Origin of the sequence: Nocardioides sp., assembly GCF_035503875.1 — a bacterium.
In the GTDB taxonomy this organism is placed as follows: domain Bacteria; phylum Actinomycetota; class Actinomycetes; order Propionibacteriales; family Nocardioidaceae; genus Nocardioides.
The window spans coordinates 57,672-105,674 of the sequence record NZ_DATJTA010000026.1 but is presented as its reverse complement, the minus strand read 5'-3'; the positions used below and the strand labels follow the sequence as shown (position 1 = coordinate 105,674).

General features: G+C 71.3%; 45 protein-coding genes and 1 pseudogene (1 of these 46 cut by a window edge). 33 read left to right on the top strand and 13 right to left on the bottom strand.

The window, feature by feature from the left end:
* A pseudogene (locus VMF51_RS06705) lies at positions 1-994 on the top strand (hypothetical protein); the annotation flags it as partial.
* Between the two features lie 188 nt (positions 995-1,182).
* Here the strand turns inward: VMF51_RS06705 and VMF51_RS06700 are convergent.
* The 4 genes from VMF51_RS06700 to VMF51_RS06685 all read right to left on the bottom strand — a co-directional run bounded on the left by VMF51_RS06700 (position 1,183) and on the right by VMF51_RS06685 (position 3,513).
* Complete coding sequence (locus VMF51_RS06700) at positions 1,183-2,016, bottom strand: hypothetical protein (protein WP_325473634.1); 834 nt, start codon at positions 2,014-2,016, stop codon at positions 1,183-1,185.
* 185 nt (positions 2,017-2,201) lie between these two features.
* Positions 2,202-2,588: a hypothetical protein gene (locus VMF51_RS06695; protein ID WP_325473633.1), complete on the bottom strand. Its 387-nt coding sequence runs from the start codon at positions 2,586-2,588 to the stop codon at positions 2,202-2,204.
* Positions 2,585-2,995, bottom strand: a complete 411-nt coding sequence (locus VMF51_RS06690) for a hypothetical protein (RefSeq protein WP_325473632.1) — start codon at positions 2,993-2,995, stop codon at positions 2,585-2,587. Before VMF51_RS06690 ends, VMF51_RS06695 begins: the two co-directional genes overlap by 4 nt.
* A 167-nt stretch (positions 2,996-3,162) precedes the next feature.
* Positions 3,163-3,513: a hypothetical protein gene (locus VMF51_RS06685; protein ID WP_325473631.1), complete on the bottom strand. Its 351-nt coding sequence runs from the start codon at positions 3,511-3,513 to the stop codon at positions 3,163-3,165.
* Positions 3,514-3,699: 186 nt separating this feature from the next.
* Here VMF51_RS06685 and VMF51_RS06680 point away from each other — a divergent pair, with 186 nt between their 5' ends.
* The 4 genes from VMF51_RS06680 to VMF51_RS06665 all read left to right on the top strand — a co-directional run bounded on the left by VMF51_RS06680 (position 3,700) and on the right by VMF51_RS06665 (position 7,673).
* Entirely contained in the window at positions 3,700-4,164 is a 465-nt protein-coding gene (locus VMF51_RS06680) for a DUF4240 domain-containing protein (protein ID WP_325473637.1), read from the top strand.
* 260 nt (positions 4,165-4,424) lie between these two features.
* Entirely contained in the window at positions 4,425-5,711 is a 1,287-nt protein-coding gene (locus VMF51_RS06675; RefSeq protein WP_325473630.1) for a hypothetical protein, read from the top strand.
* A 257-nt stretch (positions 5,712-5,968) separates the two neighbouring features.
* Entirely contained in the window at positions 5,969-6,625 is a 657-nt protein-coding gene (locus VMF51_RS06670) for an HD domain-containing protein (RefSeq protein ID WP_325473629.1), read from the top strand.
* Positions 6,626-6,692: 67 nt separating this feature from the next.
* Positions 6,693-7,673, top strand: a complete 981-nt coding sequence (locus VMF51_RS06665; protein ID WP_325473628.1) for an SGNH/GDSL hydrolase family protein — start codon at positions 6,693-6,695, stop codon at positions 7,671-7,673.
* Positions 7,674-7,676: 3 nt separating this feature from the next.
* On the opposite strand, the gene VMF51_RS06660 is transcribed toward VMF51_RS06665, so the two are convergent.
* Together VMF51_RS06660 and VMF51_RS06655 are read right to left on the bottom strand one after the other, a co-directional pair.
* The gene (locus tag VMF51_RS06660; RefSeq protein WP_325473627.1) at positions 7,677-8,705 is read right to left on the bottom strand and encodes a LacI family DNA-binding transcriptional regulator; all 1,029 of its coding nucleotides are present in this window, start codon (positions 8,703-8,705) and stop codon (positions 7,677-7,679) included.
* A 4-nt stretch (positions 8,706-8,709) separates the two neighbouring features.
* Positions 8,710-8,919, bottom strand: a complete 210-nt coding sequence (locus tag VMF51_RS06655; RefSeq protein WP_325473626.1) for a hypothetical protein — start codon at positions 8,917-8,919, stop codon at positions 8,710-8,712.
* Between the two features lie 261 nt (positions 8,920-9,180).
* Here VMF51_RS06655 and VMF51_RS06650 point away from each other — a divergent pair, with 261 nt between their 5' ends.
* Both VMF51_RS06650 and VMF51_RS06645 read left to right on the top strand, forming a co-directional pair.
* Positions 9,181-13,782: a family 78 glycoside hydrolase catalytic domain gene (locus VMF51_RS06650; RefSeq protein ID WP_325473625.1), complete on the top strand. Its 4,602-nt coding sequence runs from the start codon at positions 9,181-9,183 to the stop codon at positions 13,780-13,782.
* 92 nt (positions 13,783-13,874) lie between these two features.
* Complete coding sequence (locus VMF51_RS06645) at positions 13,875-14,909, top strand: LacI family DNA-binding transcriptional regulator (protein ID WP_325473624.1); 1,035 nt, start codon at positions 13,875-13,877, stop codon at positions 14,907-14,909.
* Between the two features lie 6 nt (positions 14,910-14,915).
* Here the strand turns inward: VMF51_RS06645 and VMF51_RS06640 are convergent, their stop codons facing one another.
* Complete coding sequence (locus tag VMF51_RS06640) at positions 14,916-15,584, bottom strand: helix-turn-helix domain-containing protein (RefSeq protein ID WP_325473623.1); 669 nt, start codon at positions 15,582-15,584, stop codon at positions 14,916-14,918.
* A 73-nt stretch (positions 15,585-15,657) separates the two neighbouring features.
* On the opposite strand from VMF51_RS06640, the gene VMF51_RS06635 reads away from it, so the two are divergent.
* Positions 15,658-15,960: a hypothetical protein gene (locus VMF51_RS06635; protein WP_325473622.1), complete on the top strand. Its 303-nt coding sequence runs from the start codon at positions 15,658-15,660 to the stop codon at positions 15,958-15,960.
* 12 nt (positions 15,961-15,972) lie between these two features.
* On the opposite strand, the gene VMF51_RS06630 is transcribed toward VMF51_RS06635, so the two are convergent.
* A complete protein-coding gene (locus tag VMF51_RS06630) occupies positions 15,973-16,860 on the bottom strand; it encodes a LysR family transcriptional regulator (RefSeq protein ID WP_325473621.1) in 888 nt (295 codons plus the stop codon).
* 83 nt (positions 16,861-16,943) lie between these two features.
* On the opposite strand from VMF51_RS06630, the gene VMF51_RS06625 reads away from it, so the two are divergent.
* The 4 genes from VMF51_RS06625 to VMF51_RS06610 all read left to right on the top strand — a co-directional run bounded on the left by VMF51_RS06625 (position 16,944) and on the right by VMF51_RS06610 (position 20,926).
* The gene (locus VMF51_RS06625) at positions 16,944-18,131 is read left to right on the top strand and encodes a thiolase family protein (RefSeq protein WP_325473620.1); all 1,188 of its coding nucleotides are present in this window, start codon (positions 16,944-16,946) and stop codon (positions 18,129-18,131) included.
* A complete protein-coding gene (locus VMF51_RS06620; protein WP_325473619.1) occupies positions 18,128-18,787 on the top strand; it encodes a 3-oxoacid CoA-transferase subunit A in 660 nt (219 codons plus the stop codon). Before VMF51_RS06625 ends, VMF51_RS06620 begins: the two co-directional genes overlap by 4 nt.
* Complete coding sequence (locus tag VMF51_RS06615) at positions 18,784-19,416, top strand: 3-oxoacid CoA-transferase subunit B (protein ID WP_325473618.1); 633 nt, start codon at positions 18,784-18,786, stop codon at positions 19,414-19,416. The genes VMF51_RS06620 and VMF51_RS06615 overlap by 4 nt, the downstream gene beginning before the upstream one ends.
* Before the next feature lie 76 nt (positions 19,417-19,492).
* Complete coding sequence (locus VMF51_RS06610; protein WP_325473617.1) at positions 19,493-20,926, top strand: MFS transporter; 1,434 nt, start codon at positions 19,493-19,495, stop codon at positions 20,924-20,926.
* A 2-nt stretch (positions 20,927-20,928) separates the two neighbouring features.
* Here the strand turns inward: VMF51_RS06610 and VMF51_RS06605 are convergent, their stop codons facing one another.
* Positions 20,929-21,348 (bottom strand): MarR family winged helix-turn-helix transcriptional regulator, encoded by a 420-nt coding sequence (locus tag VMF51_RS06605; protein ID WP_325473616.1) that lies wholly within the window; start codon positions 21,346-21,348, stop codon positions 20,929-20,931.
* 175 nt (positions 21,349-21,523) lie between these two features.
* A complete protein-coding gene (locus VMF51_RS06600) occupies positions 21,524-22,174 on the bottom strand; it encodes a TetR/AcrR family transcriptional regulator (RefSeq protein WP_325473615.1) in 651 nt (216 codons plus the stop codon).
* Positions 22,175-22,384: 210 nt separating this feature from the next.
* Between VMF51_RS06600 and VMF51_RS06595 the strand changes: the two genes are divergently transcribed.
* The 8 genes from VMF51_RS06595 (at position 22,385) to VMF51_RS06560 (ending at position 29,659) form a co-directional block, all read left to right on the top strand.
* Entirely contained in the window at positions 22,385-23,791 is a 1,407-nt protein-coding gene (locus VMF51_RS06595) for an ABC transporter substrate-binding protein (RefSeq protein ID WP_325473614.1), read from the top strand.
* Between the two features lie 92 nt (positions 23,792-23,883).
* Complete coding sequence (locus VMF51_RS06590) at positions 23,884-26,175, top strand: ABC transporter permease (RefSeq protein ID WP_325473613.1); 2,292 nt, start codon at positions 23,884-23,886, stop codon at positions 26,173-26,175.
* On the top strand, positions 26,168-26,947 hold the full coding sequence (locus tag VMF51_RS06585) for an ABC transporter ATP-binding protein (protein WP_325473612.1): 780 nt from the start codon (positions 26,168-26,170) through the stop codon (positions 26,945-26,947). Before VMF51_RS06590 ends, VMF51_RS06585 begins: the two co-directional genes overlap by 8 nt.
* Positions 26,944-27,699 carry an ABC transporter ATP-binding protein gene (locus tag VMF51_RS06580; RefSeq protein ID WP_325473611.1) on the top strand — a complete coding sequence of 252 codons (756 nt, stop codon included), beginning with the start codon at positions 26,944-26,946 and terminating at the stop codon, positions 27,697-27,699. The genes VMF51_RS06585 and VMF51_RS06580 overlap by 4 nt, the downstream gene beginning before the upstream one ends.
* Before the next feature lie 65 nt (positions 27,700-27,764).
* Positions 27,765-28,127, top strand: a complete 363-nt coding sequence (locus VMF51_RS06575; RefSeq protein WP_325473610.1) for a hypothetical protein — start codon at positions 27,765-27,767, stop codon at positions 28,125-28,127.
* Positions 28,127-28,642 (top strand): nuclear transport factor 2 family protein, encoded by a 516-nt coding sequence (locus VMF51_RS06570; RefSeq protein WP_325473609.1) that lies wholly within the window; start codon positions 28,127-28,129, stop codon positions 28,640-28,642. Before VMF51_RS06575 ends, VMF51_RS06570 begins: the two co-directional genes overlap by 1 nt.
* Before the next feature lie 20 nt (positions 28,643-28,662).
* Positions 28,663-29,130, top strand: a complete 468-nt coding sequence (locus VMF51_RS06565) for a PGPGW domain-containing protein (protein WP_325473608.1) — start codon at positions 28,663-28,665, stop codon at positions 29,128-29,130.
* Between the two features lie 37 nt (positions 29,131-29,167).
* Complete coding sequence (locus VMF51_RS06560) at positions 29,168-29,659, top strand: PGPGW domain-containing protein (protein WP_325473607.1); 492 nt, start codon at positions 29,168-29,170, stop codon at positions 29,657-29,659.
* Between the two features lie 26 nt (positions 29,660-29,685).
* Here VMF51_RS06560 and VMF51_RS06555 read toward each other — a convergent pair whose 3' ends face one another.
* Positions 29,686-30,249 carry a TetR/AcrR family transcriptional regulator gene (locus VMF51_RS06555; RefSeq protein WP_325473606.1) on the bottom strand — a complete coding sequence of 188 codons (564 nt, stop codon included), beginning with the start codon at positions 30,247-30,249 and terminating at the stop codon, positions 29,686-29,688.
* 50 nt (positions 30,250-30,299) lie between these two features.
* Between VMF51_RS06555 and VMF51_RS06550 the strand changes: the two genes are divergently transcribed.
* The 5 genes from VMF51_RS06550 (at position 30,300) to VMF51_RS06530 (ending at position 40,369) form a co-directional block, all read left to right on the top strand.
* Complete coding sequence (locus VMF51_RS06550) at positions 30,300-31,169, top strand: serine aminopeptidase domain-containing protein (RefSeq protein WP_325473605.1); 870 nt, start codon at positions 30,300-30,302, stop codon at positions 31,167-31,169.
* 68 nt (positions 31,170-31,237) lie between these two features.
* The gene (gene recC / locus VMF51_RS06545; RefSeq protein ID WP_325473604.1) at positions 31,238-34,606 is read left to right on the top strand and encodes an exodeoxyribonuclease V subunit gamma; all 3,369 of its coding nucleotides are present in this window, start codon (positions 31,238-31,240) and stop codon (positions 34,604-34,606) included.
* Positions 34,603-37,923 (top strand): UvrD-helicase domain-containing protein, encoded by a 3,321-nt coding sequence (locus VMF51_RS06540; protein ID WP_325473603.1) that lies wholly within the window; start codon positions 34,603-34,605, stop codon positions 37,921-37,923. The genes recC and VMF51_RS06540 overlap by 4 nt, the downstream gene beginning before the upstream one ends.
* Positions 37,920-39,719 (top strand): exodeoxyribonuclease V subunit alpha, encoded by a 1,800-nt coding sequence (gene recD, locus VMF51_RS06535; RefSeq protein ID WP_325473602.1) that lies wholly within the window; start codon positions 37,920-37,922, stop codon positions 39,717-39,719. The genes VMF51_RS06540 and recD overlap by 4 nt, the downstream gene beginning before the upstream one ends.
* A 44-nt stretch (positions 39,720-39,763) precedes the next feature.
* Positions 39,764-40,369: an amino acid-binding protein gene (locus tag VMF51_RS06530; RefSeq protein WP_325473601.1), complete on the top strand. Its 606-nt coding sequence runs from the start codon at positions 39,764-39,766 to the stop codon at positions 40,367-40,369.
* Positions 40,370-40,376: 7 nt separating this feature from the next.
* Here the strand turns inward: VMF51_RS06530 and VMF51_RS06525 are convergent, their stop codons facing one another.
* Entirely contained in the window at positions 40,377-40,820 is a 444-nt protein-coding gene (locus VMF51_RS06525) for a nitroreductase family deazaflavin-dependent oxidoreductase (protein WP_325473600.1), read from the bottom strand.
* 65 nt (positions 40,821-40,885) lie between these two features.
* Between VMF51_RS06525 and VMF51_RS06520 the strand changes: the two genes are divergently transcribed.
* The 8 genes from VMF51_RS06520 to VMF51_RS06485 all read left to right on the top strand — a co-directional run bounded on the left by VMF51_RS06520 (position 40,886) and on the right by VMF51_RS06485 (position 47,611).
* Positions 40,886-41,821, top strand: a complete 936-nt coding sequence (locus VMF51_RS06520; RefSeq protein ID WP_325473599.1) for a 1,4-dihydroxy-2-naphthoyl-CoA synthase — start codon at positions 40,886-40,888, stop codon at positions 41,819-41,821.
* A 112-nt stretch (positions 41,822-41,933) separates the two neighbouring features.
* A complete protein-coding gene (locus VMF51_RS06515) occupies positions 41,934-43,448 on the top strand; it encodes a hypothetical protein (protein ID WP_325473598.1) in 1,515 nt (504 codons plus the stop codon).
* A 64-nt stretch (positions 43,449-43,512) separates the two neighbouring features.
* Positions 43,513-44,010: a hypothetical protein gene (locus tag VMF51_RS06510; RefSeq protein WP_325473597.1), complete on the top strand. Its 498-nt coding sequence runs from the start codon at positions 43,513-43,515 to the stop codon at positions 44,008-44,010.
* A gap of 66 nt (positions 44,011-44,076) precedes the next feature.
* On the top strand, positions 44,077-44,817 hold the full coding sequence (locus VMF51_RS06505) for a hypothetical protein (RefSeq protein ID WP_325473596.1): 741 nt from the start codon (positions 44,077-44,079) through the stop codon (positions 44,815-44,817).
* A complete protein-coding gene (locus VMF51_RS06500; RefSeq protein WP_325473595.1) occupies positions 44,814-45,584 on the top strand; it encodes a WbqC family protein in 771 nt (256 codons plus the stop codon). Before VMF51_RS06505 ends, VMF51_RS06500 begins: the two co-directional genes overlap by 4 nt.
* Before the next feature lie 2 nt (positions 45,585-45,586).
* The gene (locus VMF51_RS06495; RefSeq protein WP_325473594.1) at positions 45,587-46,297 is read left to right on the top strand and encodes a 5'/3'-nucleotidase SurE; all 711 of its coding nucleotides are present in this window, start codon (positions 45,587-45,589) and stop codon (positions 46,295-46,297) included.
* 4 nt (positions 46,298-46,301) lie between these two features.
* Positions 46,302-46,928, top strand: coding sequence for a class I SAM-dependent methyltransferase (locus VMF51_RS06490; RefSeq protein ID WP_325473593.1), 627 nt, complete (start codon positions 46,302-46,304; stop codon positions 46,926-46,928).
* Entirely contained in the window at positions 46,925-47,611 is a 687-nt protein-coding gene (locus VMF51_RS06485; protein ID WP_325473592.1) for an NAD-dependent deacylase, read from the top strand. The genes VMF51_RS06490 and VMF51_RS06485 overlap by 4 nt, the downstream gene beginning before the upstream one ends.
* Before the next feature lie 52 nt (positions 47,612-47,663).
* Here the strand turns inward: VMF51_RS06485 and VMF51_RS06480 are convergent, their stop codons facing one another.
* A protein-coding gene (locus VMF51_RS06480) for a TetR-like C-terminal domain-containing protein (RefSeq protein WP_325473591.1) crosses the window boundary here: on the bottom strand, positions 47,664-48,003 show its end. 407 nt of this gene lie beyond the right edge of the window; only the last 340 of its 747 coding nucleotides appear in the window; its start codon lies off the right edge, out of view; its stop codon occupies positions 47,664-47,666.

The following is a 48,003-nucleotide window of genomic DNA, read 5'->3' as shown; positions in this document are numbered from 1 at the left end:
GGCCTGCAAGGTCGCCTCGATGAGCCGGGGCCTGGACCGGCACCGGGTCGCGCTCGTGGACGCCGCGGTCGCCGCCGCGGTGGCCTGCGCCCCGGGTCGGGTGCTGCGGATCGCCGAGGCCAAGATCATCGAGGCCGACACGCAAGCCCACGCCGAACGAGTCGCCGAGCAGCGCCGCAACCGCGGTGTCGTGCTGACCCCAGCCGACGAGCACGGCCTGCGGATGCTGATCGCTCGGTTGGAGACCGCCGACGCGGTGTGGGTCGACGCCATGATCGACCGGGTCGCCGACCTCCTCGCCGCCGATGACGACCTGCGCGCCACCCACCACCCCGACCTCCCCGCCGACGTCGGCAAGGACGAGCTCCGGGCCGTAGCGATGGGCTGGCTCGCCCGCCCCCACGACCTGGCCGAACTGTTGGGCATCCTCGACGCCGCCGACGCGGAGGAAGCGGTGGACGCCGAGCGGAAGCGTCGGCGTCCGAGTGCGGTGTTGCACGTCCACCTGCACCAGGCCGCACTGGACGCCGGTGTCGGGGTGGCGCGAGTGGAGGAGCTCGGCCCCCTGCTCCTGGCCCAGGTGGTCCGGCTCCTCGCGCACGCGAACGTCACCCTCCGCCCGGTCCTCGACCTCGCCGACGCCGTGGCGGTCGACGCCTACGAGCACCCCACCAGCGTCCGCGACCGCACCGCAGTCCTCGTCCCGGCCGACGCGTTCCCGCACTCCACGACCCTGACCCGACGCGTCGACCTCGATCACGCCGTGCCGTACGACCCCGGCGGACCACCGGGCCAGACCGGCGACCACAACGCCGCCCCACTCACCCGGCGACACCACCGCGCCAAGACCCACCTCGGCTACCGCGTCGAGCAACTCGACCGTACGACGTACCTGTGGACCACACCCCACGGGCTACAACGCCTCGTCGACCACACCGGCACCCACCTGATCGACGCGCCAGTACGACGCGCCCCCTTCCGGTCAGACGACTGACGGTCGGCGGCGTCGATCGTCCAGCTTGGTCCAGAGTGGGTAGTCGTTTGCGAGGTGTTGCACTCGCCGGCGGAAAAGACGCGGAGCCTGAGATACCGTCGCGCATGTCTCTCGCAGCGCATGAGTACGGCCTGGCTCTACTCGCCGATACGTACGGTTCCGACCGCTGCTGGCCCTGAGGCCCGCAGCTACACCGCAACGACGCAACGCATAGGTACGCCATCACGCGTCGGGTTGCTCAGGTCTCTCTCAATCCCGCGTGGGCTTCTGAGGAGGCGCTCTGGGTCGAACACCACCGCGAGAATCGCTCGACAGTCGGGATGCTTTGGATAGCGCCCCGCGTCTATCAGCAACTCTTCGGCGACCTTTCGGTCTGTCAGGCCAGGCCGCGTCATCTTCAATTCGATCACGACGCCGATCTCGGGAAGCTGGAAGTCGGCCCGAGAGGCCCCACCCGCGTGAATGGGCGTGGGATCTTCGCGCCTGACGTCGTCGAAGAGAGCGATGAGCAGGGCCTCCACCACGTCCTGAAGCTGCTTCTCGTTCGTAACGACGGCGGGCAGAGCACGAACGTAGTCCCCGATACGACGGAAGATCGCTTCCAGCTCATCGAATGTCTGGTCGATCGATCCAACTCCGCGCATAGCGTCACTCAGGAGGCCTCGTTGTTTCTCCAATTTCTCGCGGACGGGACTAAATGGATTCGCCCAACGCTCGCCGAGAACGAACCTCCCCTGATCATCCTTGATCGGAGACTCCGCCAGCGGGTTTGCTAAGAACGCCTTGATGTCGTTGATGCCAAAGAACCCGCCATCGAAGCACTTGTGGAACTCTTTACGGTCGTCCTCTGCGAGATGCTGTTTCGCCCGGCTCATCCAGTCGCGGTACCGGCGGCGAAGGTCGTCGACTTCTGTACGCGGTGCTTCGTCGAGCGCTTGCCAACGCTCCATCTGAGCCTCAAGGGCTTCCGACTCTCGGATCAGCGATGCGATCTCGTCCGAAGGACGACTGACGACGGCCATGGCGGGAACGTACAGGGCGTGGCCGACACGAGTCGCTCGGTTGATCCGGCAGCTCAACGTCAACTAGTGACCGGCGGCGAGGGCTTCGCGGCGGAATGCCGTACACGCTGCGGCAAAGGCGGGACGTCCACTGACAAGAACCAGGTCGCTGCCGATCGACGCATCGACGTCAGCGCGCTCAGGAATCAGAGCTTGGCGAGACGCTTCAGTAGCTCCGTGGACATGGCGACCGCCTTCTGGGCGTCCGCCTCGGTTGGAGGGTTTGCCAGGAAGTAATCCGCCTGCGTGCGCATGGCACGAAGAGCGACACCGAGGTCACCGACATGCTTACAGGCCGCGTGATCCGAGGTGTTGCTAGCCAAGCCGCCGGAGCGCATGAACTGCCAGACCTGCTCGTGGCTGGGCTTCTTGCCGCTGTAGCTGAGGCCTAGCGCTACCGCCTTGTCTCGCGTCGAGCAGTACGCCGCATAGTACGCGCGGCCAACGGAGGTTCGGATTTCACTGTCCGTCACGTTCGCGCTGTTCAACAGCTTCGCAGCAAGCGAGAGGAAGTGACTCCACGCAAACATCACGAGTCATCTTCTACGCTGAGAGCGTCACCGACCGCGTCCCACCGCAAGGGATTGCCGGCCAGCACAACGCTGATGTCTCCATAGGGTCGAGGTCTGTTGCTCCGCTCGATCAGATCATCCTCGACCTCAATCAAAGCCCGTTCTAGCTCGATCAAACGGTCTTGGCTAACTTCATCGTCGACTGGGAGGTCGATCTCGATGAAGAAATGTGACGGTCGCCCGTTCCACCGGTTGACTGAGGCGGTGACCCGGTACGGAACCTCAGCGCCGAAGATCTGATGGACGAGTTCCAGATGACGATCGAGCACGATTCCGCCGCCCCGACGGTTGTGGAACCATCCTTCAGCCTTGTCGCCAACCACGAATGGGGGTGGCTCTGGGAACGAATCCGCGTCGCGCGTGCTCATGAGAGGAGCCTACGAGCCAAGTGAACGTGGGCGCCCCCTCCCAAGGGCTTGGCTCGTGGAGGGCGGGCGTTCTTGGGAACAGATGTTACCGAGAGAGACCTGTGAAGCAGGCGGCGCTGACGCAGGTTGCCGGCAGCACTCATCGCGGCATGAGCGGGCGGTAGGGCTCAGTCGTCGTCGTCCTGCTCCAAGTAGTCCTGGATCACTTCGAGGACATCAATCCGCCACGCTGGCTCGGTTGCCTTGACCATCGCCAACGCCTCCTCCGCGCTCGCAATCCTCCATGTCAGGAAGCCATCTGGAAGCGGCGCGCCTTCGGGAGCCAGGGCCGAGGTGATGATGTCGCTTCGCGAGACCGCGATGTAGTCGTTCCAGTAATAGTCATCGAGCACGTCGAGGACCCGCGCTCGCTCGTCGACGGAGAGCGCATCCAACGAGGCAACCGTCTCGGTGCGCATCCCCACCGAGGGGTCAGGGAGGGCAACCGTGTGCGTCACACCCTTCGAGTCCAACCACATGGTCCGAACCGTATCCAGGTCGTCGCGCAGTGCACGGACATCGGCAGGAGCGTGCGCTTGGGGCGCTGCCGATCTGCGTGTCCCAACGAGGCGGGTGGTGCCGAGGGGTCGTTTCCTAAGTGGAGGGGACAAGGTCGAGTGGCCCACCCATTCGGGTCTAAGTCAGTCGGCATACTCCTTGCTGTGATGGACGAAGTGGAGTTCTGGGATCTCATCGCACTCGCCGAGGGATCCGCTGACGAGACTGCGGTTCACCGGATCTGGTTAGGGCTACGTGTGAGGGAGCCTGACGAGATCCTGGGCTTTGAGGACCGGCTTGCTGAGGTCCTCCATCGGCTCGATCTAAGGGTGATCGCCAAGCAGCGTTGGCGCGACGTCTCGGAGCCGTCCTGGCTGCCGCGCATCCCGGGTATCAGTGAGGACGGCTTTCTTTACGCCCGTTGCTCTGCTGTCCTTCAGGGGCCGGGCATGGTCGCGCGAATCCTTGCCGAGCCGCGGGCCTTCAAGCGGCGGTGGGATGTGCGCGCGGAGGAGTTGCTCTACGTCGGCCCCCAGGCGTACGAGGCTGTCACGGGTCGGGCGTGGGACTACCGCTACGAGACTCCGGTCAGTTATGAGACCGGGTCGAACCCGGCGGGCGGCTGGAGCTAACTCCCGCGACCAGAGTGAGAGGATGTGGCGCTGTCGTCGTGGCGCTCCACGTTGTGGAGAGACCTGAGGAACCGCCAAGGCGGAGAGTCGACAACATAGTGTCGGCGTCCGCTGATCAACGCGAGGCATAGTCGACGCGAAGTCCCACACACTGAACGTACGCTCATCGGCATGTCCGACCGCTTCTGGATGGCGCGGACAGGCGGTGGTATGGCCTACATCGGACTCATCAAGGGTCGGCATCCGGCCAACTGTCGGTGGTGCCGGTCAAACTGGAGCGCATGGGGAAGGATCGGAAGCGCCGGGAGCCGCGCCGAGAGCGCAAGCGCACAAAGGAGACTTTGAGCGAGTCGCCGATCAAGGTCGCCATCGCTACTACGCCGCAAAGCAGCACGGGAAAGCGTCGGGCGCTCGATCAGGACACCGAGTTGACCAAGGCAGCGCTGCTCTACGCCGACGAGGTCGAATTGGTGAGCCTCGGCATGTCGATGTTCGATGAGCTCCGTCAAGTGATTGACGCGGGGGAGTTGGGTGGCTACGGATTACTCGCCTCGCTTGACGACGACACCATTAACTACCTCGCGACCCGCGGGGGGTCCGAGAACAAGTTGCCGCCCGACTGGCGGCAGACGATTGAGGCGGCCCTGTCCGTGTCTCCGGAAGCCCTTGAGGCGCTCGGTGTCGAAGGTGCTGGTCAATTGCGGGAGTTGCAGGAGATGGCTGCCGAGCAGGGGCGCCGCACACAGCAGGACCTAACGAACCTCCTCGACGAGCAAGGCGCTACCGAGCTGGTGACGGCGATCCGGGGTGGGGCAATCAAGGTCGCCGAACTCGGCGCGTCCCCCTCCTCAACGTTGCGGCCGGCCGACCTGGACCCGGCCGACAGCACCGACACCCAGATGTGGAACTGGATCGACGCGCTCGTTGCTCGGCTCACCGACAAGAAGACCCGCCTTCTCTTCGATCGCGATGCAGGGAGCCTGATCCAATCCATGCTGGAAGAGGGGATGATCCCGGCCAACCCTCAGGGCCTGCGCCTCGCGGCACAGGCAGCCCTCGGCGCGGGCTTCACCGAGCGTCTGCCCGCCTTTCCGACCGCCAAGATGGACGAACTGCTGGACATGCGGAGGGATTTGGCGCTGCCACTCGCCCGTTACCGAGGCGCGGTCGCTCGATTCTCAAAGGACATGCCGCAGGTCGTTGGAGAAAACCTTGATTTCGAGGTCGAGCAACTCTGGATCGAGACGGTGAAGCCGACCCTTCTCGGTCTGGAAGATGAGATGGCCGACCACGGGTTGGTGCGGGAGATCGCTCGGTCGCTGGACGTTCAGAACATCCGCGATTTCGGCGGTTGGACAGCAGGCACGTACTTCGCGGTTGCGAGTTCCACAGCACTCGACGCTCTGGCCACCGGATTTATTGCGAGCGCTGCAGGGGGAGCGGCGACGGTCGCACTGGAAGCCGTCAGATCCAGGCGAGAGGGGCAGACCGGGCCGAAGGCGAGCGAGCTCTACTACCTCTACGAGGCGAACCGTCGTCTCGCCTGAACGGATCGCGCTCACGTCATAGTGGGCGCTTGGGGCTAATCCGAGTACTGCCGGAGCCAGGAAACTCGCGATCCCTATTCATCCTGATGGTGGTCTGTCCGAGATCGCTGTAGACGGGCGACGGCGGGTGTCGTGGCCGTCAGGCTGAACGAAGAACCTGCTGAGTCGGCGTGGCCGCTCCGAGGCGAAGCACGAGGTAGACCACCCCGGCGGTGGCCCAGCCGGGTCGGGTCGCTCGCACGCCTACGCTCGACATTGTGCCCACCTCCTCGGAAGAACCGCGCCTACTGACCGACGACAGCCCCCTGCCCCTCGACCTCGACGAGCGGGTGGGCGAGCAGCTGACGTTCATCGCGGAGGCGGATCGGCTCAAGACGGTCCTGCGCGCCTCGCCGCTGGCGGCGGTGGACCGGCGGGAGAACGACGCCGAGCACTCGTGGCACCTGGCGCTGATGGTCATGCTCCTCGCGGAGTACGCCGACGAGCCCATCGATGTCGGGCACGCGATGCAGCTGGTGGTCGTGCACGACCTGGTGGAGATCTACGCGGGCGACAGCCCGGTGTTCGACGCGGCCGCGGTGGTCGGCCAGCGCGAGCGGGAGGAGGCGGCGGCCGAGCGGCTGTTCCCGCTGCTGCCGGAGGACCAGGCGGCCCGCGTGCGGGCGCTGTGGGACGAGTTCGAGGAGGGCCGGACACCGGAGGCGCGGTTCTGCAAGGCGATGGACCGGCTGGAGCCGATGCTGCTCAACTGGCTCAACCAGGGCGGCACCTGGCAGATGCCGGGCGCCACCGAGTCGACCGTGCGTGCCCGCGAGGCCGGAGTGGTCGCCGGATCCACCTCGCTGGGGGCCGTCACGGGCCGGCTCGTCGAGGAGGGACTGCGGCGCGGCTGGATCCGCCCGGACGGAGGCTGATTCGGAGAGCGGGAGCAGGGGTATCTACTCGTCGGTAAGGACCGGCGAGCCACGACCAGGAGCCCCGATGACCAGCACCCGTCCCCGTTCACTCCGATCGGCGCTGGTCGGTGCGGCCGCGCTCGCCCTCACGCTCGGCTTCGCACCGGCCGCGTCCGCCGCGCCCAGCGCACCCAGCGATGTCGTCGCCGGCGGCGAGCCGATCGACTACGTCGCCCTCGGCGACTCGTACAGCGCCGGCCCGCTGGTGCCGGCGCAGCGACCCGACCCGCTCGGCTGCCTGCGCTCGACGAACAACTACCCGGCCTTCCTCGCCGGCTACTTCCGGGTCCGCAGCTACGTCGACGTCACCTGCTCGGGCGCGCAGACGGCCGACCTGGACCGGCGCCGTCAGGAGACGATCGTTCCGGGACCCAAGCCGGCGCCGCAGATCGACGCGCTCAGCGCGGAGACCGACCTGGTGACCGTCGGCATCGGCGGCAACGACCGCAAGCTCTTCGGGTCGATGATCGAGGTCTGCGAGGCCGTCGCCAAGCTCGATGCGAAGGGCGCGCCCTGCCGACGCCACTTCACCAACCGGCGCGGCGTCGACACCAAGCTCCGGGACGCCACCAAGATCCAGGCCAACGTCGCCCGGGTGCTGCGCGCCGTCGCCCGGCGCGCCCCCGCCGCGGAGGTGTACGTCGTGGGCTACCCGCGTCTGCTGCCCCAGCGCGGCACCTGCAAGGCCGTGAAGTTCGCCGCCGGCGACTACCGCTGGGGCAACCGGATCGAGAAGCGCCTCAACCGCTCGCTGCGGCGCGCGGCGGCCGCGACCGGCGCGACGTACGTCAACCTCTACCCGGCCTCGCGCGGGCACGACGCCTGCGCCGGCAAGGAGGCCTGGATCAACGGGAGCACCCTCCGGCCGCTCCGCGCCGCGAACTTCCACCCGTTCCTGCGTGGCATGCGCGGCGCGGCCCAGGAGATCTACCGCCGGCTCACCGGCGGCCGGACCGCTCCGGGGCACGTGGTCGCCCAGCCGCCGCTCGGCTCGACGATCCGGTAGCGGCTATCCGAGTGACGAGGTCCGGGCCACGAGCTCGGGCGTGAAGAGCACGTGCCGGTGCCGGTGACCGGGGTCGGCCGCCTCGTCCAGCAGGAGCTCGGCGGCGGCACGGCCGAGCTCCTCGCGTGGGCGCCGCACGGAGCTGATGGGTACGGCGGCCGCGCCGGCGAAGCCGATGTCGTCGTACCCGACGATGGCGAGCCGGCCGGGGACCGGCGTCCCGGCCCCGACCGCGTGCTGCAGCAGGCCGAGGGCCAGCAGGTCGTTGGCGCAGAACGCCGCGGTCGGACGGGAACGGCTCGGCAGGTCCGCGAGGCGCTGGCCGGCGTACCGGCCCTCGGTCACGTCGAGGGCCGTGGTCTCGAGGACGACGAGCGCCTCGCGTGGAAGCCCGGCCGCGGCCCAGGCATCGCGGGCGCCGCGCAGCCGGTCCGCGACCTGGCCCAGGCCGAGCGGACCACCGACGAACGCGACCCGGGTGTGGCCGCGGTCCACGAGGTGCTCCACCGCCAGGCGCCCGCCGAGTACGTCGTCGACGGCCACCGTGCAGAAGGCGGAGTCGGACCGGGTGCGGTCCACGATGACGACCGGAGTCCCGTTCCCGCGTAGGTCGCGCAGGACGGCGGCGTCGGGATCGACGGGCGTCACCAGGATCCCCTGGACGCGTTGCTGCTGGAGCAGGGCGATGTGGGCGGCCTCGCGGGCGGCGGTCGACGCGCTGCTGCAGAGCACGAGGGAGAGCCCGAGCGACTCGGCGGCGGACTCCGCCCCGCGGGCGACGTCGGTGAAGAACGGGTTGCCGATGTCGAGCATCACGTAGGCCAGGGTCCGGCTCGTCCCGGCGCGGAGCTGGCGGGCGGACTCGTTGCGCACGAACCCCAGGTCTGCCATCGCCTCCTGGACCCGTGCCCGGGTCGCGGCGCTCACCCGGTCCGGTCGGTTGAGCACATTGGACACCGTGCCCACGGAGACACCCGCCGTGGCCGCGACGTCCTTGACCGAGGCGATCGGCTCGGCGCGCGTGATGCCCATCGGGTCAGATCAGTCCGCGCCGGACCGCCGACACGATCAGCTGGATGTTGTGCTCGACGCCCCAGTCCTTGCGCAGCGCCTCCAGCCGGCGCCAGGCCGTCGCCTTCGAGACGTTGCAGGTGGCCGCGGCCTCCGCCGTCGTACGTCCCTCGGCGAGCTCGCGCACCAGCGCGAGCGTCAGTCGATCCTCTCCACCGCGCTCCCGGTCACCCACCTCGTCACACCCTTCCCGCCGCCCGAGTCGGCCCTGGAACGATTCAGGGCCGCGCCGCGCAGTGTGTCAGCCGCCACGCGGAATTGAAAGGCTTCAAAGACAACCTCACGCGCAGTTGCGAGCATCGCCTCAACTTCTCCGCCGGGTGATGCGCGACCCGTCTTGCCTATGAAACGGTTCATCGCCAGTCGTGACGGTCGTCACGCGGTTCGACGCCCCGGAGGTGCGTCGGGCCTCGGTTCGAATGGATGGGAAGAGACGTTGACGAGAACTCTCGCCGGCCGGCCGCTGCGCCAGCGGCCGGTCAGTCGCCTGGGCATCGCCGCCCTCGCGATCGGGATGGGGGCCGCCGCCCTCACGCCCGTCATGACAGCGCAGGCAGCGCCGCTCGCCGCGGCGTCTGCGCTCGCGCCGGTCGCGCCGCAGGTCGCGGTGACCGGCCTGGAGGTGAACCACCTGTTCTCCCCGATGGGGATCGACGACGCCAAGCCGGTCATCTGCTGGGGCTTCGAGTCCAACGTGGTCGGCGCCAAGCAGGTGAGCTACCGCATCGAGGTCGCCAAGGACGCGGGCTTCAGCAGGCTCGCGTGGGACAGCGGCACGGTCGCCTCGGACGAGTCCACCGACATCCGCTACGGAAGCACCGGCCAGGCCGACCCGCTGCGCCCCGAGACCGACTACTGGTTCCGCGTGACCGTCGTCGACGACCGCGGAGTCGCCACGACGTCCGCCGTCTCCCGGTTCTCGACCGGCCTGATGAACAAGCGGATGGGCGCCTGGGACGGCGCGCAGTGGATCGGCAGCACGAAGACCCAGCTCGACGCCAAGTCCGCGTCGATCTTCGACGTCCAGAGCACGTTCCAGATCGCCACCGGCGACAACGTCTCCTACGTCTTCGGTGCGGACGACGCGCGGTTCACCAGCGAGTTCCGCAACGTGTACGGCGCCCCGGGCGGCGAGAACTTCGCCCGCTTCGAGCTCGACCTGTCCGGCGTCACCGCCGACCCCGACACCAACACCGGCGGCGTGGTCAACATCTACCGCAAGGGCTACCACGCGACCGACGGGGCCGGCGACACGCCGTACAAGTCGGTGCGGCTGGTCGACAGCACGGTCGCGGCGGTGCGGACCCTCTTCACCCCGGCCAACAAGAACGCGCCGCACACCCTGCGCCTCCAGGGCAACGAGAGCGCGATGACCTACACGGTCGACGGCACCGCCATCACCGGCTTCGGCACCAACGCCACGAACGGCACGGTCACGGTGGCCGCGGGCCGCCCCGGGGCGAAGTTCAACCTCAACGTCTCGCCGAACTCGACGATCGACGACGCCCAGGTGCACACCTTCGTCACCGGCGGCAACTACAACACCTTCCCGAACCTGAACTCGGTGGGCTTCTCGGTCAGGAACGTCAACGACGACGTCACCGTCACCGACTACAAGATCGTCGATGTCGGGCAGAGCGCCAAGCGCACGCTGTTCGACTCGACGACGGGTGCCAACTACAGCATCTTCACCGCCCCCGCCCTGCCCAACTCGGGCATCACGGCGGCCGGCAACGCGATCCGGATCAACCCGACCGCGCCGAACCAGCTCGGCCCGAAGTACGCCGACCCGTCCTACGGTGCGCAGACCCAGGTGCGCTCGGAGTTCAAGCTGGACCCGGCCAAGGACATCGCGAAGGCCCGCCTGAACGTCACCGCGCAGGGTGCCTACGAGATGCACATCAACGGCAAGCGGGTCAGCGAGGACTACCTCAACCCCGGCATGGCGACCTACGCCAAGACGCTGAACTACCACACGTACGACGTCACCGACATGCTGTCGCCCGGTCAGAACGCGGTCGGCGCCCTCCTGGGCCCCGGCTTCTTCACCGGGATGATGACCTTCACCGGCAACAACTACAACATGTTCGGGGACACCGAGGCGCTGCTCGCCCGCATGGTCGTCACCTACACCGACGGGACGACGGACACCATCGTCACCGACCCGGCGACCTGGCAGTCCTACAACGACGGCCCGAACCGCTACGCCGACAACTTCCAGGGCGTGACGTACGACGCCGCGAAGGAGTCGAACACCACCGGCTGGACGACGACCGGCTACAAGAACGGCCTGCTGAGCAAGTGGTCGCCCGCCGAGGTCATCCCGCTCAAGGCCGGGCTGACCCCCGACCTGGTCGCGCGCCAGGACAAGCCGATCCGCGAGGTCGAGCGGCTGAGCGCCCAGCGGGTGCTCGCGACGCACAGCGACGACGACACCACGTGGACCTACGACATGGGCACGAACATGGTCGGTGTCCCGAGCATCACCATCCCGGCCGGCTCGCTGAAGGCCGGCGACGAGGTGATCTTCCGCTTCGGCGAGACGATCTACCCCGGCAACGGCGACTCCCCGAACACCACCTTCCCGGGCATCGACCCGCGGCCTGACCAGGCGGTGGCGCGGCCCTACTCGAGCCTCTACGGCCCGAACGGCACCTACCGCCCGGGCGTCGCCGGTCAGATCCTGACCGACACCTACCGGGGCGCGCTGGCGCAGGACAACTACGTGGCCTCGGCCGCCGACGCGACGCGCGACGTGACCATCACGCCGAACTTCACCTTCCGCGGCTACCAGTACATCGAGGTCACCGTCCCGGGTCGCAAGACCTCCCTCCCGCTGGAGAACGTCGAGGGCATCGTGCTCTCGTCGATCGACCTGCCGGAGAGCACCTACGAGGCCACGACCAGCGACGACAACCACACCGGCAAGCTGGCCACCCAGTTCTTCAAGAACGCCCAGCGCAGCCAGGTCGGCAACTTCTTCTCGCTGCCGACCGACTGCCCGCAGCGCAACGAGCGGATGGGCTGGACCGGTGACCTGCAGGCCTACGCCCGCTCGGCGACGTACAACTCGACCGACAGCCAGGCGTTCCTGCGTCAGTGGATGGTCGCGCTGCGCGACGCCCAGGGTGCCAACGGCAGCGTCGGCACCACCGTGCCGATCATCAGCATGACCGGTGACCTCGGCACCGCCATGCCGGCGACGCCGACCTGGGAGGGCGCGGTCGCCCAGGCGCCGTGGCAGCTCTACACCCAGTACGGCGACACGCAGATCATCGAGGAGAACTTCGCGACGATCCGCAAGTGGCTCAACGGCTACGCCAACCAGCCGCTGAACGCCGCCTACCCGGGCCTGACGGCCGGCACGTCCAGCCACGCCGACCACATCAGCATGGACGCCAACACCGGTCCGCACATGGTCAACCAGGCGATGTACCTCTACTTCCTCGACGTCTCGTCGAAGATGGCGGACATCATCGGGGAGACGGCGTACGCCGAGCAGCTGCGGCAGCGCTACACCCAGGGCGTGGACAGCTTCAACAGGCTGTACGTCGACCCGCAGACCGGCTTCACCCGGAACGCGACGCCGGGGGCGACCTTCCCGGCCCACACCCTGCAGGACTCGCAGGCGTCCTACGCCACCCCGCTCGCGCTCGACCTGTTCAGCGAGGAGATGAAGATCCAGGGCGGGGCGCACGCCGGCAAGACCTACAAGGAGTTCGCCACCGAGCGGCTCGCCGAGCTCATCGCCGACCCGGCGAAGAGCAACAACGGGGCCGGCCCGCTCGCGGGTTCCGGCATCTTCTCCGGCGGTCAGGCCAGCAACCGGCCGTACACCATCACCACCGGCTTCAACGCCACGCCGAACATCCTCCCGGCGCTGACGAAGACCGGCGAGATCGACACGGCGTACAAGCTGTTCAGCAACGACGAGTTCGCCAGCTGGCTCTACCCGGTCACCCTGGGCGCCACGTCGATGTGGGAGCTGTGGAACTCCTACGAGCGGGGCTTCGCCCCGGGCGGCAACAGCCAGATGAACTCGCAGAACCACTTCGCGCTGGGTGCCTCGCAGCAGTGGATGTACGAGTACCAGCTCGGCATCACCTCCGACGGCGGCAAGGGCTACAAGGACTTCGTCCTGCAGCCCGTCCCCGGTGGCGAGTTCACCAAGCTGGAGGGCAGCTTCGACTCCAGCTACGGCCTGATCGAGTCCGCGTGGGAGGCGGAGGGCGGCGAGATGACGTCGTACGCCACCACCGTCCCGGCGAACACCACGGCGACGCTGTACCTGCCGACCGACACCGACGTGAGCGGCTTCCGGGCCGTGCCGGGCGTGTCCTTCGTCGGCATGACCGAGCGCAACGGGCTCGACGTGGCGCAGTTCGAGCTCGGCGCCGGTGGCTACGAGTTCGACATCGACGGTGCGACGGTGACCGCCACGCTCGACAGCGACTACGCGGTCGACGAGTCGGCCGCCGCGTCGTCCGTCTCCGCCGCCGCGGTGTCGGGCACCTACGGCAAGGCGACCACGGTCGTCGCCACGGTGACCGGCGCGAAGCCCACGGGCACGGTGACCGTCTCGAAGGGTGCGACGGTCCTGGGCCGCGCTGCCGTGACCGGCGGCGTCGCCCGGGTGTCGATCCCCGGCACCGCTCTCGGTGCGGGTGCGCACTCCCTCACCGTGGCGTACGGCGGTGACAGCGCGAACGCGAAGTCCTCGTCGAGTGTCACCGCGCGGATCGCCAAGGCGTCCTCGCGGCTGCGGGCGACGGTGACCCCGAAGCGTGCCAAGGCCGGGACCCGGCCGACGGTCCGGGTCACCGTGAGCGTCGCCGGCGTTCGTCCGGCCGGTCGGGTCGTCGTGCTCCGCGGCCGCAAGACCATCGCCGCGGGCCGGCTCACCGCATCGGGCAAGGCCGCCATCCGGCTCCCGAAGCAGCGCCCGGGTGCCCGCCGGCTGACCGTGCGGTACGTCGGTGACGCCAACGTCGCCGGCAGCAAGCAGACGGTCACGGTTCGGGTGGTCAAGCGCCGCTGACCTGCGATCCCAGGGGTCCCCAGTCGCTCGGGCGGCTGGGGACCCCTGTCGTTGTTCGCCTACAGTCGCCGCGTGATCGATGAGGGCGGGCGGTGAGCGACGACCCGACGTCCCGGCCGGCCCGGATGGACGACGTCGCGAAGCTGGCCGGCGTCTCGCTCGGGACGGTGTCGCACGTCCTCAACCACCCGCACCGGGTCGCCCCCCGCACCCTCGACCGGGTACGCCGCGCGATCGAGGAGCTCGGCTTCGTCCCGGACCGCCGCGCCCGGTCCCTCGCGGGCGGGGTCAGCTCGATGATCGGGTTCGTCGTCATCGACCTCACCAACTCCTACTTCGTCGACATGGCCCGCGGTGCCGAGGAGGAGGCCAACCTCGCCGGCATGAACGTCGTCCTCGGCAACTCCGACATCCAGGCGGAGAAGGAGCGGACCTACCTGCAGCTCTTCCACGAGGAGCGGGTCGCCGGCATCCTGCTCACCCCGATGGAGAACCTGGCCGACCAGGCGTGGCTCTCCCACGAGTGGCGGCGGGAGCTGGTCCTGCTCAACAGCGAGGCCGACGTCGACCGCTGCAGCGTCGTACCCGACGACGAGCTCGGGGGCTATCTCGCCGCGCGCCACCTCATCGACGTCGGGCGCCGCAACCTCGTCTTCGCGGGGGCGCTGTACCACCTCGCCCCGGTCGCGAACCGCCTGCGGGGCGCCGAGCGCGCCGTCGCCGAGACCAACGGGGCGGTCCGGATGACGACCCTGACCGCCCGGGGACTCCGTCCGCACCACGGCCGCGACATCGGCTCCCAGCTCCGCGACCTCCCGGCCGAGGAGCGACCGGACGGCGTCGTCGCCGCGGCCGACCTGCTCGCCCTGGGAGTGGTGCAGGCCCTCTCCCACCTGCCCGGGTTCCGCATCCCCGAGGACCTGAGCGTCGTGGGGTACGACAACAACCAGGCGTCCTGGGAGAGCGCGATCCCGCTCTCCACCGTCGCCCAGCCCGGCTACGAGATCGGGCGCACCGGCACGCGCCTGCTCATCGAGGAGATCCGCGAGCCCGCGCGCCACCTCCACCAGCGCGTCCGGCTCGATCCGCAGCTGATCGTGCGGGCCAGCTCGGACCCGAGGGCCTGAGGCTCTCTACTGGGGCGGCGACCAGGCGAGGTGCCGTACGGCGTCCTCCGCGGCGGAGAGCGGCGTCCCGGCGGGGAGGACCACGAGCGCGACCGGACTGGCCGGTGACTGCTTCGGGTCGAAGGTCCGGTGCACGACGGCCAGCGCACCGGTGATCTCGCGCTCGGGGTCGGTGCACTCGCCGCGCAGCCAGCGCCGGAGCACCCGGTTGTGGGCGGCCACCACGGCGGCCGCGGTCACCTCGGCCTGCAGGTCCGCCGCCGCGCCGCCGTCGCCCCAGCGGCTGAGGTGGTGGCGGAACAGGCGCTGGTAGCGGGCGCTGCTGACCAGCTCGCGCTCGCGGAGCGTGGTGACGGCCGACGTGAGCCGGTACCGCTCGCGCGCCCGCTCGCCCTCGGCGACGTAGTGGAACAGCACGATCTTGACCGCGTCGATGACGGCGGCCAGGGCGGAGTCCTCGTGGGAGGACTGCAGGCGGGACTCGACCCGGACCAGGAGCTCGTCGTGGTTCGGGAAGATCACCGCCTCCTTCGATCCGAACGAGCGGAAGAAGGTGCTGCGGCTGACGCCCGCCGCGCCAGCGATGTCCTCGACCGAGGTGGCGTCGTACCCCTGTCGGGCGAAGAGCGTGAAGGCGGCGTCGGTGATGACGTCGTGCGCTGACGGTGCGGCCACGGGACCCCTCGGGCTCGACATTCGCGGGCGGATGCTCTGGACATCATCGCGCATTGAGACGTAGTGTCGAATTGTGACACTGAGTCCCGTGATGCCCGACGTGAGCGCCCAGCGGCAGTCCGACCGCAAGGTGCCGGCCGCCCCGACCCGGACGTGGTTCTCCGTGGCGCCGCACCTGCAGCCGCGGCACGTGGGCGACCGCGCCCCATGGGGAGTCGTGCACGCCGGCATCAGCGGCCTGGGGACGACGGCGTGCGGGATCTCGCGGACGACCTGGTTCGTCTTCTGGCACCTGCCCTTCGACGGCCGCAAGCCGGAGTCGTGCCGGCCGTGCGCCCTGCGGCTCGCGGAGCTCAGCCGGCGCGTCGCGGACTGACCGCAGCGCGCGTCAGTCGGGCCGGGCGACCTCGGCGACCAGCTCCGCCACCCGGGTGACGGCGGCGCCGGGCTCCGGACGGTGCGCGAGCGCGAGCGTGACCTCCTCGGCCGGACCGGCGAGCGGGACGTAGGCGACGCCGTCGAGGCGCAGCGCGCGAACCGACGCGGGAACCAGGCCGACTCCCAGCCCGGCCGCCACGAAGACGACGAGGGTGCCGGTCTCCCCGACCTCGATGAGGTCCGGCTCCAGTCCCGCCCGCCGGAAGGCGTCGAGCACCCGCGGCTGCATCGACGAGCGGTGCCCCGACGGGTGGGTCACCAGCGGCTCGCCGGCGAGCTCGGCGACCTCGACCGCGTCGGCTCCCGCCAGCCGGTGCTGGGCCGGCAGTACGGCGACCAGCGGCTCCGTGCGCAGCTCGCGCAGGACGACCCCGTCGGGAGCGCCCGGCCCGGGGCGCAGGACCGCGAGGTCGAGGTCGCCGGCGACGAGTGCGTCGAGCAGGGCCGGCCCGAGCAGCTCCCCGTGCAGCTCCAGGTGCACCTCGGGCAGCTCGGCCCGCACCCGGCGCGCGACCTGCGGCAGGACGTCGTACGTCGCGGTGCCGACGAAGCCGAGCCGCACCGTGCCGGCCAGCCCGGCGGCGAGCGCCTCCAGGTCGCCGGTCGTGCGGTCCATCTCGGCGAGCATCCGCAGCGCGCGCGTCTGGAGCAGCCGGCCCGCCTCGGTCAGGTCGACGCGACGGGTGGAGCGGTCGAGCAGCGTGACGCCCAGCTCGTGCTCGAGGCGGCGCAGCTGCTGGGAGAGCGCCGGCTGGGCGATGTGCAGCCGGGCGGCCGCCCGTCCGAAGTGCCGTTCCTCGGCGAGGACGACGAACGAGCGCAGGTGCCGGATCTCCATCCGTCGATTATGTGGCATTGCGTTATGAATGATCGTCCAATCGGTATTGGACGTGATGGATCGCCCTGCCTACCGTCGACAGCGTGACCTCCTCCTATCTGTACGCCAGTGCGCGGACGCCCTTCGGCCGGTTCGGCGGTGCGCTCGCCGACGTCCGCCCGGACGACCTGGCCGCGACCGCCCTGAGCGGCGTCCTCGCCCGGGTGCCGGAGCTGGATCCCGTGCGGATCGGCGACGTCGTCTGGGGCTGCGCCAACCAGGCCGGCGAGGACAACCGCAACGTCGGGCGGATGGCGGTGCTGCTCGCCGGCCTCCCGGTCAGCGTCCCGGCCACCACGGTCAACCGCCTCTGCGGCTCCTCCCTGGACGCGGCGATGATCGGCTCCCGGACGATCGAGACCGGCGACGCCGACGTCGTCGTGGTCGGCGGCGTCGAGTCGATGACCCGGGCGCCCTGGGTGCTGCCCAAGCCGTCGCGCGCCTACCCGGCCGGCAACGTCACGGCCGTCTCGACGACGCTGGGCTGGCGGCTCGTCAACGAGAAGATGCCCGCGGAGTGGACGGTCTCGCTCGGCGAGGCGAACGAGCAGCTGGCCGAGCGGTTCTCGATCTCCCGCGAGCGCCAGGACGAGTTCGCCGCCCGCTCCCACCGGCTGGCCGACGCCGCCTGGGAGGCGGGGTTCTACGACGACCTGGTGGTGCCGGTCGCGGGCGTCGAGCTCACCTGCGACGAGGGCATCCGCCCCGGATCGAGCGCCGAGAAGCTCGCCGGCCTGAAGCCATCGTTCCGCCCCGACGGCACCATCACGGCCGCCAACGCCTCACCCCTGAACGACGGCGCCTCGGCGCTGGTGCTCGGCAGCGACAGCGCCGGCCTCGGCGTCGACCCGATCGCGCGCATCGCGGGCCGGGGCGCGCACGCCCTCGCGCCGCAGGAGTTCGGGTTCGCCCCGGTCGAGGCGGCCGAGAAGGCGCTCGCCCGCGCGGGCCTCACCTGGGCCGACGTCTCCGCGGTCGAGCTGAACGAGGCGTTCGCCGTCCAGAGCCTCGCGTGCGTCGACGCCTGGGGGATCGACCCCGAGATCGTCAACGCCCGCGGCGGCGCGATCGCCATCGGCCACCCGCTCGGTGCCTCGGGCGCGCGGGTCATCGGCACGCTGGCGAAGCGGCTCGCCGAGTCCGGGGAGCGGTACGGGGTCGCGGCGATCTGCATCGGCGTCGGTCAGGGGCTCGCCGTGGTGCTGGAGAACGTGACGGGGGGCGTGTCGTGACCGCGACCATCTGCGACAGCGTCGCCGCGGCCGTCGAGGGCGTCGCCGACGGCTCGACCGTCCTGATCGGCGGATTCGGCATGGCCGGCATGCCGGTCCAGCTGATCGACGCGCTCATCGAGCAGGGCGCCACCGACCTCACGGTCGTCTCGAACAACGCCGGCAACGGCGACACCGGGCTGGCCGCCCTGCTGGCCGAGGGCCGGGTCCGGAAGATGGTCTGCTCCTTCCCCCGGCAGTCCGACTCCTGGGTCTTCGACGGCCTCTACCGGGCCGGGAGGATCGAGCTCGAGGTGGTGCCGCAGGGCAACCTCGCCGAGCGGATGCGGGCCGCCGGTGCGGGCATCGGGGCGTTCTACTCCCCGACCGCCGTCGGCACGCCCCTCGCGGAGGGCAAGGAGACGCGCGAGATCGACGGTCGGACCTACGTCCTGGAGCTCCCGATCCGAGGCGACGTCGCCCTGATCGGCGCACACCGCTCGGACCGGATGGGCAACCTGGTCTACCGCAAGACCGCCCGCAATTTCGGACCCGTGATGGCCACGGCGGCGACCACGGTCGTCGCGCAGGTCTCCGAGGTCGTCGAGACCGGCGCGCTCGACCCCGAGTCCGTCGTGACCCCGAGCATCTACGTCGACCGGGTGGTGCAGGTATGAGCCTCAGCAAGCACGAGATGGCCGAGCTGGTCGCCCGCGACATCCCGCGCGGCGCCTACGTGAACCTCGGCATCGGCCAGCCCACGCTGGTCGCCGACCACCTGCCGGAGGGCTCCGGCGTGGTGCTGCACACCGAGAACGGCATGCTGAACATGGGCCCGGCCGCTGCCGAGGGCGAGGTCGATCCCGACCTCACCAACGCCGGCAAGATCCCCGTCACCGAGCTGCCGGGGGCGTCGTACTTCCACCACGCGGACTCCTTCGCGATGATGCGCGGCGGCCACCTCGACGTGTGCGTGCTGGGCGCCTTCCAGGTCTCGGCGACGGGCGACCTCGCCAACTGGCACACCGGCGCCCCCGACGCGATCCCGGCCGTCGGCGGGGCGATGGACCTCGCGATCGGCGCCAAGAGCGTCTTCGTCATGATGACGCTCTTCGCCAAGGACGGCTCGCCGAAGCTGGTGCCGCGGTGCAGCTACCCGCTCACCGGCGTCGGCTGCGTCGACCGCGTCTACACCGACGTGGCCACCTTCGACCTCGGCCCCGACGGGGTCGTGGTGCGCGAGACGCACGGCATGTCGTACGACGAGCTCGCGGACCGCCTGGAGGTGCCGCTGCGCCAGTCGTGACCCGGCGGCTCGCCGAGGTGTGTCCTCGGGCACAGAAGGTTGACCACGACAAGCATGTGCATGCTACACATGTAGCGTGTCCTCCTCCCGTCGCTCCTCGGCGAGCCCGATCGTGCCGATCGTCGTCCTCTGTCTCGGCGGTCTCGCCGCGGCGCTGACCCAGACGATGGTCGTGCCGATCCAGGGCGAGCTGCCGGCGCTCCTGGGCAGCACGGCCGACAACACGGCCTGGGTCATCACGATCACGCTGCTGGCCGCCGCCGTGGCCATGCCGATCTCCGGCCGGCTGGCCGACCTGCTCGGCAAGCAGCGGGTCCTCGCCGCCAGTGCCGCGATCCTGGTGGTCGGCTCGGCCGTCTGCGCCCTGTCCGCCACCCTCGCGCCGATGCTGGTCGGCCGCGCGCTGCAGGGCGTGGCGATGGGCTTCATCCCGGTGGGCATCTCCCTGCTGCGGGAGATCACCCCGCCGGCGATGACCGGCACCGCGATCGCCGCGATGAGCGCCACGCTCGGCGTCGGCGGCGCGATCGGGCTGCCGCTCTCGGCGTGGATCGCCGACGCCCACGACTGGCACGCGCTGTTCTGGGTCTCGACGGGCGCCGCGGCGGTGATCCTGCTCGGCGTGGTGTTCTGCGTGCCGCACGTCCACGACGCCCACCCCGGCCGCATCGACTGGACCGGGGCCGTCCTCCTCGGCATCGGCCTGGTCGGCTTCCTGATCGGCATCTCGAAGGCCAATGCCTGGGGTTGGGGCGACCCGAGGACCCTGGGCTTCATCGTCGGTGGCGTGGTCGTCCTCGTGCTGTGGGGGTGGTTCGAGCTCGCGCAGGCCGAGCCGCTGGTCGACCTGCGCACCACCGCGCAGCTCCCGGTCCTGATGACCAACCTCGCCGCCGTCGCGATCGGCTTCGGCATGATGGCGCAGGCGATCGTCATGCCCCAGCTGCTGCAGCTGCCGGAGGCCACCGGCTACGGGCTGGGTCAGACGATCCTGCAGGCCGGCCTGTGGATGGCGCCGGGCGGCCTGATGATGATGGTCTTCGCCCCGATCTCCAGCCTGCTGATCAAGCGGTTCGGGGCCAAGCTGACCCTGATGGTCGGCGCGGCCGTGCTCGGTGCCGGCTACCTCGTCGCCTTCGGCCTCATGGACGCCGCGTGGAAGCTGCTGATCGCCTCCTGCATCACCTCCGCGGGCGTCGGCATCGGGTACGCCGCGATGCCCACCCTCATCCTGGACAACGTGCCGATGCGCGAGGCCGGGGCGGCGGTCGGCCTGAACTCCCTGATGCGCTCGATCGGCACCACCCTGGCCTCGGCGATCATGGCCGCGCTGCTGACCAGCTCGGCGACCGCGTCCGGCCTGCCGACGGAGCGGGCCTTCCAGCTCTGCTTCATCGTCGGCGCCGCGGCCGCCTTCCTCGGCGTGCTCATCGGCGCCACCATCCCGCGCAACCGCGACGCCGCGCCGGCGCCGGTCACGGTCGAGGAGCCCGCCTCGACGCGGAACTGACGTCAGGTCCGGTCGAGGGCGTCGTTGAACGACCGGAGACCGTCGACCAGCCCCTGTGCGCGCTCCGGGCCGATCGCGTCGAGCGCGTTGCTCAGCCGGTCGGCGCGCAGCCGGCCGTCGTGGAGATAGGCCTCCTCGCCGGCCGCGGTCGGGCGCAGCAGCCGGCCGCCGCGCCCGGAGGCGTCGTACCGCTCCACGAGGCCGCGCTCGAGCGCGGCCGCGACCTGGCGGGTGATGGTGGACCGGTCCAGCTGGAGGTCGTCGGCGATCTCCCGCTGTGTCGACGGCCCGCGCTCGACGAGGCGCCACAGGATCCGGAACGCGGAGTTGTCCAGCACCGAGCCGGGGTACGACGCCGCTCTCAGGCGGCTGACCCGCAGCAGCTCGTTCCCGATCGCGCGCAGCAGGTCCTCCTCGGCCATGAGGTGAGTGTGGCACGCCCGGAACGGGTCCGGACCGGTGCACTGTGGCACCGATCACCTACCCATCGGTATCTCCGGATCGTCCCTAGGCTCGGTGTCGACCCTTGCTGGTCGCGCGGTGCGCCGTGGCCTCCTCCCTGGCTGCGGCGCACCGGCCGCGCGACGCTCTGAAGGCTCAGGCGTCCGCCGCCAGGTACGCCGTGATGGCGTCGCGCAGCCCGATCCGGGCGGCCTCGATGTCGAGGTAGGTGCTCATCGCCTCCTCGATGCGCAGTCCGCGCATCGCGGCGGGCAGCATCGCCCGGACCCGGCCCAGGCGGACCCGGTCGACGTCGAGGTCGGCGAAGGCGTGCTCGACGGCGCCCGCCCAGTTCTGGTCCCAGGTGGCGATGGCCTTCGCGGTCCGGGGGAACGCCGCCTCCAGCTCGCTGCGCTCCTGCGGGAGCGCGGTGCGCAGTTGGTGGATGGCCCGCGAGACGGGCAGGTCGAGCATGGTCCACAGCAGGTCGACGACCGCGGAGACCCGCTCAGCGAGATCGGTCTGGTCCGGCATGTCGGCGAGCATCGGGCCGCTCTCGGCGGCGACGTACTCCAGGACGGCGGCCCACAGGCCGTCGACGTCGCCGAACTGGTGCTGGACCGTTCCCCAGGTGACGCCCGCCCGGCGGGCGACGAGGTTGGCGCTGACCGACTCGGGGCCACCTTCGGCCAGGCAGTGCAGCGCCACGCGGAGCAGGTGGCGCCGTGTCTGCAGCCCGCGCCGGTTCAGGCGGGTGCCCTTCGCGCTGAGCGCGGGACCGCTCTCGGTGGTCGTGCTGTCCTCCACGGGCGCCTCTCTCCCAGTCTTCGTCCCGGTATCCGGGATCCGCCCCCCATTCTCCGGAGAGGCGTTGTGTGATCGTGATCACGCAAACCGGTGCGGGTGGGTCCTCCCGTGTGCGATCTTCACATCGGCACCTCGATGACTATTCACATAGTACCCTCAATGAGGTTTGATGTGCTCGCGATCACAATCTTTCAGGGAGGGGAGACTTTGATGCGTCACCACAGACTGGTCCGTGCGGGAGCCGCGGCGGCCAGCATCCTGCTTCTCGTGCCGGCATGCTCGTCGGACCGCGGGGGCGACGACCCCAACGAGGGTGAGGAGAGCGCCGCCGCCGGGACCGAGCTTCCGACGGACACGTTCGGCGACCTCGAGAGCCCGTGCGGGGAGGGTGACGCATCGGGCGCCACCGATCAGGGCGTCACCGACGACTCGATCGCGATCGGGTACGGCGACGACAAGGGCTTCACCGCGACGCCCGGGCTGAACCAGGAGATGGGCGACGCCATGGCGGCCTTCATCGAGTGGTGCAACGGCCTCGGCGGCATCAACGGTCGCGAGATCGTCGGCCACCGCTACGACGCCGCGATCTTCGAGTCGGCCCAGGTGCAGAAGGAGTCCTGCGCCCAGGACTTCATGATGGTCGGCCACGGCTTCGGTCTCGACGAGAACGCCGAGCCCGAGCGGATCAAGTGCAACATGCCGACCGTCCCGGGCTTCACGATCTCGGCCGCGGCCGCGATGGGTCCGATGCACTACCAGGGCCTGCCCGGCCCGGTCGACGAGCAGAACGCGACCACCGCCCGGCTGCTCATGGAGAACTACCCCGAGTTCGCGAACGTGGGCATGGTCAACAGCGACTCGCCCGCGGTCGACCAGGGCATCGCGCGCTACACCGGCAACTGGGAGTCCGTCGGCGCCGAGGTCACCGACTGCGGTGTCCGGCTGAAGTCGGCGGGCGGCGACAACTACCGCGCGATCGTGGAGAAGTACAAGGAGTGCGGCCCGACCGCACTGTTCACCTTCACGCCGCCGTCGCCGCCGCTCTACTCGTTCCTGGAGGCGGCCAGCGTCGAGGAGTTCGACGTGCCGACCGCCTCCGAGGCGACCTGGTACAGCGAGTCCATCACCAGCGCCAACGCGAACGGGCTGACCGAGGGCATCCTCGTGGGCCTGCAGTTCCAGCCGTTCGAGAACGCCGACGTGAACAAGGCGGTCGCCGACTACCTCGCGATCATGGACGAGTTCGGCGGCGTCAAGGCGCTGCTCGGCATGCAGTCGGCGTCCTCGTTCCTGCTGTGGGCACAGGCCGCCAAGGCGTGCGGCTCCGAGCTGACCCGCCAGTGCATGGTCGACAACCTGTCCACGGTCACCAGCTGGACCGGTGGCGGTCTGCACGCCGAGAGCAACCCGGCCGACAACCGGACGCCGTACTGCGGGCTGCTGATGGAGGTCAAGGGCGACACGTTCGAGCAGGTCGTGCCGGCCGCCAAGGGTGAGTTCGACTGCTCCGACGGCCCGCGGCCCGCGGGCAAGGAGGAGTGGGGCGGCATCGAGCTGACCGAGGACCGCATCGCCACGAAGTACCTCACCGACGACGTCCTGACGCCGTCGAGCTGAGCGCGTCATCGGTGCGGGGTCCGGTCGCACGACCGGGCCCCGCACCGTCACCGTCGAGGTAGTACTCGTCGCAGTTCCTGGGGAGGGGCTCCGTGGACCTGTTTCTGACCTACACGCTGGTCGGCCTCGTGATGGGCGCGGTGTACGCCATCGCGGCGTCCGGCCTCGTGCTCACCTATACGACGTCGGGCGTCTTCAACTTCGCCCACGGCGCACAGGCGATGCTCTCGGCGTTCCTGTACTGGCAGCTCAGCGTCGGCTGGGGCCTGCCGGTGCCGGTCGCGTTCGTGCTCGTCGTCTTCGTCTTCGGACCCCTCACCGGGATCCTGCTGTTCAAGACCCTCATGCACGGGCTGCGCGACGTCGCCGAGGTCACCAAGGTGGTCGTCACCATCGCGGTGCTGCTCGGGATGGTGTCGCTCTCGCAGTGGATCTGGAACCCCAGCGACCCGCGCAGCGTCGAGATGCTGTGGGGCAACCGCACCTCCTTCGAGGTCCTGGGCGTGCGGATCCGCTACCACGAGCTGCTCTGCCTGGTCGCCGCCGCGGCGCTGGCGATCGGCCTGCGGCTGCTCTTCACTCGCAGCCGCGTCGGCGTCACGATGCGCGCGGTCGTCGACGACCCCGACCTGCTGCGGCTCAACGGCTACAACCCGGACCGGGTCGCCATGGCGAGCTGGGCCGTGGGCGCGGCGCTGGCCGCGCTGGCCGGCGTGCTGGTCACCCCGGTCGCCGGCGGCTCGCTGGAGGCCAACACCCTGACCCTGCTGGTCATCGACACCTTCGCGGCCGCGATGTTCGGGCGGCTCAAGAGCATCCCGCGGACCTTCGTCGGCGCGCTGTTCCTGGGCCTGGCCTCGACGTACGTCCTCGCCTACGCGCCGACCGAGTGGACCTGGGTCGGCAACTTCAAGACGGCGCTGCCCATGATCGTGCTCTTCCTGGTGCTGCTGATGCTGCCCCAGGACCGGCTGCGCGGGGCGCAGCAGCGCACCCGCGAACGGACCCGGGTGCCGACCGTGCGCTTCGCCGCCGGGTGGGCCGTCGCCTTCGTGGCGATCATGTTCGTGATCACCCAGATCGCGAACCCGCTGATGCTGGGGCCGTGGGCCGCCGCGCTGGCGTTCTCGGTCATCGCGCTGTCGCTGGTCCCGCTCACCGGGTACGCCGGCGAGATCAACCTGGCGCCGCTGACGTTCGGCGCGATCGCGGTGATCGTGGCCTACCACGTCGGCGTGAGCGGCACCGGCATGGACGCCCGCCTGTCCTGGACCGGCGTGATCGCCGGTGTCCTTGCGGCGGCGCTGGTCGGCGGCCTGGTGGCCCTGCCCGCCCTGCGCCTGCGCGGGCTCTACCTCGCGCTGTCGACGATGGCGTTCGGCGGCCTGGTCTCGGCCCTGGTGCTGAGCGAGGTCACCCCGCGCGACTGGCCGATCTGGGGCGAGAACACCATCTTCCCGGCCGCGGTGATCACCCTGCCGCCCGTCGACGCGGGTCCGTTCGACCTGAGCGAGGACGCGACGTACGTCGTCGCCCTGGCCGTCGTGTTCGCCGTCTTGTCGGTCGGCGTGATCGCGCTGCGCAACAGCGGCTACGGACGCCGGCTGGCGGCGATGAAGGACAGTCCGGCCGCGGCGGCGATGCTCGGGCAGTCCCTGGTGCGGCTCAAGCTCAGCGTCTTCATGCTCTCGGCGGCCATTGCCGGACTCGGCGCGATCCTGATGGTGATGGCGGTCGGCTCGGTGGCTCCCGAGAACTTCCTGATCACGGCCAGCCTGGCGCTGGTGATGCTGACCGTCGTGGGCGGCGTCAGCTACGTCAGCGGGGCGCTGTTCGGCGGCTTCATGGTCGGCATGGGCTTCTCGCTCATCAACGGCACCTTCGGCAACCTCGCGGCCGACAGCCAGATGTACTCCGGGCTCTTCGAGTCGCTCAAGCACGTGTTCGCCCTGATGATCGCCCTCGCCGGCGTCGGCATCAACCGGAACCCGAGCGGGATCGTCAGCGACATCTGCGAGTCCTACCGGCCGCTGCGCAACGCCCGTCCCGTGCTGTACGTCGGGATCGGCGCCGGGGCCTTCCTGCTGGCGCTGAACTGGGTCGAGGTGATCGGCGACTGGAGCCTGGCCATCGGGATCTTCTGCGTGGTGCTGCTGCTGCCGGTCCTCGGCCGGATGTGGATGCCCGAGCGGGTGCTCACCGAGCACGAGCTCGCCGAGCACCGGGCCCGGAGGACGGTCGTGCCACCCGAGCTCCGCGGCCTCGACGCCCCGCTCACGCCCGAGGAACGCTACGACCTCGACACCTATCTCGGACTGCCCGCCCGGGCGCTGCCCGCGCTCGACGAGAACCCGCAGGACGCACCGGAGGTGGCCCGTGTCTAGCCCGACGTCTGGCCCGACGACCGGCACCCCGCTGCTGGAGACCCGCGGGATCACCGTCCGCTTCGGCGGCAATACCGCGGTCGACGACGTGAGCCTGAGCGTCGAGGCGGGCCGGGTGACCGGCCTGATCGGCCCGAACGGCGCCGGCAAGACGACGCTGTTCAACACCATCACCGGGATGCAGCGACCGACGGCGGGCCGGGTGCTCGTCGACGGCACCGACATCACCGGCCGGCCGGTGGCCAAGCGCGCGGCGCTCGGCATCGCCCGGACCTTCCAGCGCCTCGAGCTCTTCCTCACGCTCAGCGTGCGGGACAACGTCCGGGTCGCCGGCGACATCGTCCGCTCGGGCCGGCGCTGGCGCGGGGGCGGGAGCGGCCTCGACGTCGAGGCCGAGACCGACCGGCTGCTGGAGCTCACCGGCCTGACCCCGATCGCGGACATGGAGGTCTCGGACATCCCCACCGGCCGGGCGCGGGTCGTCGAGGTGGCCCGGGCGCTGATGACGAACCCGCGGCTGCTGCTCCTCGACGAGCCCGCCTCCGGGCAGACCGAGCAGGAGACGGAGGAGTTCGCCGAGATGCTCGCCGGGCTGGCCGAGGCCGGCCTCGGGATCTGCCTGGTCGAGCACGACCTGCCGCTCGTGATGAAGCTGTGCAGCACCATCCACGTCCTCGACCAGGGCCGGCTGATCGCGTCCGGCTCCCCGGCGGAGGTCCAGGCCTCGCCCGAGGTGGTCGCGGCCTACATCGGCGGGGAGGTCCTGGCATGACGATCGACGTGAACGACCGGCCGACCGGGCCGGTCGAGCCCGAGGCGCCGCCGATCCCGCCGGTGCTCGAGCTGGTCGGCGTACGCGCGTCGTACGGGCCGATCCAGGTGCTGCACGGCGTCGACCTGACCGTGCACCCCGGCCAGGTGGTGGCCCTGCTCGGTCCCAACGGCGGCGGGAAGACCACGACGGTCAAGCTGGCCGCCGGGCTGCTGCCGCTGACCGGCGGGGAGCTGCGGTACGCCGGCCAGAAGGTCAACGGCGTCTCGGCCGAGACCGCCGCCGGCATGGGGGTGTGCCTGATCCCCGAGGGCCGCGGCGTCTTCGCCAACCTGACCGTCCGCGAGAACCTCTGGCTCGCGACCGGGACCGGCGCCTCCCGCGAGCAGATCGAGGAGCGGGCGTACTTCCGCTTCCCGATCCTCCAGGACCGCCGCAACCAGCTGGCCGGCTCGATGTCCGGCGGCGAGCAGCAGATGCTCGCCCTCTCCCGAGCGCTGGCCACCGACCCCGCGGTCCTGCTGCTCGACGAGCTGTCGATGGGCCTCGCGCCGATGATCGTCAGCCAGATGTACGACACCGTGGCCCAGCTGGTCGAGGAGGGGATCTCCGTGCTCGTCGCCGAGCAGTTCGCGCGGACGGTCCTGCCGATCGCCGACGTGGCCGCCGTGATGCTCCAGGGCCGGATCGCCGCCGTCGGCAGTCCGGCCGAGATCGATGCCGACCTGTCCACCACCTACCTGGGGGGATGACGATCACCATGACCACGAACGCCGCCGATCACCGAACCGACCCCGACCCGACACAGGAGCCCACCGTGAGTGCTCGACCTGGCCAGCGCAGCGAGGCCTTCACCTCCGCGGTCGCCGAGAAGAAGCTGAAGACCGGGAGCGCCTCCCGCGACGGCCTGGTCCGCGGCGTCGGGCTGGCCGCGATGATCGTCGGCGTGGTCGGCGCCTTCGTGGCCTACCAGCTCTCGCTGGGCTACGAGGACTCCCGCGACACCGGGTCCGCGCAGATCCTGGCCGTCGCGTTCCTCGCCCTCTCCGTGCTCGGCGTCGGGTTCTACCTCGCCGGGTCGCTGTCGGCCCTGATGCGGCTGTGGCTGCTGCGCCAGGTCGTGGAGTCGCAGGAGCGGCACGACGAGCTGGTCGCCGCGCTGCGCGAGCAGCAGCGGTAGTGGGCGCCCCGGGGCCGTTCCCGGCCGGGGAGATCGAGGAGGCGTACGCCGCCCTGCACCGCCAGGTCCAGGGCTTCGCCGACAGCGGCGACTGGCACGGCTTCGCCGATCTCTTCACCGAGGACGCGACGTACGTCGAGCACGCCTACGGCACGTTCCACGGCCGCGAGGAGATCCGGGCCTGGTCGACCGAGACGATGACGACCTTCCCGGGCGGGGTGATGACCGGCTTCCCGCTCGCCTGGTCGGTCGTGGACGAGTCGGCCGCGCGGCTGGTCTGCGAGGTCCGCAACCTGATGCCCGACCCGGGCGACGGCTCGGTGCACGAGCAGTCCAACCTGACGATCATGACCTACGCCGGGGACGGCCTGTTCAGCCGCGAGGAGGACGTCTACAACCCGCTGCGCTTCCTGCGGATGACGCTGCGCTGGGCCGCCGTCGCCGAGCAGCACGGTCGGCTCTCGGACGAGGGCCGGGCCTACGTGGCCAAGTACGGTTCACCTGCCGGTCACTGACCGCTGGCACCCTGCGCGGGGTGCGTCGTACGACGGTGCTGGTCCTCGGCTGGCTGCTGACCCTCGCGGGGATCGTGCTCTTCCCGCTGCCGGGTCCCGGGCTGCTGCTGCTCGCCGCGGGACTCGCCGTACTCGCCGACCACTACCCGTGGGCCGAGAGGTACGTCGACCGGGTCCGGCTGCGGGCACTGCGCGCGGCCGCGGCCGGCGTACGGACGCCGTGGCGCACGGTCGGGACAGTCCTCGTGACCGCGCTGCTGGGCGCCTCGGGCGTGCTCTGGCTGTGGGCGCCGCCCCAGCCGTCGTGGTGGGTGCTGCCCGCCTGGACCTGGCTGCCGGGCGGGCTGTGGAGCGGGATCGGGCAGATCGTGTCGGGGCTCGTGGCACTGGCACTGGTGGGCTACGCCTGGCGACGCTTCCACGACGACCCGCACGCGGTGCTTGCGCTGCACGAGGCGGACCAGGGCGATCCCCGATGCCGCGCTTGAGCGGATCTGGGAGGCTAGCGACCATGAGGGCGAGGCGATGAAGGCGGCAGCCCGCCGGGTGGCGATCGAGGTCGGCGGCTGGGTGCTCGTGCTCGCCGGCGTGGCGGCGCTGATCCTGCCGGGGCCGGGACTGCTGATGATCTTCGCCGGCGTCGCCGTCCTGTCGCAGCAGTACGAATGGGCCGAGAAGCGCCTGGACCCGATCAAGTACCGCGCCCTCAAGGGCGCCGCCGAGAGCGTCGAGACCTGGCTCCGGATCGGCTTCTCCTCGCTGATCGCGATCGGCCTGCTCGCCTGCGGCGTGCTGTGGAGCTGGGGCCCGCCGGTGCCCGGCTGGTGGCCGCTGGACGACCAGTGGTGGCTGCCCGGCGGCCTGGCCACCGGGATCACCCAGATCGCCTCGGGCATCGTGGCCTTCATCCTGCTCGGCTGGAGCTACCGACGCTTCCACGGCAAGCCCGAGGCCGTCGCCGAGCTCGACCGGGACATCGCCGAGGCGGACGAGGCGTTCAAGGAGCTGCGGGACTGAGCGCCCGGCCCGCGCCCGGCCCGTGATCAGCGCGTGGGCGCGGCCGAGTCGAGCAGCTCCGCCAGCTCCTCGATGACCTCGTCCAGCGGGTCGGCGGTGCCGGCGGCGCGGGACAGGCCGATCGCTCCCTCGACCGCGGCGACGACCGTCCGGGCCAGGCGGGGGGCGCGGGCGGGTGGGACCCCCGCGTCGGCGAGCGAGCCCGCGAGCACCTGCTGCCACGCCTCGAAGACCTCGCGGGCGACCTCGTGGTGGCGCGGGTCGGTCGACGTGGCGGCGGCGAGGACGGCGCAGCCGGAGCGGTAGTCGCTCTGGGCGAGGGTCGCGCGCCAGGTGTCGGAGAAGACCTGCAGCACGCCCCGCGGCCCGGTCTCGGGCGCCTGCTCGATGATCCGGGTGACGTAGGCGCCGACGTACCGGACCGCCTCGTCGACGAGCTCGGCCTTCCCGCCGGGGAAGTGGTGGTACGTCGAGCCGAGCGGCACGCCCTCCTGCTCGGCCAGGTCGCGCAGGCTCATCGCGTCGATGCCGCCCGTCCCGATCATCCGGGCGGCACCGGCGACCATCCGCTGGCGGGTGTCCCTCGTCATGCCGGAAAGTCTATTGCCCGGTCTATGACGACTGTCCTAGAGTCCGGCCCATGACCGTCTATGACACTCGTAATAGTGCGACCCGGCAGGAGACCACCGTCCTCGCCGACGACGGGCGCGAGCTGCGGGCCACCTGGTTCCGTCCCGCGGGCGAGCCGCGCGGTGCGGTCGTCGTGGTCCCGGCGATGGCGACGCCGTCGGCGTTCTACGGCGCGTTCGGCGACTGGCTCGCGGAGCACGGCTTCCTGGCCCTGACCTTCGACTACCGCGGCACCGCCTCGACGCAGGACCTGAAGGCCGAGACCGGCGACCTGCTGCGGTGGGCCGGCGACGCCGCGAGCGCCCTCGAGGCGCTGCTGGAGAAGGTGCCGGACGGCGTACCCGTGACCTGGCTCGGCCACAGCCTCGGCGGCCAGGTCCTCCCGTTCGCCCGCCACGACCTGATCGAGCGGGTGCTGCTCGTCGCCGCCGGCTCGGGCTACTGGCGGCACAACGTCGGCACCGTCCGGCTGGTCGCGCCCCTGCTGTGGCGCGTGGTCGTGCCGATCACCACGCGCCTGGCCGGCTACTACCCCGGCCGCCGGCTGCGGATGGTCGGCGACCTGCCCACCGGCGTCGTCCGGCAGTGGGGCCGCTGGTGCCTCGCGGAGGACTACCTGGCCGTCGACGTCCCCGACGCCGCCGCCCGGTACGCCGAGGTCACCGTCCCGATGAGCACCCTGCACTTCACCGACGACGAGCTGCTGTCCGAGGCCAGCATGCAGGCGCTCGAAGCGCTCTACACCGGGACGGTCGTCGAGTCGCAGCGCCTCGCGCCCGCGGACCTCGGCGTACCCCGGATCGGGCACCACGGCTTCTTCCGGCGCTCGTTCCGCGACGCGTGGGAGCAGCACGTGCTGCCCCGGCTCGCCACGCGCTGAGGGAACCCGCGCACGAGCCCCTCCACCGGTACGCCGACCTGTCGGAAGCGCGTGCCATGCTGCGGCCCGTGACCCTCCACCTGCACCGCGCCGCACGCACCGACGTGCTCGCGGCCGCGCTGGGGGACCTGCTCGCGACGCCGCTGGCGGATCCGTTCGCGACGGAGGTCGTGGTGGTCCCGGCGAAGGGGACGGAGCGGTGGCTCTCCCAGCGGCTCGCGCACCGGCTCGGGGTGGGAGCGCGGGGCGGGGACGGGGTGTGCGCCGGCATCGACTTCCGGACGCCCTGGTCGCTGGTGGCCGACGTGCTCGGCACCCGCGACGAGGACCCGTGGGCGCCGGAGGCGATCGTGTGGCCGATCGTCGCGGTCGTCGACGACGCCCTCGACGAGGGCTGGGCGCGCCCGCTCGCCCGCCACCTCGGTGCGGGCCTGGAGGGCGAGGAGGCCGACCTGCGGCGGGGTCGCCGGTTCGCGCTCGGCCGCCGGTTGGCCGGGCTGTTCACGTCGTACGCCGTCCAGCGGCCCGACCTCGTCCGCGACTGGCACGAGGGGCGGGACACCGACGGGTGCGGCCGGTCGCTCCCGGCCGATCTCGCCTGGCAGCCCGAGCTCTGGCGCCGGCTCGCCGCGCGGGTCGACGCGCCACCGCCCCACCTCCGGCTGGCGGAGACCGTGGAGCGGCTGCGCGCCGAGCCCGACGCCTTCGACCTGCCGCCGAGGCTCTCGCTGTTCGGCCACACCCGGCTGCCGGTCACCGAGGTGGCGCTCCTCGAGGCGCTCGGCGCCCACCGCGAGGTGCACCTGTGGCTGCCGCACCCCTCGGCCGCGCTCTGGGACGCCCTGGCGCCGGAGGCCGCCGCCGGGCCGGTGCCGCGCGCCGCGGACGAGTCCCACCGCCGGGTCGGCCACCCGCTGCTGGCGACCCTGGGCCGCGACGTGCGCGAGCTCCAGCGCACGCTGGCCACCGCCACCCTGAGCGAGACCGCCCCGGATCCCGATCCCGCAGCCCCCGAGACTCTGCTCGGCTGGCTCCAGACCGACCTGCGGGCCAACGCCACGGGGCCGACGGAGGGTCGGCGGCTCGTGCCGAGCGACCGCAGCGTCCAGGTGCACGCCTGTCACGGCACGGCCCGCCAGGTCGACGTGCTGCGCGAGGTGCTGGTCGGGCTCCTGGAGGACGACCCGACCCTGGAACCGCGCGACATCCTCGTGATGTGCCCCGACATCGAGACCTTCGCACCCCTGATCTCCGCGGGTTTCGGTCTCGGCGAGGTGGCCGACCGGGACGCCCATCCCGCCCACGGGCTCCGGGTCCGGCTCGCCGACCGGGCGCTCACCCAGACCAACCCGCTGCTCGCGGTCGCCTCGCGGCTGCTCGACCTCGCGGGCGGCCGGGCGGGGGTCGGCGACGTGCTCGACCTGGCCCACGCGGAGCCGGTCCGGCGCCGCTTCGGGTTCCGCGACGACGACCTCCAGCAGCTGACCGAGTGGGCGCGGACGGCGGGCGTGCGGTGGTCCTTCGACGCCGACCACCGGGCCGAGTTCGGGCTCTCGTCGTACGTCGCCAACACCTGGCGGTTCGGCCTCGACCGGCTGCTGGCGGGCGTCGCGATGTCCGACGACTCCCGCACCTGGCTCGAGCACACCCTGCCCCTCGACGACGTCGGCAGCGGGCAGGTCGAGCTCGCGGGCCGCCTCGCCGAGTACGTCGACCGGCTCCGCACCATCACCGACCAGCTGGTCGGCACCCACCCCCTCGATCACTGGCTCACCGTCCTCGAGGACGGCGTCGCGGCCCTGACCGCGGTGCCGGCGACCGAGGGGTGGCAGGCCGGCCAGGTGCAGCGCGAGCTGGCTCGGATCCGCGAGGCCGCCGGCGACCTCGGTGCGACCGACCTGCGCCTGCCCGACGTCCGGGCGATGCTCACCGACCGGCTGGCCGGTCGCCCCACCCGGGCGAACTTCCGCACCGGCACGCTCACCGTCTGCACGATGGTCCCGATGCGGTCCGTGCCGCACCGCGTGGTGTGCCTGCTCGGTCTCGACGACGGCGTGTTCCCCCGGGTCGGCTCCGTCGACGGCGACGACGTGCTGGCCCGCGACCCGGTCACGGGGGAGCGCGACGCGCGCAGCGAGGACCGCCAGCTGCTGCTCGACGCGGTCCTGGCCGCCACCGAGCACCTGGTGGTGACCTACACCGGCGCCAACGAGTACTCCGGCCAGCCGCGCCCGCCCGCCGTCCCGCTCGGCGAGCTCCTGGACGCGCTCGACCTGACGGCACGGGCCGGCGCCGGCTCCGTCGCCGATGCGATCACCGTGCGCCACCCGCTGCAGCCCTTCGACGCCCGCAACCACACCAGCGGCGCCCTGGTCCCCGGCACGCCGTTCAGCTTCGACCGCGCGGCGCTCGCCGGGGCTCGGGCCGCCGTCGGAGAGCGGCGGCCGGAGCCGCCGTTCCTGGCCGGACCGCTGCCCCCGGCGCCCCTCGAGGACGTCTCCCTCGATGACCTGATCGACTTCTTCGCCAAGCGCGGCGGCCCGGTCCAGGGCCTGCTGTCGCGCCAGCGGCTCGACCTGAGGCTGCCGCGGGAGGAGGAGCCGCTGGACGACGGCCTGCCCGTGGAGATCGACCAGCTCACCCAGTGGTCGGTCGGCGACCGGGTGCTGCGCGACCTGCTGGCCGGGCTCGACCCCGAGCAGGCCCGCCAGCAGGAGTGGCGCCGCGGGGTCCTGCCCCCAGGCTTCCTGGGCTGGCGGATCCTCGCCGAGCTCCTGGACCGGGCGCACCCGCTGGCCGAGGAGGGCCGCCGCCTGCGGGTCCGCGAGGCCCGCGCGGTCGACGTCGACGTCGACCTCGGCGACGGCCGCCGGCTGCGCGGCACCGTGCCGGACGTGTACGGCGACCGGCTGGTCCCGGTCCACTACTCCCGCCTCGGAGCCACCCACCGCCTGCAGTCGTGGCTGCGGCTGCTCGCGCTGGCGGCCACCGACGACGACCGCAGCTGGACCGCGCACACCCTGGGCCGGCCCGGCAACAGCCGCTCGCGCGACCCGTTCGGGGTCTCGCTGCTCGGTCCGCTCGACCACACGGCGGTCGCGGTCCTGCGCGATCTGGTCGCCCTGCGCGACACCGGCCTGTGCGAGCCGCTGCCCCTGCCGTTGAAGGCCTCGCTCGCCTACGCCCGCGCCCGCCGGACCCAGGCCACGCCGGAGGAGGCCCTGGTCAAGGCCGGCTGGGACTGGGACGACGGACGCTTCCCGGGAGAGTGCTCGGAGCCCGCGAACGTCCGGGTCTGGGGTCCGCGGTCGGCGATCCCGGGGCTCGAGGAGCAGCCGCGCGACGGCGAGTCCTTCGAGGGGGAGACCACCCGCTTCGGCGCCCTCGCGCTGCGGCTGTGGAGTCCGCTGCTGGTCGCGGAGCAGGGGAGCTGGTGAGCGTGGACGAGATGGCGCCCTTCGACGTCTGCGGTCCGCTGCCCGGCGTCGGCACGACGCTGTTGGAGGCCAGCGCCGGCACCGGCAAGACGTACACCGTGGGTGCCCTGGTGACGCGCTACGTCGCCGAGGGCGTCGCCGAGATCGACCAGCTGCTGGTGATCACCTTCGGCCGGGCGGCCAGCCAGGAGCTGCGCGAGCGGGTCCGCGAGCAGCTCGTGTGCGCCGAGCGGGCGCTGGCCGACCCCGCCACGGCCGATCGCTCGGACACGCTCCTCGATCGGCTGCTTCAGGAGGACGAGGCCACCCGGACGACGATGCGCCACCGGCTGCGCGACGCGCTGGCCTCCTTCGACACCGCGACCGTCGCCACCACCCACCAGTTCTGCCAGCTGGTGCTGCGCTCGCTGGGCGTCGCCGGCGACACCGACGCCGGGGCCGAGCTGGTCGACACCCTGGACGACCTGGTCGTCGAGGTCGTCGACGACCTCTACCTCCAGCGCTACGGCCACCTCCGCGACCGGCCGCCCTTCGATCGCGCGCTCGCGCTCGACCTCGGTCGCACCGCCGTCGGCGATCCCCAGGCGGCGCTCGCGCCGGCGTCCGACCCGGCGAGCCGGGCCGGCGAGCGGGTCGCCTTCGCGGAGGCGGTGCGGGCCGAGGTCGACCGCCGCAAGCGTCGCCTCGGCCTGCTCTCGTACGACGACCTCCTCGCCCGCCTCGCGGTCGCACTCGAGGAGGACGACGCCCCTGCCCGTGCCCGGATGCGCGAGCGCTGGCGGATCGTGCTGGTCGACGAGTTCCAGGACACCGACCCGGTGCAGTGGCAGGTCCTCGACCGGGCGTTCACGGGCCACGCGCGGATGGTCCTCATCGGCGATCCCAAGCAGGCCATCTACGCCTTCCGCGGCGGTGACGTCGTGACCTACCTCCGGGCGGCGCGCACGGCCGGGACCCGCGCCACGCTCGGGACCAACTGGCGCAGCGACGCCGATCTCGTCGACCGGTTGCAGGTCGTGCTGCGCGGCGCGGCGCTGGGCCACCCCGAGATCCGGGTGCGCGACGTCAGTGCGCACCATCCCGGGACCCGGCTGGCCGGAGCCCCGCACCCCGCGCCCTTCCGGCTGCGCCGGGTGCCCCGCGACGGCTTCCGGCTGCGACGCGGGCTGATCGCGGCCGCGGACGCCCGCGCGCGCATCGCCGAGGACTGCGCCGCCGACATCGCCGAGCTGCTCGGCTCCGGTGCGACCTGGGACGGAGCTCCGGTCGAGGCGCGCCACGTCGCGGTGATCGTCGGCGCCCGTGACCACGGCCTCCTCGTGCAACGCGCCCTGCACGCCCGCGGCGTCCCCGCCGTGGTCGCCGGAGGCGGTCACGTCTTCTCCACCCCCGCGGCCGGGGAGTGGCTGGCGCTGCTGGAGGCGCTCGAGCAGCCGCACCGCTCGGCCCTGGTCCGCGCCGCCGCGCTGACCAGCTTCTTCGGGCACACGGTGGTCGAGCTCGACGCCGAGGGCGAGCGGCTGACCGGCCGGGTGGCCGACGCGCTGCGCGGCTGGGCGCTGCTGCTCCGCTCCCGAGGCGTCGCCGCCCTCCAGGAGGCGGCCGAGGAGCGCGGGCTCTCGGCCCGGGTGCTGGGGGTCGCCGACGGCGAGCGGCTGCTCACCGACCTGCGTCACCTCACCCAGCTGCTCCACGAGACTGCGGCCCGCGACCGGCTGGGGCTCACCGCGCTGCTGGCGTGGTTCCGCGAGGAGCAGCGACGCACCGCCGCCACCGAGCGGCCGCGCCGGCTCGACTCCGACGCCGCGGCGGTCCAGATCGTGACGATCCACGGCAGCAAGGGACTGCAGTACCCCCTCACCTACCTCCCCTTCGCCTACCAGTCCTTCGAGTTCCCCACCGAGGTCGCGCTCTACCACGACGACGGCGGCCGCACCCTCGACGTCAGCGGTGCCGGGGCCGACTGGGAGCGGCACCTGGCGGCCCACCGCGCCGAGGAGGCGGGCGAGGAGCTGCGCGACCTCTACGTCGCGCTCACCCGCGCCCAGTCCCAGGTGGTGGTCTGGTGGGCGCCGACCGCCAACACCCGCATCGGCGGACTCCACCGGCTGCTCTTCGGCCGCCAGCCCGGCACGCCGGAGGTGCCCGACGCCCAGGACGTCCGCGACGACGAGTACGCCGAGCGGGTGCTCGGCCTGCTCGAGCAGCTCGGCGGGCCGGTGGCGGAGGTCGCGGAGACGGTCGAGGCGCTCGCGCCGTCCCGCGACGACGGACCGGATCGGCTCGACGCTCGCCGCTTCGGCCGGGAGGTCGACGCCGACTGGCGGCGCACGTCGTACTCCGGTCTCATCCGGGTGGAGGAGACGGGCGGCGAGGTGGCCAGCGAGCCGGAGGTGCCGGGGCTGGAGGACGAGCCGGAGACGGTCGAGCTCGCGCTCGCCGAGGCGGTGTCCGACGTCGCCGCGTCGCCGGTCTCGCCGATGGCCGAGCTGCCCGCCGGGGCGGCGTTCGGCAGCCTGGTCCACGGCGTCCTCGAGCACGCCGACCCCGATTCCCCCGACCTGGTGGCCGAGCTGCGCGGCCAGGTCGTCGAGCAGCTGCGCTGGTGGCCGGTCGAGGTGGCGCCCGACGACCTCGCGACGGCGCTGGTGCCCCTCCACGAGACCTCGCTCGGGCCGCTCGCGGACGGCCTGACGCTGGGCCGGATCCCGCTGCGCGACCGGTTGCGGGAGCTCGACTTCGAGATCCCGCTGACCGGTGGCGACCGCCGCGGTGTCGACCGCGACGGACCCGAGGTGCTGCTGCGCGACCTGGCACCGCTGCTGCGTGACCACCTCCCAGCGGACGACCCGCTGGCGTCGTACTCCCAGCGTCTGGAGCGGCCGCCCCTGGGCGACCAGCCGCTGCGGGGCTACCTCGCGGGCTCGATCGACGCCGTGCTGCGCATCCCCGGCGCGGACGCGACGAGCCCCGACCGGTTCGTCGTCGTCGACTACAAGACCAACCTGCTCGGCGAGCCCGGACGACCGCTGACCGCGGCGGACTACGCCCCGCCGTTGCTGGCCGAGGCGATGCTGCACTCGCACTACCCCCTCCAGGCGCTGCTCTACTCCGCGGTCGTGCACCGGTTCCTCCGCTGGCGGCTGCCCGACTACGACCCGGAGGTCCACCTCGGTGGGGTGCTCTACCTCTACGTCCGGGGGATGTGCGGTCCGGACACCCCGAGCGTCGACGGCGTGCCCGCGGGTGTCTTCAGCTGGCAGCCGCCGGCAGCGCTGGTCGTCGCCCTCTCCGACCTGTTGGACGGTGTCCGGTGATCGAGCGCTTCGAGACCGACGACCCCCACGACGCCCGGTTCGCCGCCGGCGCCACCGGGCTGTTGCGCGACTTCAACCGGGCCGGCGTACTGACCGCGGCCGACGTACACGTGGCCGCGCGGGTGGCCGAGCTGACCCGCACGCTCGAGGACGACGTACGCCTCGGGGTCGCCCTCGCCGTGCGGGCCGCGCGGCAGGGCTCGGTCTGCGTCGACCTCGCCACGCTGGCGGGGGACCCCGACGACGCCGACCTGCCCTGGCCCGAGGCGGCGGGCTGGCTCGACCGGGTCGCCGCCTCCCCGCTGGCCGCCGCGTCGGTGGTCCAGGTCGAGGGCGGTCTGCTCTACCTCGACCGCTACTGGCGCGAGGAGGGCCAGGTCCGCGACGACCTGCTGACCCGCGCCGCCGCGGTGCCGCCGCACGTCCTCGTCGACCGGCTGGAGGCGCGCGCCGACGGCCTCTTCCCCGGCGCCGGGTACGCCGAGCAGCGCGCCGCCGCGCTCGCCGCCGCCCGGCAGTGGACGACCGTCCTCACCGGGGGTCCCGGCACCGGCAAGACCACCACCGTCGCCGGACTGCTCGCGCTGCTCACCGACCAGGCCGAGGCGCAGGGGCGACGACTGCGGATCGCGCTGACCGCTCCCACGGGCAAGGCGGCGGCCCGCCTCCAGCAGGCCGTCCAGGACGCCCAGGGGGGCGAGCGGTTCTCCGAGGACGACCGGACCCGGCTGGCCGAGCTGTCCGCCTCGACCCTGCACCGCCTGCTGGGCTGGCGCCCGGAGTCCAGCACGCGCTTCCGCCACCACCGCGGCAACCGGCTGCCCCACGACGTGGTGGTGGTCGACGAGACCTCGATGGTCTCCCTGACGATGATGGCCCGGCTGCTCGAAGCGGTCCGGCCCGACGCCCGGCTGGTGCTGGTGGGCGACCCGGACCAGCTCGCCTCCGTCGAGGCGGGCGCGGTGCTCTCCGACCTGGTCGAGGGCCTGGACGCCCGCGCCCCCGAGTCGGTGGCCGGGCTGCGCACCACGCACCGCTTCGGCGCCAGCATCGGTGCCGTGGCCGAGGCGCTGCGGGTCGGTGACGCCGACCGGCTGCTGGCGCTGCTGCGCGACGACGACCCGGCCACGTCGCTGGTCGACCCCGACGACCAGACGGCGATGGGCGGGGTGCAATCGTTACTGCTGCGCCACGCGTTGGCCGTCCGCGAGGCGGCGCTGGCCGGCGACGCGGACGCCGCCGTACTCGCCGCCGACCGGCACCGGCTGCTCTGCGCCCACCGAGACGGGCCGTGGGGCGTCACCCACTGGAACCGGCAGGTGGAGCGCTGGCTCGGCGACGCCACCGGTCAGCCCCTCGGCGCCGCCTGGGGCCACGAGTGGTACGCCGGCCGCCCGCTGCTCGTGACCGCGAACGACTACGGCCTGGAGCTGTTCAACGGTGACACCGGCGTCGTGGTCGCCGAGGGCGAGGACCTGCGTGCGGTGATCGCCGGGGCCGACGCGCACCGCCGGCTGCCGATCTCGCGGCTGGGCGACGTCGAGACCCTGCACGCGATGACGGTCCACAAGAGCCAGGGCAGCCAGGCCCGCGAGATCACGCTGCTGTTGCCGCCGGACGACTCGCCGCTGCTGACCCGACAGCTCTTCTACACCGCGGTGACCCGCGCCCAGGACCACGTCCGGGTGGTGGGGTCGGAGGCGGCCGTCCGCGCCGCCGTGGCGACGCAGGCGCAGCGCGCCACGGGGCTGCGGCAACGGCTCCGGGACGCCGATCCGGCCCGGTCCGGACCCTGACACGCGGAAACAGCGCGGCAACGTCGGCCGGTTAGGGTCGTGGCGTGCCCTTCCTGCTGCGCGTCGAGCTGCCCGACGTCCCCGGGTCCCTGGGCCGGCTCGCCAGCCGGATCGGTGAGGCCGGGGGCGACATCGAGGCGATCGAGATCGTCGAGAAGCGGCGCGACGGGACGGCGGTCGACGACGTGCTCCTGGAGATCTCACCCGGCGCGATGCCCGACTCGATCGTCTCCGCCTGCAACGCCATCGACGGCGTCCGGGTCGTCTGGATCAGCCGGTACGCCGCCGGCGGGAACCTGTTCCTCGACCTGGAGGCGGTCGAGGAGCTGACCGCCAACCCGGCCGAGGCGCTGGACAAGCTGATCGACCTGCTGCCGATCACCTTCCGCGCGGACTGGGCGGCGCGGGTCAGCGACCAGGCCGGGGTCGTCTACGCGACCGAGGCCGCGCCGGCCGACCTCGCCTGGGTGTCGATGGGCCGGGCCGCCCGGCTCGACACCGACGACGACAACGTGCACTGCGGCGCGCGGCTCAACCACCACGAGGTCGTGATCATCGGCCGCCGGGGTGGTCCGGAGTTCCTCGACTCCGAGCTCGCCCGGCTCGGCCACCTGGTCGCGCTGGCGATGTCGATCGCCCGCGCCGGCTGACCGGGGCTCAGACCCGCTCGAGCAGGAAGACCGGGATCTCGCGGTCGGTCTTCTGCTGGTACTCGCCGTAGGTCGACCAGGTGTCGACGGCGTACTCCCACCACTCGGCGCGCTCCTCGCCCTCCAGGACCCGGGCGCGGTAGGTGTGCTTCTCGGCGCCGTCCTGGAGGTCGACCTCCGGGTGGGCGAGGAAGTTGTGGTACCAGGTCGGGTTCTTCGGAGCCCCGCCCAGCGACGCGATGGCGACGTACTTCCCGTCCTTCTCGACGCGCATCACCGGGTTCTTGCGCAGCTTCCCGGACTTGGCGCCGCGCGAGGTGATGACCACGATCGGCCACTCGGGGTTGCCGCGCAGGATGTTGCCGCGCTGGCCGCCGGAGGACTCGAACTCCTCGACCTGGTCGCGGACCCACTGCTCGGGGCTGGGCTCGTACTCGCCTTCAAGTGTCATGTCTGTCCAATGCCCCGAGGAGGGCGCGCCATTCCCCGCCGGCCCGCGGCGATAGCGTCTGCGCCATGAGCGCTATCGACGGGGTGTCGGAGATCTTCGACGCCGAGGCCTGGGACGTCGTCCCCGGCTTCGAGGAGCTGACCGACCTGACCTACCACCGCGCGAAGGACCACGGCACCGTCCGGGTCGCCTTCGACCGGCCCGACGTCCTCAACGCCTTCCGGCCCAACACCGTCGACGAGCTGCTCTGGGTCCTCGAGCACGCCCGCACCTCCAGCGACGTCGGCTGCGTCATCCTCACCGGCAACGGCCCGAGCGCGAAGAACGGCAAGTGGGCGTTCTGCACCGGCGGCGACCAGCGGATCCGCGGCAAGGCGGGCTACCAGTACGAGGAGGGGCACCACGACCGATCCGGCGAGGAGCCCAACCCGATCGACAAGGCCAAGCTCGGCCGGCTGCACATCCTGGAGGTGCAGCGGCTGATCCGGTTCATGCCGAAGGTCGTCATCTGCGTGGTGCCGGGCTGGACCGCCGGCGGCGGCCACAGCCTGCACGTCGTGTGCGACCTGACCCTGGCCAGCACCGAGGAGGCGCGCTTCAAGCAGACCGACGCCGACGTCGGCTCCTTCGACGGCGGCTTCGGGTCGGCGTACCTCGCCCGCCAGGTCGGTCAGAAGATCGCCCGCGAGATCTTCTTCCTCGGCCAGGAGTACTCCGCCGAGGACGGCGTCCGGATGGGCACCGTCAACCGCGCCGTCCCCCACGCCGAGCTGGAGGCGACCGCTCTGGAGTGGGGCCGGCTGATCAACGGCAAGAGCCCGACGGCGCAGCGGATGCTGAAGTACTCCTTCAACGCCATCGACGACGGCCTGATCGGTCAGCAGATCTTCGCCGGCGAGACCACCCGACTGGCGTACATGACCGACGAGGCGGCCGAGGGTCGCGACCAGTTCCTGGAGAAGCGCGACCCGGACTGGTCGCCATTTCCCTGGTACTACTGATCTTCGATTCCGGAATATCCGGTGATCCGGTTGTCTGGACCACGAACGGGATCACTTCGTTCGACAGTGATCCGGAAAGCCGCCTCGATTTCGTGGCGCTAAGGTCCCGCGCATGTCATCCATGCGGGACCGAACCGACTCGCTCATAGGAGATCGGCATTTCCGGTGTGGAATCGACGTGGGCACGTCGTACCTGAAGGTGTCGTTCGTCGACGAGAGCGATCGGACGGTGGGCGCGACCCGGCGCAGGTCCCCCGTCTCGTCGGTGCTGTCGGGTGAGCCGCTGTTCCGGCCCTATGCCTGGTTCGAGGAGGTCGTCTCGGCGGTCGTTCAGGCGGCGAGCGGTGTCGCTGACGACTCCGGCTCCGGGTCGCGTTCGTCCGGGATCCTGAGCCCCCGGCCACGGAGTGCGGGGCGCCTGGCCTTCGCATGTGTGTCTCCCGTGGTGGTCGCGATGCCGCTGGATCGGCCGGCGGACGCCGTGGCGCTGCCCTACTGGACGCTTCCGGACATCGATCGGGGAGGGTCGATCGATGGCGTCGGTGAGGCGGCGGCAGGGTTCGCCCGGACGATCCGGCGCTTCTCACTCCTCGCCTCCGTCGTCGCCGGGGGCCGCGTCGCGTTCACCGACCTCGGCGGGTACTTCGTGTACCTGCTCACCGGGCGCCTGACGTTGAACTGCGCCTCGGCTGCGGAGATGGGGATCACGAGCTGGTCGGACCTCGACGAGATCGGACGGACCGTGAGGGGTGCGGAGCTTCCGGTGCTGGGGTCACCGTCGGCCACGGCGGCGACCGTCCGATCCTCCGAGGCCCGGGCAGTCACGTCGCTGCTGACCGGGTGGGAGGCGTCTTTCGGCGGATCGGACAGCTTCGCCGCCGCGCTGGCCACCGGGGCCGACCGGACCGGTGACCTCATGGTGTACCTCGGCACCTTCGCCAGTCTGTTGCGAACCCGCGACGACATCGCGGCTCTCCCGAAGTCAGATCCGTGGCCGAGGTCGCCGTACGAGTGGATCGTGTCGGTGCCGGGATTCGGGGAGCACCTGGAGGCGACTGCGACGGCGATGTTCCCGCGCCGCAGTCTCGCCGACGCGCTTGCCGCGTTCGTCGATCTGGCCGGACAGGCGCCGGCGGGAGCGGGCGGAGAGATTCTGAAGGTCCCGGTGTGGGGCGCGAACGGCCTCGCGCGCGGCTCCTACGATCTCTTGTCCGCGACACCGCCGCGATCACGGCGCCCGTTGGTGGCGCGCGCCGTCCTGGAGTCTCCGGCGTACCCCATGCTGGCACTAGGTGACACCCTCGTGGGCGACGACGATCCCAGCCCTCACAGGGCGAACGGTGCGTCGAGAGGGCTGAGTTCCTTGCCGGCGCTGCGGGTCGCGGGAGGGGGGAGCCGCAGTCGCGGATGGCTCGAGATTCTGGCAACAGCCCTGGGTCGCGAATTTGTCGTGAAAACCGACACCACGGGGAATGCCGGTGCCATAGTTCTCGCGACGCCCGGATCGACCGTCCGGGCGAGTGCGGGCGCGGCGATCGTCAATGTCGACGGGGATGCTGACCGAGTCGTGATTCGGGGAAACCTGGAGCGGCTCCGAGGCCACTACGTTGCACAGAAGCGCGACTGAGTGCGACCGCGCGAATCACCGAAATCCTCTCGACTCGGGCGCAAGCAGATTCAGGAGAAATCCGATGACTGAGCGCATCGATTGGAACTCCGTCGTCCCCATCGTCCACGACATCGCGATCAAGGCCCATGACCTTGCCTCGGATGTGATCGGCGATCGCCGACACCACATCAGCTACTGCGCGATCTTCTGCCAGGACGACGGGCAGTACGACGACTACGTCGCCGCCGTGGCCGCCGCGGGAACGCTCGCCAACGAGACCGCGACAGGTCCGGTGTACGTGACTCCGGGGATCGAGACCCCTGCCGGGACCTTGCGCGTCGTCAAGGTCCGGAAGCCCGATCCCACCCGGCCCGAACTCGGCGACGCCGACTTCGCCGTGGACGACTACGCCGCATTCAAGGCGACCTTCGAGACGACGGGTCAGCTGAGTCTGATCGAACGGCCCCACTTCGAGATGCTGGAGCTGACCGTGCCGGGCGCGCCGGTGCGCGCCTACTTCTCCCACCCGCCCGTCGAGAAGCACCCCGGGATCCGCGAGGTGTTCGATGAGACCGCCTGAGGACCTCGTGCGGTCGACGCATCGACGCGACGACACCTGTGCCTGGCGGCGGTAACGGGAGCGGCGATGACCTGGTACTTGCGACTCAGCTCAGCGACCCAACGCTTCCGCACGCCGATCCTAGTCGGGGTCGGAGCGAGCGCCCTGCTCGCGGGAGTGGCGGCGGTCTTCATCGATCCGGTCGACGACTTCCTCAAGGGCTCCAACGTGGTGCCGTACCTGTGCCTGCTCCTCCTCATCGACCTGGCACTCGCGGAGCGCAGCCGCCTCGCCGACGAGGTGGTCGACGTCTCGATCAACCAGGACGAGGCGATGCCCAAGCTGATGCAGATCGCCCAGACGCTGCGGCACGAACAGGTCGACCTCCTCGAGTACGCCGGCCAGACGACTCTGCCGCTCATGCGTTGCGTCGCCCGCCAGGAGCTCCCGGTCCGGATCCTCATCAAGCACCCCGAGACAGTGGCGCCCATGCAGAGACAACGGACCATCTCGACGCTCGACACGCTGTACACGTCGGTGTTCGACAAGTATTCGGCCGGCTTCGAGGTTCGCTGCTATCGCGGTCCGTTCACGCTGCGAGGTCGCCGGCTGGGTCACCGGGTCCTCGAGCTGGGGTGGTTGACGACGGACCGTGACCGGCAGACGGCGTACGGCCACGACAATCCCTCGATGCTGCACGACATTAGGCGTCCCGACACCCTCCATCTGACGAAGTTCTTCGACAAGACCTTCACCGACCTGTGGGACGCTCCGGACACCGAGGACGGCGCTGCCGTGCTGGCTCGTCACCACCAGACGACCTCATGATCGTCGCGATTCACCAGCCCAACCTGTTCCCTCGACTCAAGGTGCTGCAGAAGCTGGCGCTCGCCGACCTGTGGGTGGTCCTCGACGACGTGCAGTTCAACCGCCGTGACTACCAGCAGCGGTCATGGGTTCAGCCGACCGATCCGATGAACCCGGCCCAATGGTGCTCGCTCCCGGTGACGCTGCCCCAGCGTCGTCGGACTCCGATCCGTGACGTCGTGGTCTCCGCTCCGGCGGCGTGGGCGACGTTTCGTCGCAAGGTGGACTTCCTCTACGCCGCTCACCCCGTCGTCAGGCGACTTCTGGACTCCGCCGAAGCCGGAGTCGCGCCACCCGGGACATCCGGTGCATCGACGACGATGGATGAAGCGATCGAGCACGAACTCCCCCGTCTCTCGGGGATCGCGATCTCGTCGACGACTGCACTGCTCGCCGAGGCTGGAGTCGCGCCGCACGTGGTGTTGGCTTCGACGTTGCGAGACACCGTGGAGCCGAAGTCATCGGGCATCCTGCAGATCCTCGCAGCCGTCGGGGCGACGACCTACCTCGCGGACTCGGGTGCCCGTGGCTACCTTCGGTCATCCGACGTCACGCGGACGGGGTGTTCTCTGATGTGGCAGCGCTGGTGTCCCGATCCCCGGGTCGAGCTTGCCGACCAGGTGCAACGCAACGGCACCGCGTTGAACGTCGTCACCAGGCATGCGGCATTGTTCCCAGAGCTTGTCAGGGGATCGACGGTCACCCGTTTGATGGAGGAGTGCAGTTGACGATGCGCGTGTTGGTCACCAACGACGACGGCTACGCCGCGCCGGGGTTCACCGCGATGCTGCGCGCGGTCCGGCTGCTGGGGTGGACGCCGTACCCGGTCGCTCCCGAGGGCGCGATGTCAGGTGCCTCTCGATCTCGACGCAGTGGTGTCACCTACGAGGTGACTCGTCGCGAGGTCGAGGGCGTCGAGGTCGTCTGCGTCGACGGGTCGCCCGCGACGTGCGTGGTCGTGGGGCTGACGTCCGGTCTGATCCCCGAGGTCGATCTGTGCGTGAGCGGCGTGAACGCGGGAGAGAACCTGGGCAGCGCACTCAGCGTCAGCGGTACGTTCGGGGCAGCACTCGAGGCACGTTCCTACCAGGTACGCGGCGTCGCCCTGTCCCGGCAGTACGGCGGCGACCTGGGCAGCGATCCGAACGGCTGGGAATGGGAAGGTATCGCCGAGGCCTGCGCAGCCGCACTGGAATGGACGATGCGCCGGGAGGACTGGACGGTGGCCAACATCAACATCCCGAACGCTCATGATCCCGCCGAGGCTCCGGTCACGGGCGACGTCAGCGCGGTCTCCTACTTCACCGACGTCTTCAACCCGTCGACCTCACAGATCGAGAGCAGGCTGGAGTTCGACCGGCACGCGCTGCGTCCGACCGACGACATCACGCACTTCGCCCTGGAAGGCAGGGTGTCGGTGACCTTCCCGGCGGGCTACTGAGCCGATGACCAGCAGGTGGGAGCGGATCGCGCGGGCGCAGGCCGGCGCGGACTACGCGACGACGTACGCCGACCGCTTCGCACGCCTCGCCGCCGACGGCCAGGACGTGCACGGCGAGGCGGCGCTGGTGACCCGGCTCCTCGCGCCCCCGGCCCGGGTGCTGGACGCGGGCTGCGGGACCGGGCGGATCGCCGTACGCCTCGACGAGCTGGGGTACGACGTCGTCGGGGTCGACGTCGACACGGCGATGCTGGACGTCGCCCGCCGGGACGCTCCGCAACTGTCCTGGGTGGAGGCGGACCTGGCGACCTTCGAGCTGGGGGCGACCTTCGACCTGGTGCTGCTCGCCGGGAACATCCTTCCGCTGCTGGAGCCGGGGACCCTGGACGCCGTCGCCGCCCGGCTCGCGGCGCACACCGCACCCAGCGGCCGGGTCGTGTGCGGCTTCGGCCTCGACGCCGCCCACCTGCCGGGCGACTGCCCGGTGACCCCGCTCGCCGACGTCGACGCCGCGATGGCGGCGGCCGGGCTGGTCGCGCGGGAGCCGCTGGCGACCTGGGACGGCGACCCGTACGACGGCGGCGGGTACGTCGTCACCGTGCACGAGCGGTGCGAGAGGATCGGCGCATGAGGGTCGTGGTGCTGACCGGTGCCGGGATCTCCGCCGAGAGCGGGGTCCCGACGTTCCGCGATGCCGACGGGCTGTGGGAGGGCCACCGGGTCGAGGACGTCGCGACCCCGGAGGCCTTCGACCTGCAGCCCGGGATGGTGCACGCGTTCTACGACGCCCGCCGCGCCGCGCTCGCCGAGGTCGACCCCAACCCCGCCCACGCGGCGCTGGCCCGTTTGGAGCAGACCCTGGGTGACGACCTGCTGGTCGTCACCCAGAACATCGACGACCTGCACGAGCGATCGGGCTCGCAACGGGTGCTGCACATGCACGGCGAGCTGCTCTCGGCCCTGTGCCGCGGCTGCCGCAGCCGCTCGCCGTGGGCCGACCCGCTCGCCGACCTCCCGCCCTGCCCGCGCTGCGGCGTGACCGAGCTGCGGCCCGACGTCGTCTGGTTCGGCGAGATCCCCTACGAGATGGACCGCATCTACGGCGCCCTCGAGCGCTGCGACCTGTTCGTCTCGATCGGCACCTCCGGCGCGGTCTACCCCGCGGCCGGCTTCGTCCAGGCGGCCGCGTCGTACGGCGCCCGCACGCTGGAGCTGAACCTGCTCCCCTCCGAGGGCAGCCACCTCTTCGACGAGACCCGGCACGGTCCGGCGTCCCGCGTGGTGCCGGACTGGGTGGACGCGCTGCTGGGGTAGTCCGTCACACAAGGGGGTTAAGACGGCTCTCAGCCCCCTCTGGTGTGACGGACTACCCCGCCAGGCGCTCCCGGATCAGCCCCTCCAGCCGGACGACGTCGTCCTCGACGCCGATCACGGGGGCGAAGCCGCGGACCACGTCGATGAACATCTCGCCGCTGGCGATGATGCGCGGGTCCATGTGGCCGAACACCTCGAGCGCGACCACGCCGTACAGGCGCGTCCAGCCCTGCATGTAGACCCAGACCAGGCCACGGTCCTCGCGGGCGAGACCCTCCACCTCGGCCGGGATCAGCGGTTCGAGCACCGAGTCGCGGATGGCGGGGGGCAGGTCGTCGACGGCCGGGATGGGGTGCCGGTTCTGCTCCCAGAGCGCGCGCATCTGGTCGGTG

Bases quoted from the DNA above. Each gene is read 5' to 3' on its own strand.
- VMF51_RS06700 (WP_325473634.1), bottom strand. From the start codon at position 2,016: ATGGCCGTCGTCAGTCGTCCTTCGGACGAGATCGCATCGCTGATCCGA.
- VMF51_RS06690 (WP_325473632.1), bottom strand. From the start codon at position 2,995: ATGAGCACGCGCGACGCGGATTCGTTCCCAGAGCCACCCCCATTCGTG.
- VMF51_RS06685 (WP_325473631.1), bottom strand. From the start codon at position 3,513: ATGTGGTTGGACTCGAAGGGTGTGACGCACACGGTTGCCCTCCCTGAC.
- VMF51_RS06680 (WP_325473637.1), top strand. From the start codon at position 3,700: ATGGACGAAGTGGAGTTCTGGGATCTCATCGCACTCGCCGAGGGATCC.
- VMF51_RS06665 (WP_325473628.1), top strand. From the start codon at position 6,693: ATGACCAGCACCCGTCCCCGTTCACTCCGATCGGCGCTGGTCGGTGCG.
- VMF51_RS06660 (WP_325473627.1), bottom strand. From the start codon at position 8,705: ATGGGCATCACGCGCGCCGAGCCGATCGCCTCGGTCAAGGACGTCGCG.
- VMF51_RS06630 (WP_325473621.1), bottom strand. From the start codon at position 16,860: ATGGAGATCCGGCACCTGCGCTCGTTCGTCGTCCTCGCCGAGGAACGG.
- VMF51_RS06615 (WP_325473618.1), top strand. From the start codon at position 18,784: ATGAGCCTCAGCAAGCACGAGATGGCCGAGCTGGTCGCCCGCGACATC.
- VMF51_RS06605 (WP_325473616.1), bottom strand. From the start codon at position 21,348: ATGGCCGAGGAGGACCTGCTGCGCGCGATCGGGAACGAGCTGCTGCGG.
- VMF51_RS06595 (WP_325473614.1), top strand. From the start codon at position 22,385: ATGCGTCACCACAGACTGGTCCGTGCGGGAGCCGCGGCGGCCAGCATC.
- VMF51_RS06580 (WP_325473611.1), top strand. From the start codon at position 26,944: ATGACGATCGACGTGAACGACCGGCCGACCGGGCCGGTCGAGCCCGAG.
- VMF51_RS06560 (WP_325473607.1), top strand. From the start codon at position 29,168: ATGAAGGCGGCAGCCCGCCGGGTGGCGATCGAGGTCGGCGGCTGGGTG.
- VMF51_RS06555 (WP_325473606.1), bottom strand. From the start codon at position 30,249: ATGACGAGGGACACCCGCCAGCGGATGGTCGCCGGTGCCGCCCGGATG.
- VMF51_RS06550 (WP_325473605.1), top strand. From the start codon at position 30,300: ATGACCGTCTATGACACTCGTAATAGTGCGACCCGGCAGGAGACCACC.
- VMF51_RS06525 (WP_325473600.1), bottom strand. From the start codon at position 40,820: ATGACACTTGAAGGCGAGTACGAGCCCAGCCCCGAGCAGTGGGTCCGC.
- VMF51_RS06520 (WP_325473599.1), top strand. From the start codon at position 40,886: ATGAGCGCTATCGACGGGGTGTCGGAGATCTTCGACGCCGAGGCCTGG.
- VMF51_RS06515 (WP_325473598.1), top strand. From the start codon at position 41,934: ATGTCATCCATGCGGGACCGAACCGACTCGCTCATAGGAGATCGGCAT.
- VMF51_RS06510 (WP_325473597.1), top strand. From the start codon at position 43,513: ATGACTGAGCGCATCGATTGGAACTCCGTCGTCCCCATCGTCCACGAC.
- VMF51_RS06505 (WP_325473596.1), top strand. From the start codon at position 44,077: ATGACCTGGTACTTGCGACTCAGCTCAGCGACCCAACGCTTCCGCACG.
- VMF51_RS06500 (WP_325473595.1), top strand. From the start codon at position 44,814: ATGATCGTCGCGATTCACCAGCCCAACCTGTTCCCTCGACTCAAGGTG.
- VMF51_RS06495 (WP_325473594.1), top strand. From the start codon at position 45,587: ATGCGCGTGTTGGTCACCAACGACGACGGCTACGCCGCGCCGGGGTTC.
- VMF51_RS06490 (WP_325473593.1), top strand. From the start codon at position 46,302: ATGACCAGCAGGTGGGAGCGGATCGCGCGGGCGCAGGCCGGCGCGGAC.
- VMF51_RS06485 (WP_325473592.1), top strand. From the start codon at position 46,925: ATGAGGGTCGTGGTGCTGACCGGTGCCGGGATCTCCGCCGAGAGCGGG.